Source organism: Xenorhabdus budapestensis (assembly GCF_017743015.1).
Lineage (GTDB): Bacteria > Pseudomonadota > Gammaproteobacteria > Enterobacterales > Enterobacteriaceae > Xenorhabdus > Xenorhabdus budapestensis.
Genome location: NZ_CP072455.1, coordinates 288,187 through 345,857 on the forward strand (window position 1 = coordinate 288,187; position 57,671 = coordinate 345,857).

50 protein-coding genes and 4 pseudogenes (2 of these 54 only partly in view) are annotated in these 57,671 nt (G+C 43.3%); 34 read left to right on the forward strand and 20 right to left on the reverse strand.

Annotated elements, in window-relative coordinates:
* From HGO23_RS01150 to HGO23_RS01190, 9 genes are all read left to right on the forward strand, one after another.
* Positions 1-1,636, forward strand: the 3' end of a protein-coding gene (locus HGO23_RS01150; RefSeq protein ID WP_209027657.1) for a hemagglutinin repeat-containing protein. It extends 2,792 nt beyond the left edge of the window; 1,636 of the gene's 4,428 nt are visible here — the last part of the coding sequence; its start codon lies beyond the left edge, outside the window; its stop codon occupies positions 1,634-1,636.
* 221 nt (positions 1,637-1,857) lie between these two features.
* Positions 1,858-2,829: an inner membrane protein YhjD gene (yhjD, locus tag HGO23_RS01155; RefSeq protein ID WP_209027659.1), complete on the forward strand. Its 972-nt coding sequence runs from the start codon at positions 1,858-1,860 to the stop codon at positions 2,827-2,829.
* 57 nt (positions 2,830-2,886) lie between these two features.
* Positions 2,887-3,093 carry a 2-hydroxymuconate tautomerase family protein gene (locus HGO23_RS01160; RefSeq protein WP_099135339.1) on the forward strand — a complete coding sequence of 69 codons (207 nt, stop codon included), beginning with the start codon at positions 2,887-2,889 and terminating at the stop codon, positions 3,091-3,093.
* A 276-nt stretch (positions 3,094-3,369) separates the two neighbouring features.
* A complete protein-coding gene (locus tag HGO23_RS01165) occupies positions 3,370-5,106 on the forward strand; it encodes a type VI secretion system baseplate subunit TssF (RefSeq protein WP_209027661.1) in 1,737 nt (578 codons plus the stop codon).
* 12 nt (positions 5,107-5,118) lie between these two features.
* A complete protein-coding gene (locus tag HGO23_RS01170; RefSeq protein ID WP_099135337.1) occupies positions 5,119-6,984 on the forward strand; it encodes a type VI secretion system Vgr family protein in 1,866 nt (621 codons plus the stop codon).
* A gap of 15 nt (positions 6,985-6,999) precedes the next feature.
* On the forward strand, positions 7,000-8,217 hold the full coding sequence (locus HGO23_RS01175; RefSeq protein WP_209027663.1) for a DUF2169 family type VI secretion system accessory protein: 1,218 nt from the start codon (positions 7,000-7,002) through the stop codon (positions 8,215-8,217).
* Positions 8,210-8,566, forward strand: a complete 357-nt coding sequence (locus tag HGO23_RS01180; protein WP_099135335.1) for a DUF4150 domain-containing protein — start codon at positions 8,210-8,212, stop codon at positions 8,564-8,566. Before HGO23_RS01175 ends, HGO23_RS01180 begins: the two co-directional genes overlap by 8 nt.
* 10 nt (positions 8,567-8,576) lie before the next feature.
* Positions 8,577-13,184, forward strand: coding sequence for an RHS repeat-associated core domain-containing protein (locus tag HGO23_RS01185; RefSeq protein ID WP_244967859.1), 4,608 nt, complete (start codon positions 8,577-8,579; stop codon positions 13,182-13,184).
* Positions 13,181-13,543: a hypothetical protein gene (locus HGO23_RS01190; RefSeq protein WP_244967860.1), complete on the forward strand. Its 363-nt coding sequence runs from the start codon at positions 13,181-13,183 to the stop codon at positions 13,541-13,543. Before HGO23_RS01185 ends, HGO23_RS01190 begins: the two co-directional genes overlap by 4 nt.
* Before the next feature lie 71 nt (positions 13,544-13,614).
* Here the strand turns inward: HGO23_RS01190 and HGO23_RS01195 are convergent, their stop codons facing one another.
* On the reverse strand, positions 13,615-13,866 hold the full coding sequence (locus HGO23_RS01195) for a SymE family type I addiction module toxin (RefSeq protein WP_209027665.1): 252 nt from the start codon (positions 13,864-13,866) through the stop codon (positions 13,615-13,617).
* A 246-nt stretch (positions 13,867-14,112) separates the two neighbouring features.
* On the opposite strand from HGO23_RS01195, the gene HGO23_RS01200 reads away from it, so the two are divergent.
* Positions 14,113-14,499, forward strand: coding sequence for a cupin domain-containing protein (locus HGO23_RS01200; protein WP_099134918.1), 387 nt, complete (start codon positions 14,113-14,115; stop codon positions 14,497-14,499).
* Here the strand turns inward: HGO23_RS01200 and HGO23_RS01205 are convergent, their stop codons facing one another.
* The gene (locus HGO23_RS01205; RefSeq protein ID WP_209027667.1) at positions 14,500-15,189 is read right to left on the reverse strand and encodes a helix-turn-helix transcriptional regulator; all 690 of its coding nucleotides are present in this window, start codon (positions 15,187-15,189) and stop codon (positions 14,500-14,502) included.
* 485 nt (positions 15,190-15,674) lie between these two features.
* On the opposite strand from HGO23_RS01205, the pseudogene HGO23_RS01210 reads away from it, so the two are divergent.
* Positions 15,675-15,881 (forward strand): annotated as a pseudogene (locus tag HGO23_RS01210) (recombinase family protein); the annotation flags it as partial.
* Positions 15,882-16,824: 943 nt separating this feature from the next.
* A complete protein-coding gene (locus tag HGO23_RS01215; RefSeq protein WP_244967861.1) occupies positions 16,825-17,427 on the forward strand; it encodes a hypothetical protein in 603 nt (200 codons plus the stop codon).
* A 38-nt stretch (positions 17,428-17,465) separates the two neighbouring features.
* Here HGO23_RS01215 and HGO23_RS01220 read toward each other — a convergent pair whose 3' ends face one another.
* On the reverse strand, positions 17,466-17,831 hold the full coding sequence (locus tag HGO23_RS01220; protein WP_209027669.1) for a DUF1090 family protein: 366 nt from the start codon (positions 17,829-17,831) through the stop codon (positions 17,466-17,468).
* A 404-nt stretch (positions 17,832-18,235) separates the two neighbouring features.
* On the opposite strand from HGO23_RS01220, the gene HGO23_RS01225 reads away from it, so the two are divergent.
* Positions 18,236-18,850: an Arm DNA-binding domain-containing protein gene (locus tag HGO23_RS01225; RefSeq protein WP_244589850.1), complete on the forward strand. Its 615-nt coding sequence runs from the start codon at positions 18,236-18,238 to the stop codon at positions 18,848-18,850.
* A gap of 84 nt (positions 18,851-18,934) precedes the next feature.
* Here HGO23_RS01225 and HGO23_RS01230 read toward each other — a convergent pair.
* Positions 18,935-19,632, reverse strand: a protein-coding gene (locus tag HGO23_RS01230; RefSeq protein ID WP_244967862.1) for an IS1 family transposase whose coding sequence is annotated in 2 segments (ribosomal slippage) — positions 18,935-19,383 and positions 19,383-19,632 — 699 coding nt in all. Because the reading frame shifts where the segments join, the coding sequence is not laid out codon by codon here.
* A 373-nt stretch (positions 19,633-20,005) separates the two neighbouring features.
* Between HGO23_RS01230 and HGO23_RS01235 the strand changes: the two genes are divergently transcribed.
* The 4 genes and pseudogenes from HGO23_RS01235 to HGO23_RS01250 all read left to right on the forward strand — a co-directional run.
* Positions 20,006-20,887, forward strand: coding sequence for a hypothetical protein (locus HGO23_RS01235; protein ID WP_244967863.1), 882 nt, complete (start codon positions 20,006-20,008; stop codon positions 20,885-20,887).
* Positions 20,884-21,279, forward strand: coding sequence for a DUF1240 domain-containing protein (locus HGO23_RS01240; RefSeq protein WP_209027671.1), 396 nt, complete (start codon positions 20,884-20,886; stop codon positions 21,277-21,279). Before HGO23_RS01235 ends, HGO23_RS01240 begins: the two co-directional genes overlap by 4 nt.
* A 124-nt stretch (positions 21,280-21,403) precedes the next feature.
* Positions 21,404-21,790, forward strand: a pseudogene (locus HGO23_RS01245) (phage major capsid protein); the annotation flags it as partial.
* Positions 21,789-22,324 (forward strand): annotated as a pseudogene (locus tag HGO23_RS01250) (terminase TerL endonuclease subunit); the annotation flags it as partial. The pseudogenes HGO23_RS01245 and HGO23_RS01250, both read left to right, overlap by 2 nt.
* A gap of 113 nt (positions 22,325-22,437) precedes the next feature.
* Here the strand turns inward: HGO23_RS01250 and HGO23_RS01255 are convergent.
* Positions 22,438-23,067, reverse strand: a complete 630-nt coding sequence (locus HGO23_RS01255) for an endonuclease/exonuclease/phosphatase family protein (protein WP_209027672.1) — start codon at positions 23,065-23,067, stop codon at positions 22,438-22,440.
* Between the two features lie 599 nt (positions 23,068-23,666).
* Here HGO23_RS01255 and HGO23_RS01260 point away from each other — a divergent pair.
* Positions 23,667-24,509 (forward strand): 23S rRNA (adenine(2030)-N(6))-methyltransferase RlmJ, encoded by an 843-nt coding sequence (locus HGO23_RS01260; RefSeq protein WP_099134926.1) that lies wholly within the window; start codon positions 23,667-23,669, stop codon positions 24,507-24,509.
* Positions 24,510-24,646: 137 nt separating this feature from the next.
* Positions 24,647-25,999, forward strand: a complete 1,353-nt coding sequence (gorA, locus tag HGO23_RS01265; RefSeq protein ID WP_099134927.1) for a glutathione-disulfide reductase — start codon at positions 24,647-24,649, stop codon at positions 25,997-25,999.
* Between the two features lie 230 nt (positions 26,000-26,229).
* Here the strand turns inward: gorA and HGO23_RS01270 are convergent, their stop codons facing one another.
* The 5 genes from HGO23_RS01270 to lsrR form a co-directional block, all read right to left on the reverse strand.
* Entirely contained in the window at positions 26,230-26,571 is a 342-nt protein-coding gene (locus tag HGO23_RS01270) for a hypothetical protein (RefSeq protein WP_209027674.1), read from the reverse strand.
* A 7-nt stretch (positions 26,572-26,578) separates the two neighbouring features.
* Complete coding sequence (locus HGO23_RS01275) at positions 26,579-26,767, reverse strand: hypothetical protein (RefSeq protein WP_209027676.1); 189 nt, start codon at positions 26,765-26,767, stop codon at positions 26,579-26,581.
* Positions 26,764-27,774, reverse strand: a complete 1,011-nt coding sequence (locus HGO23_RS01280) for an AAA family ATPase (RefSeq protein WP_209027678.1) — start codon at positions 27,772-27,774, stop codon at positions 26,764-26,766. Before HGO23_RS01280 ends, HGO23_RS01275 begins: the two co-directional genes overlap by 4 nt.
* A 108-nt stretch (positions 27,775-27,882) precedes the next feature.
* Positions 27,883-29,475, reverse strand: coding sequence for an autoinducer-2 kinase (lsrK, locus tag HGO23_RS01285; protein WP_209027680.1), 1,593 nt, complete (start codon positions 29,473-29,475; stop codon positions 27,883-27,885).
* A gap of 110 nt (positions 29,476-29,585) precedes the next feature.
* Positions 29,586-30,500 carry a transcriptional regulator LsrR gene (gene lsrR, locus HGO23_RS01290; protein WP_244589859.1) on the reverse strand — a complete coding sequence of 305 codons (915 nt, stop codon included), beginning with the start codon at positions 30,498-30,500 and terminating at the stop codon, positions 29,586-29,588.
* Positions 30,501-30,935: 435 nt separating this feature from the next.
* Between lsrR and lsrA the strand changes: the two genes are divergently transcribed.
* The 6 genes from lsrA to lsrG all read left to right on the forward strand — a co-directional run bounded on the left by lsrA (position 30,936) and on the right by lsrG (position 36,945).
* The gene (gene lsrA, locus HGO23_RS01295; protein WP_209028670.1) at positions 30,936-32,525 is read left to right on the forward strand and encodes an autoinducer 2 ABC transporter ATP-binding protein LsrA; all 1,590 of its coding nucleotides are present in this window, start codon (positions 30,936-30,938) and stop codon (positions 32,523-32,525) included.
* A 5-nt stretch (positions 32,526-32,530) separates the two neighbouring features.
* Positions 32,531-33,559: an autoinducer 2 ABC transporter permease LsrC gene (gene lsrC / locus HGO23_RS01300; protein ID WP_425330511.1), complete on the forward strand. Its 1,029-nt coding sequence runs from the start codon at positions 32,531-32,533 to the stop codon at positions 33,557-33,559.
* Entirely contained in the window at positions 33,559-34,572 is a 1,014-nt protein-coding gene (lsrD, locus tag HGO23_RS01305) for an autoinducer 2 ABC transporter permease LsrD (RefSeq protein WP_209027682.1), read from the forward strand. The genes lsrC and lsrD overlap by 1 nt, the downstream gene beginning before the upstream one ends.
* 90 nt (positions 34,573-34,662) lie before the next feature.
* A complete protein-coding gene (gene lsrB / locus HGO23_RS01310) occupies positions 34,663-35,715 on the forward strand; it encodes an autoinducer 2 ABC transporter substrate-binding protein LsrB (RefSeq protein WP_209027684.1) in 1,053 nt (350 codons plus the stop codon).
* Between the two features lie 44 nt (positions 35,716-35,759).
* Positions 35,760-36,644, forward strand: a complete 885-nt coding sequence (gene lsrF / locus HGO23_RS01315) for a 3-hydroxy-5-phosphonooxypentane-2,4-dione thiolase (RefSeq protein ID WP_209027686.1) — start codon at positions 35,760-35,762, stop codon at positions 36,642-36,644.
* A gap of 1 nt (position 36,645) precedes the next feature.
* On the forward strand, positions 36,646-36,945 hold the full coding sequence (gene lsrG, locus HGO23_RS01320) for a (4S)-4-hydroxy-5-phosphonooxypentane-2,3-dione isomerase (protein WP_099134936.1): 300 nt from the start codon (positions 36,646-36,648) through the stop codon (positions 36,943-36,945).
* A 486-nt stretch (positions 36,946-37,431) separates the two neighbouring features.
* Here lsrG and mobB read toward each other — a convergent pair whose 3' ends face one another.
* Complete coding sequence (gene mobB / locus HGO23_RS01325) at positions 37,432-37,950, reverse strand: molybdopterin-guanine dinucleotide biosynthesis protein MobB (RefSeq protein ID WP_209027688.1); 519 nt, start codon at positions 37,948-37,950, stop codon at positions 37,432-37,434.
* A complete protein-coding gene (gene mobA / locus HGO23_RS01330; protein WP_209028671.1) occupies positions 37,947-38,546 on the reverse strand; it encodes a molybdenum cofactor guanylyltransferase MobA in 600 nt (199 codons plus the stop codon). The genes mobB and mobA overlap by 4 nt, the downstream gene beginning before the upstream one ends.
* A gap of 248 nt (positions 38,547-38,794) precedes the next feature.
* Between mobA and HGO23_RS01335 the strand changes: the two genes are divergently transcribed.
* The 4 genes from HGO23_RS01335 to spfP all read left to right on the forward strand — a co-directional run bounded on the left by HGO23_RS01335 (position 38,795) and on the right by spfP (position 43,955).
* Positions 38,795-39,772 (forward strand): serine/threonine protein kinase, encoded by a 978-nt coding sequence (locus tag HGO23_RS01335; protein ID WP_099134940.1) that lies wholly within the window; start codon positions 38,795-38,797, stop codon positions 39,770-39,772.
* Between the two features lie 17 nt (positions 39,773-39,789).
* The gene (gene dsbA, locus HGO23_RS01340; RefSeq protein WP_099134941.1) at positions 39,790-40,413 is read left to right on the forward strand and encodes a thiol:disulfide interchange protein DsbA; all 624 of its coding nucleotides are present in this window, start codon (positions 39,790-39,792) and stop codon (positions 40,411-40,413) included.
* Positions 40,414-40,803: 390 nt separating this feature from the next.
* Entirely contained in the window at positions 40,804-43,626 is a 2,823-nt protein-coding gene (gene polA, locus HGO23_RS01345) for a DNA polymerase I (protein ID WP_209028672.1), read from the forward strand.
* A 281-nt stretch (positions 43,627-43,907) separates the two neighbouring features.
* Positions 43,908-43,955 (forward strand): small protein SpfP, encoded by a 48-nt coding sequence (spfP, locus tag HGO23_RS20120; RefSeq protein ID WP_438361642.1) that lies wholly within the window; start codon positions 43,908-43,910, stop codon positions 43,953-43,955.
* Between the two features lie 93 nt (positions 43,956-44,048).
* Here the strand turns inward: spfP and yihA are convergent, their stop codons facing one another.
* Positions 44,049-44,672: a ribosome biogenesis GTP-binding protein YihA/YsxC gene (yihA, locus tag HGO23_RS01350; protein WP_099134943.1), complete on the reverse strand. Its 624-nt coding sequence runs from the start codon at positions 44,670-44,672 to the stop codon at positions 44,049-44,051.
* A 392-nt stretch (positions 44,673-45,064) separates the two neighbouring features.
* Between yihA and ppiA the strand changes: the two genes are divergently transcribed.
* A complete protein-coding gene (gene ppiA, locus HGO23_RS01355; protein ID WP_209027690.1) occupies positions 45,065-45,634 on the forward strand; it encodes a peptidylprolyl isomerase A in 570 nt (189 codons plus the stop codon).
* A gap of 333 nt (positions 45,635-45,967) precedes the next feature.
* The gene (locus tag HGO23_RS01360) at positions 45,968-46,543 is read left to right on the forward strand and encodes an aminodeoxychorismate synthase component II (protein ID WP_099134945.1); all 576 of its coding nucleotides are present in this window, start codon (positions 45,968-45,970) and stop codon (positions 46,541-46,543) included.
* Positions 46,544-46,739: 196 nt separating this feature from the next.
* Here HGO23_RS01360 and crp read toward each other — a convergent pair whose 3' ends face one another.
* The 3 genes from crp to HGO23_RS01375 all read right to left on the reverse strand — a co-directional run bounded on the left by crp (position 46,740) and on the right by HGO23_RS01375 (position 48,983).
* Complete coding sequence (gene crp / locus HGO23_RS01365) at positions 46,740-47,372, reverse strand: cAMP-activated global transcriptional regulator CRP (RefSeq protein WP_004240730.1); 633 nt, start codon at positions 47,370-47,372, stop codon at positions 46,740-46,742.
* A gap of 404 nt (positions 47,373-47,776) precedes the next feature.
* Positions 47,777-48,646 (reverse strand): phosphoribulokinase, encoded by an 870-nt coding sequence (locus HGO23_RS01370; protein WP_099134946.1) that lies wholly within the window; start codon positions 48,644-48,646, stop codon positions 47,777-47,779.
* Between the two features lie 118 nt (positions 48,647-48,764).
* The gene (locus HGO23_RS01375; protein WP_209027692.1) at positions 48,765-48,983 is read right to left on the reverse strand and encodes a YheU family protein; all 219 of its coding nucleotides are present in this window, start codon (positions 48,981-48,983) and stop codon (positions 48,765-48,767) included.
* A gap of 159 nt (positions 48,984-49,142) precedes the next feature.
* Here HGO23_RS01375 and HGO23_RS01380 point away from each other — a divergent pair, with 159 nt between their 5' ends.
* On the forward strand, positions 49,143-49,748 hold the full coding sequence (locus HGO23_RS01380) for a LysE family translocator (RefSeq protein WP_099134948.1): 606 nt from the start codon (positions 49,143-49,145) through the stop codon (positions 49,746-49,748).
* A 1-nt stretch (position 49,749) separates the two neighbouring features.
* On the opposite strand, the gene murP is transcribed toward HGO23_RS01380, so the two are convergent.
* Together murP and murQ are read right to left on the reverse strand one after the other, a co-directional pair.
* A complete protein-coding gene (gene murP, locus HGO23_RS01385; protein ID WP_209027694.1) occupies positions 49,750-51,198 on the reverse strand; it encodes a PTS N-acetylmuramic acid transporter subunit IIBC in 1,449 nt (482 codons plus the stop codon).
* 43 nt (positions 51,199-51,241) lie between these two features.
* Positions 51,242-52,147: an N-acetylmuramic acid 6-phosphate etherase gene (murQ, locus tag HGO23_RS01390; RefSeq protein WP_209028673.1), complete on the reverse strand. Its 906-nt coding sequence runs from the start codon at positions 52,145-52,147 to the stop codon at positions 51,242-51,244.
* 329 nt (positions 52,148-52,476) lie between these two features.
* Here murQ and HGO23_RS01395 point away from each other — a divergent pair, with 329 nt between their 5' ends.
* Positions 52,477-54,579 carry an inverse autotransporter beta domain-containing protein gene (locus tag HGO23_RS01395; RefSeq protein ID WP_099134951.1) on the forward strand — a complete coding sequence of 701 codons (2,103 nt, stop codon included), beginning with the start codon at positions 52,477-52,479 and terminating at the stop codon, positions 54,577-54,579.
* Between the two features lie 141 nt (positions 54,580-54,720).
* On the opposite strand, the pseudogene HGO23_RS01400 reads toward HGO23_RS01395, so the two are convergent.
* Positions 54,721-55,349: pseudogene (locus HGO23_RS01400) on the reverse strand (IS1 family transposase); the annotation flags it as partial.
* 681 nt (positions 55,350-56,030) lie between these two features.
* Here HGO23_RS01400 and HGO23_RS01405 point away from each other — a divergent pair.
* Positions 56,031-56,921, forward strand: a complete 891-nt coding sequence (locus HGO23_RS01405) for a LysR family transcriptional regulator (protein ID WP_099134952.1) — start codon at positions 56,031-56,033, stop codon at positions 56,919-56,921.
* 333 nt (positions 56,922-57,254) lie between these two features.
* Here HGO23_RS01405 and HGO23_RS01410 read toward each other — a convergent pair whose 3' ends face one another.
* A protein-coding gene (locus HGO23_RS01410; protein WP_209027696.1) for an ABC transporter ATP-binding protein crosses the window boundary here: on the reverse strand, positions 57,255-57,671 show its 3' end. The gene runs 1,536 nt beyond the window's last position; only the last 417 of its 1,953 coding nucleotides appear in the window; its start codon lies beyond the right edge, outside the window; its stop codon occupies positions 57,255-57,257.

The following is a 57,671-nucleotide window of genomic DNA, read 5'->3' on the forward strand; positions in this document are numbered from 1 at the left end:
GCTTGCCATGAACGGCAAAAGTAATAACACCAATACTTATCAATCAAATGCTGTAGTGACTACTGTTAAAGCCGATGATATCAAAGTAACTACCAATGGAGATGTTTACGATCAAGGCACCCAGTATCAGGCGAACAAAGGCGGCATGTCACTGACTGCTGGCAGCCATACCAGTGAAGCAGCCTACAATCGTCAGAACAGCAATTCTTCTAATACTGTTGGCGATGCCCGTCTGCGCATTTACACCAGCACAGGCAGTGACCTTTCTGTCAATGGCAAAGGTAACGGCAGCTATCAGGCAGAATCCACCAGCAATAACAATGCCGTTACCAGCAATATCAATGCCCAAAATGGTATTCATGTTCAGGTGACCAGAGATGCACGTTATCAGGGAACATCCATGAATGCGGGCAATGGCGGGACAAACGTTAGTTCTGGCGGAAATATTCAGTTCAATCAGGCTACCAATCGCAGAGAACAGAACAATTACGGCTATAGTGGAGAACTTTCCCTAACTGGGGGCACTAATCCAGATGGTAAAAACTTCAGTGGCAGTGCAGGGGTAGGCTATAACACCAGCCAACAGAACAGTACCACAGCCCAGACTAGTACTATCACCGGTGGGCAAGGTATCAATCTGAATGCGGGCAATAATCTGACACTACAAGGTGCGAATGTCTCTGGTAAACAAGTAGATTTGACTGCACAACGTGGTGGAATTGAACTGGCTGCTGCTCAGGATACAACTAACAATAATGGCTGGCACTTTGACGTTAAAGGTAAAGGTGGTGTATCCAGTAAAGCTCGTAATAATGAAGGCAGTGATAATACCGGAGATAATGGAGAAACAAATAACAGCATCATCGACAACAAATACAATATTAGTGGTGAAGTTAAATTCGGTGTCGATCACCTGAACAAAGTCACTCACCAAAACAGTCAGGTTTCTGGGGATAATGTTGTATTGACCAGTGCCCGGGATACATCCCTCAAGGGAACTAATATCGCCGCAGATCAAGTGACGGGAAATATCGGTGGCAACCTTAATGTTGAAAGCCTAAAAAATAGAACTGATAGCCTGAATATCGGTCTGGATGCAGGATTAGGGTATAGCAAAACCGTCAAAGGAGATAATTCCCATAAAACGACCCTACCGGTTGTTGACAGCAACTCACCCGAAAGCTCACCTGAAACAGCGGTAACCAACGATGAAAAAGCCAATAAGGAACCCCCAAGTCTGACTGATCGCCTGACCGAGGCCTTCAAAGGGTATAGTGGGAAGCTCAAGAGTAATTACGATACTCTCGATCAGGAAACCATTGGTGAGCAATCAACCATCAACGGTACTAACGGAGTTAATCTGGATGTCGCTGGTAAAACCCACTTAATCGGCAGCCGGATTGACAGCACACAGGGGCCGGTATCCGTCAATACCCAACAAATCGGGCATCAATCTGTAACAGGCTACGATAGAGGTAAAAATATGGGAGTTAACCTGCCGGATTCCATCACAGGTCTTGCTAACGAAGCTCAGAAAAATATCTTCTCCGGCAAAATTCCTTTCGTGAAAAATGAGAGTCACAATACAGAAATACCCGCTACACATAGTTGGATCAAGGGTCACCCGTTGGATTAATTGACCTCTCTTTAATTCACTCACATCGCACATAATACATAATACGGTAGCCGGTAACATAGCTACCGTACTTTTCCCATATTCGGCCAACCACTTATCCTCACCCCCACCCTCTCTGGCAGTAGGATTGGGATAAGTAAACTGATCAAAGCTGCAACTTGGAAGACGACGGCTATAATGGGCTACATTATAGTCATATCAGGCAAAGCCAAGGGGACGTAATGTCAAATGATTTTGAAAAAAGGAAACATTCCAGCAAAGGAACAACCAACACACCATTACAGAAAGGATTAGATGGCAGCAAGAAAGCGTTTTCGGTGCCGATCCGCATCGGCAATTATATCCGCCATATACCATTTATTGCCCATCTGATCCGGGCAGCTCAACGTTTCAATGATCGAATGGGCAGTCAGTTTGGTGCAGCTATTACCTATTTCTCCTTTCTGTCACTGATCCCAATACTGATGCTCTCTTTTGCTATCGCAGGTTTTGTGCTGGCTTCCAATCCTGATTTGCTGGCAAAACTCATCAACGGTATCGCCAATAGCATCAGTGATCCAACTCTGGCAAATACATTGAAAAACAGTGTTGATACTGCCATAAAGCAGAGAACAACAGTTGGATTGACAGGTTTGGCGATCGCGCTCTACTCAGGCGTGAACTGGGTCGGCAACCTGCGGGAAGCGATCCTCGCCCAATCCCGTAATGTCTGGGAGCGTACTCACGAAGACAAAGAAAAAATCTACTCTCAATATATCCGGGATGTTTTCTCTCTATTTGGCCTGCTATTCGCATTAGTGATAACACTTTCCCTGAACTCCATCGCTGGCTCTGCTCAGGCAACTATCGTCCATGCCCTTGGCTTAGAAGGTATCGAATGGCTGCGCCCCGTATGGACATCCATTGGCATGACGATTTCCATTTCCGCCAATTATTTGTTATTTCTATGGATATTGTGGATCTTACCTCGTCATCGGCCTGAGCGAAAAGCCCTGTTTCAGGGAACATTAATGGCCGCCATTGGATTTGAGATCATTAAATCGATTATGACCATGATGCTGCCACGCCTTGCCAGTTCACCTTCTGGCGCAGCCTTTGGCTCAGTAATTGGCCTGATGGCATTTTTCTATTTCTTTGCCCGACTGACCCTATTTTGCGCTGCCTGGATCGCCACAACAGAGAAAAAAGAGTAACAAAACGAGACCGCTTCATCAGAAGCATTTCATAACAAATCAAAAAAGGAACCATTTATGCCATTTGTGAACATCAAAATCACCCGCGAAGGGGCAACCGCTGAACAGAAGAAGCAACTGATTGAAGGTGCAACCCAGTTGCTGGTGGATGTACTTGGCAAGAATCCGGCAACAACATTTGTCATTATTGATGAAGTGGAAACGGATAACTGGGGAATTGGTGGCAAGAGCGTGACGGAAGTACGGGCTGCTGCGAAGAAGTGACATATATTTAAAAAATGAAATAAACGATTAGGGCGAATATAGCGCCCTTTTATTTTTTTAAAAATTAACAAAAAACTAATAAGAATGGTTATTATTTTATAAAATATAATAAGAACATTAATGATAAATAAACAAAATAAATTATTTAAAATAAAATACTATCGCGAAATAACATGGATATTAATCTAGCAAATAGCCTTTTTTCGAATGATAGAAAATAAAACATACAAGATATCATTCTATTAATTAACAAATTAATCTTTATAAGAGGTGGTTTTGAATTTATTTGAATCTTATTTTCAGCAGGAACGGGATTACCTGCACCAGCTTGAACAACTCACTGCAAGAGATAAACCGCATCTGGCTGACAGCCTCAGTAACCATGATCCCGATATTGAACGGCTGAATGAAGGCTTTTCTGTCCTGAATGCCCGGACGCGCCAAAAAATTGATGATGCGTTCCCTGAAATTACCTTGCCCCTGTTGCAGCGGTTACAGGCGCAAAGTGTAAAAGGCATTCCGGCCACCAGCGTAGTACAGTTCGACGGCGGTACAGAGTTTGATTTTGCCTGTACCCTGCCACGTGGCACCGAAGTGACCACCGACAGTGGAGTGCCATTTCTCACCAGCCGGAACTGTGCTATTGAGCCGTTGGTACTGATATCCCGACAGCTTACCCATCAGGTGGAAACCACCCACCTGATCCTTAAATTCCAGTACACAGGCAAAGAAGACTATTGGCCTATCCGCCCCTTAAGCCTGTTTCTCAGCCCCGATACTGAAGTGGCTGATACTCTGATGCTCGCCCTGTGCCACAATTTCCGCATCGCCGAACTACATCATAACGGGCAGATCTGGCCAGCAGAGCCGATGAGATTTGCACCTCAATCCGGTACTGAACGACTGGTACTGTCTCCGCCGATTGCCGTCGCAGGTAACTGGGCACCCCAGATGCTGATGGAATCTCTTTACCTGCCACACGTGCACCATTTTCTGACCTTAGCTTTGCCGACGGTGATGTGCAGCCGTTTGTCCATGACCGAGAGTAAAGAATTCAGTATTACGCTGATCTTTGATGATGTATTACCACTGTCTGAAAATCAGCTAGCGACAGCCTTTCAGCTTCATTGTGTGCCAATAGTGAATCTGGAACGCAAAGCTCAGGTGACATTACCGTTTATTCCGGATACCGCCCGTTATCCACTACCATTGCCTGTCGGACAAGCGATATTGCACGTCACCGATTTGGCTCTGAAAGATGAACCGGAAACAGAACGGGGCCAGCATTGCTCTTTTTTACCCATCAGCCAGCTCAACCACTTTGCCCGTGATACAGGGAAAGAGAACTGGTTCTATGCACTGGATGTGACCCGTGATGCGTTGGGCAGGCTGGAATATGCTCTGGTATTCTATGACAGCCACGCCCGGTTGATGACCTCACCACCGGAACGGGAATTTACCTGTCATTTTGTCGCCTTTGATGTCGCCCTGTCTACGCAGCCTACAGGAGCAATCTGCCATGCTGATGAGCGTATTCCTGATGGCTTGCAGGTCAAAAACCTCACTTCCATTGCCTCCGGTTATCCGCCAGTGACGGACAGCCGTCGCCACTGGGCATTGCTGTCCCATTATTCCGCCAGCCCGTTCTGGCTGCATTCAGTGGAAGCACTGCAACAGCTGTTACAGGATTACGATTTTTACCCTGACCTGAATCGTCCCGCCCACCGTGATATTCAGCGGATGACTGCGGCTATGCTGGCGATCCAATCTACTCCCGGTGACCGGATATTCCGTGGTCAGCCCTACCGCTGCCTGCATATCGAACTGACACTGGATGAAACCGCCTTTGAAAGTGCCGGTGAGCAGTTCCGGTTTGCCAACGCGCTATACCAGTTTTTACCGTTTTGTCTTTCACAGGACATGCGCCTACGGATGACTGTCACCGGTATACCATCCGGCACCATCTGGTGTTTGTCCCCCAGCCCACTACAGGGCTATCGTCCCATCATGTAAGGAAATGCAATAATGGATGGATTAGTATTTACCTGCCAGATAGGCTCACTCCCGCAAACCACGTTTCAGGTAGTGAATTTCAGTTTACAGGAAGGCCTGTCGCAGCTTTATCACCTGACTCTGAACGTAGTCAGTCCAGCGAACAACGTAATACTCGGCAACTTACTTGGCGCCTATGCCGCCCTGACCATACTGCGCAACGGTAAAATTGAGCGTACTGTGAAGGGCATTATCGCCGGCGCGTCACAGGGTAATACCGACGGACATCGGACTTACTACAACTTTGTCATCCGTCCAGAAATGTGGCGCATGACGCTTAATCAGGACAGCCGACTGTTTCAGCGGATGTCTGTGCCGGACATTCTCAAGAAATTACTGAAAGAGCATCGCGTAAAATCCGGCCATAAATTATATGACGATGCTGACCACCATCCGGTACGCGAATACACTACCCAAAAGCGTGAATCAGCCTATGATTTCTGGTGCCGGCTGGCTGCGGAGGAAGGAATTACTTTCTGGTTTGAGGAAGATCAGCTGTTTTACAGTGACTCCCATCTCGGGATGACCGCTGGCCTGAACCTGATCTACAATGCGCAGCCCAATACCGATGACAACGATACCTCCGTCTGGCAATGGCAGTACGGCGAATTTCTCTGCCCGGATGAATATATCCACAAAGATTACAACTACCTGCGCCCTTCCCAACCCTTGCAGCCCAAATCCACGTTGCCCAACGGTGCCGGGCATTCCGTCTTTGAAAGCTATGGCCGTTTTCCGTGGAGTAAAGAAGGCCAACCACTGGGAGACACCCGCTTGAACCAGCTCAACAGCGAAAGCAAACTTGGCTCTGCCAGCAGTAACTGTATCCAGTTACGCCCCGGCAAAATCTTCACCCTAAAGGCTCACCCCATCGCTGTGATGAATGACCGCTGGCAGGTAGTGAACATCTCTCACCATGGCAGTCAGCCGCAGGCAGACAATACCGGCGGTGAAGGTACGACACTCATCAGCAATATGACCTTTATTCCTGGCCGGGATAACTGGCGGCCACCATACCGCTACAAACCAATGGCAGACGGTGATGAACTGGCGACCGTTGTCGGCCCTGAAGGCGAAGAGATTTTTGTCAATGAACACGGCGCAATTAAGGTGCACTTCCACTGGAACCGCTATGACGAGCCGGGGGATGGCTCTTCCTGCTGGGTGCGGGTAGCACAGGGCTGGAATGGCAACAACTTCGGTTTTATGGCGATCCCCCGCATCGGACAGGAAGTAATTGTTTCCTACCTGAACGGCGATATTGACCGCCCCATCGTGACAGGCTGTAACTACAACGGCCGCAATCGTCCGCCGTTGGATTTACCGGCGGAAAAAACCCGCACCACCTTCAAAACTCATACCCATAAGGGAGAAGGATTCAACGAATTGCGTTTTGAGGATGCCAAAGGCAGTGAAGAGGTGTTTATCCATGCCCAGAAGGACATGAACACCAAGGTACTCAATAATCGTGATACCTATGTGTTGGCAAATCACACGGAAACCGTGGAGAAAGATCAGACAATCAAAGTCAATGCCCACAAAAACGAGATGGTGAAACTCACCAGTACCGAAACGATCGGGATGATCTACACACTGACTGTCGGCTCCAGCATGAATACCACAGTCACCGCCAGCCAGACTGAACAGGTGGGGCTTCACAAATCCGTTATTGTCGGCAATACACTGTCCGTCCAGGCCGGCGATGTGATTGAGCTGAAATGCGGTAAAAGCGTTCTGCGTATGGACAGTGCCGGACGTATCACCCTTCAGGGCAGTGAGCTCAAGTTTGAAGCCAGTGGCCCAGTGCAAATCACAGGTAAAGACATCGACCTGAACTAAGAAGGACAGACTGAGATGGAATTTCGTAACCTGACCCCCTTTGCGGTGATGAACTATTCAATGCTGGATGTTGAGGATGTGGAGCACCACGTGGCGGTCATGAAAATCGGCTACCAGCTATTGCCTGTCGGACAGGGGGAATACAGTGCTGAATTACTGCCCGCGCCGCTCCTGTGTTTACAGGATGAATACCGTGGACAGATGAATGCCTCACAGGTGTTGCAGGAGAGTGATCTTGCCCCGTTTAAACCACGCTGTGACGTGATTGTCAACGGCACGGCTTATGCGCCGGATAACCGACCCTGTACCGAATTTCCTGTACGGCTGCAGGTAAAGAGCAAACAGGGCCAGACCCTGCTCGACAAAACGCTGACCGTGATCGGTGAACGGGAGTTTATCCGTGACAGCAGCGGCAACTGGCAACTGACTGCACCGAAACCCTTTACGACACTGCCGTTGGATTATCGCTACGCCTTTGGTGGCGAGTGCAAAATTCAGGCAGATGATAAAGCGAGCGAACACCTCAAGGAAAATGATCGGCTGACACCGGAACTGCGTCAGCAGCATCCAGACGGGGAAAATGCGCCTGTTGCTCATGCCGTTTGTGAAACCAATCCGCTGGGAACAGGGTTTATCACATCGTGGTACGCCAACGCCAAACAACTTACCCACTACCCGGCACCGCGCATTACCCAGCCGGATGCCCCGTTCACCGCTCAGCATTTTACGGCTCAACTGGATGGAACGTTCCTGCCTGATACTCCAGCCTGCCAGCCGCAGGGCATGGGTTTTATCGGTCGTCCGTGGTTGCCCCGCCGTCAGCTTGCCGGCACTTACGATGCTGAATGGCTGGAGCATCGCCATCCCTATCTGCCGAAAGATTTTGACTTCGGTTATTGGAACGGAGCACCGGCTGACCAACAAATTGACTGGCCTAAAACTGATATTTCCATCACCCTAAGCGGCCTGACACCCAACGGCAATCTGCACATCAGCCTGCCGGGGCACCGCCCGTTTATCCTGCTGCGGATGCACAACGGCATGCTGCTACCCGTTCCGATGCGTCCTGACACTTTTATTATCGACAGTGAAGCAAGGACGCTGCATATGACCTGCCGTCTGAGCTTCAAAGCATCACTGCCCATACGGGTAGCCGAAGCTCGGTTTGAAATCAACCCGGATGCCCCTTTGCTCAAACTGGCTCCACTGGAAGAGGAGAAAACGGATGGCTGATAACTACATCGCCCGAACTGCTGGTACTTGGATGATTATCGGCATGCTGCCGGACGTGTGCAAAACCCCGATGGGTCCTTCTACACCGCCCATCCCCTATCCGGTGGTAGCAAAACTGGCGGACAGCTCCTCGCCAGTGAAATCCGTGCGCGCCAATGGCAAACCCGTAGTGGTGTTTGCCCGCAGTTTTGTCCCCACTACCCTCGGTGACCAGCCGGGAGTGGCGAATGGCGTCAAAAGTGGCACGGTAGGCGGCAAATGCCACCCGAAAGATCACACCCGCACCGTGCGGGCCGGCAATAAGCTGGTGCTGCGCCACGGGGATAAGTTTTGGATGAATGGGTCATAAGGAGGGAACCATGTCAGATAAGATGCTCGTCACACCGAAGAGTGACGATGTTAGAGCCGAAGAATATTGTAAAGAATTTAACATTCGCACACAGGCTGAGGCGGAGAAAGCACTAAGCAATGCTGATACGTTATATCGGCAAAGCTCTCGCTTTTACGGCGATTACGGAGACGACCCGGAATTAGACGTTAGCTATAATCAGTTAGACGCTGACTTCGAAGCTAAGGCTTTTAAGAAAACGGCTCAAGATACCGTTGAAAAATTCAAAAGTGGTGAATTTCCAAAGAAAGAATGGGAAGAGGAGAAAGAAGAAGACGGTCATCCCAAGCCTAATACAGCGTTGCCTCAAAAACCACGAGATGACAGTCCAACCGGTGAGGGCAATACGATAGGTCAAATCGTCGGGCAGGCACCACAGGGGGCAAATCCGCCACATGAAGCGAATGCGGCCGTTACACCGGAAACTGAACAAGAAAAAGGATTTTTGGACAAGGCGGGAGAATGGTGGGATGAGACCAAGGAAGACGTGCAAAAGTGGGGAGAGGAAGCCAAAGAAAAGTTGAATGCCGCCTGGGATAATCCGGGAAAGGCCGCCATAGGTGCAGCAAAAGGGGCTTGGAATACCGTACCTGATATAGCTGAATTAGCCATCAGAGCGGGGACAATTATGCCTTCTTCACTAATGTCTAGTACCGGCACCGTATTGAAATTCGTAGGTGCTGATACCATAGGTGATACCGCCCTTGCCGCTGCCAATACATTAAACAAAGCTGCTGATAAGGCTGTCGAATTGAGCCATGTGGATGCCATCCGGTTCGACATCACGGATAAGGCAGAACAAGGTGGGGCATTGTTCGTTGAAGGTGCCAGTTGGGCAACAGGGTTGGGAGGGATAGCCAAACAAGGTGCGAAAGCAGTGGTTAAAAATGCCAAACCTCCCGCTGGCGGTAAAATAAAAGCCCAATCCCAAAATGCCCCGGAAGTGAAACCCAAAAATACCGAACAAGATCCCGTTGACAACAAGTCCACTAACAAAGAAGGCAGTTGTAACGGCACCTGTAGCGTAAACGGTGAACCTGTCGATATGGCCACCGGTGACTTCCTGCAAGTCTGGCCAGTTATTGCTATTCCCGGATTATTGCCGATTACCCTGACCCGTACCTATCGCTCCACTGCTAACTTAAACGGCCTATTTGGCCCTAAATGGGCAGATGACTGGTCACGCCAGTTGGTACTGACTGACGGAACAGTCAATTTTACCGACGCAGACGGAGTCATCTACGATTTCACCACGCCTGATAATCAAGTACTCGCCCGTAATCAGCATATTCCTCATTACATATTAACCGGGGAATTAACGGGTGAACTACAACTGACCGATCGCCAGTCCCAGCTTACCTACCACTTCAATCATGCCATCGGATCTATCCGTAAATTATCCGCGATCACCGATCGCCGTCAAAACACGATCCAGTTTGTCTACGATAAACAGTCGCAACTGATTGAAGTCACGCGCACAGATGGCTTCCGGTTGATCTTAAGTTATCAGGGGCAACAGCTCCAGACACTGGATTATCTGGAAAAGAAAAAGCAACAGCGGCTGGTCACCTGTCACTATGATCCACAGGGCTACCTGCATGAATGCGCAGCGTTCCAGCACAATCACCTGTGGCATGAATATGATGCTCAGGGGCGGATGATCCGCTGGCACGATACCGACCAAACCGATTTAACCCTGACTTATGATGAACAAGGACGAGTACTCAGCACAACCTCTTCCAGTGGTTACTGGTGTGATCGCTTCCACTATGACGATAACGCCCGTATCACCACCTATCAAGACGGTGAAGGCGGTGAAACCCAATACCATTACGATAACAACGGGCTGGTTCTGCGTGAAGTCGATCCATTAGGACGTATTACCCGCCGCCAATGGCACCATAGCCAAATTGTCTGGGAAGCTGATGCAGAGGGGGGAATAACCTCATTCGATTACAATCCTGACGGTGCATTGACCGAAGTAAAACTACCGACCGGCGATACCTTTTATTACGGTTATGACGAACACGGGCAGCTAACAGAAAGTGTGCTCCCTACCGGAGAACGATGGCAATTTCACTATGATGATCAAGGCAACCTGACTGCCCTGACTAACCCGCTGGGACACAAAGAAGAGTACCAATACGGCTCCCATGGCGAATTACGCCAGCGCCTGTTACCGGATGGTCGTCAGTGGCACTATGCCTATGACGAACAACAACGGCTGGCTGCCATTATGACTCCAGACGGTCAGACCACCGGCCTGCAACTGGATGAGCTGGGCCGTTTGCGCCAAATCACCGATGCCCTCAAACAACAAACCCGTTACCGCTACAGTGACGCTCATGCCAGCCTCAATGGCAGCCTGACCGAAGTCGAACTGCCAGATGGTGCCACCCAACAGTTAACCTATGACAGCGAGCGGCGTGTGGTCGCGGTCACCGATGGCGAAGGCCGCACTACCCGTTATCAGTACGGGGCTTTTGACCTGCTTAATCAAGTCACCCGGCCCGATGGCACCATCCTGCAATTTGGTTATGACCGTTTGACCCGGTTGAATACTGTTACTGCTTCTACCGGTGAAACCTACCGCTATGAGCGGGATGCGGCTGGTCAGATTATCCGGGAAACTGACTTTACCGGTCGTACCATCAATTATCAGTACGATAAACTGGGGCGACGTATTCAGGCGCAATATCCGGATGATCAGCAGTTACGCTGGCACTACTCCGCCGCGGGATTACTGGTCAAACAAGAAAGCTGGCAGCCAGAAGATAACTTGCTGGTTCTTAAGACAACCACCACTTACGAATACAACACCCGTCACCAGCTAATTAAGGCTATCAATGACGATGCGGTAGTAGAATATGAGTATGACAAAACCACTGGTCTGCCCACCTGCGAACGCATCAACGGACGAGAAATTACCCGTGAATGGGATAGCCTGACAGGACGCCCACTCAGCGAAAATGTCGATGGCAATACCCTTCACTTTGGCTATAACCTGCCGGGTGCTCTGAATCACTTTCAGTTTAACCAGCATACGCCGCTGGCCTTCCAGCATGATGCATTGGGACGAGAAACAGTACGCGAAAGTGCTAACGGCTTTATCCTTGCCAGTCGCTATACCGCAACTGGCTTGCTGGCGCATCAGTCTGCGGGACAGGCAACTAAATGGTTTCGGGAAACGTTGGCACAAAATGATCCGCACTTCCCACCACAAGCGACTGCCGTCAATCGCAGCTGGCAGTATGACCGAGCCCATAATGTCCGAGTCATTGATGACAGCCGCTGGGGACAGACCCGTTATCGTTATAATACGAACGACCAAATCTTGCATACCTTGTTTGAGGGTGCGCGTCCGCATGAAGAGCAATTCAGTTATGATGCTAATGGCAACTTGAACCAACATCTGCCGACCGATTCACGGGGGGCAATGGCACAAATCAGCCAACGCCAGCAAGCTGGGCGCGTCGTACAGCAAGGGAATATCCGTTATCGCTATGATGACAATGGTCGTTTGGTAGAAAAAACCGAACAACGTGATGGCTTCCGTCCGCAAATCTGGCGCTATCGCTGGGATACGCAAAACCAGCTCACCCACTGCGAAACGCCGGACGGTTCGCGCTGGCACTATCGCTACGATGCGTTCGGGCGGCGTATCCGCAAGCTCAAAGTGCACGATGGTAAACTGGCCGCCGCCAACCTCCGGCGCTGGCTGGATGGCAAACCGGATTTGACACCAAGAGCGGATGCCATCGCCGGGCAGGATTACCTGTGGAGCGGTGACCAGCTTATCGAAGAAACGCCACTGTATGCAGATGGCCGGCCTGCGGCAGAGCAGCGTATCCGCTGGCTCTACGAACCCGGTTCACTCACGCCGTCGGCCCGCTTTGAGCAAGGCAAGCTGCACTATGTTGTCAGTGACCATCAGGGCACCCCGCGCGAGATGTTAGACGAGCAAGGGGTACTGGTCTGGGCACAGCGGCTGACCACGTGGGGCAAAGCGGAACGTTTTCAGGTGTTTGCCTCCAATAACCCGGATTATCATGTCAACTGTAATATCCGGTTTTTAGGTCAATTTGAGGACGAGGAGTCGGGGTTATACTATAATCGGTTCCGGTATTACTCTCCGGAGACCGGGCAGTATATTTCGCCAGACCCCATCGGGCTGCTGGGCGGCTTGAATCCGTATGGGTATGTGCATAATCCGGCAAATTGGGTGGACCCTCTAGGATTGCAATCGAAGCATAGAGGAAGAATTCAAGCTCAGGGGAGTAAATTAGAAGAGTCTTTTGCTTGGGCACAGGATACTCCTATAACTGCAAAAGATGCACTGGCTGGCCTTAATGATCTTGAAGCAAGCTTAAGCAAAAAAGACAGGGCACTGAGAAAAGCCGAATTTGATAAGGCAAGAAAATTTATTCAAAGTGCGGAAAAAGGCGGTGGTGTTGATGCTCAAGTTAGTAAAACTTTTTTAGTTAAGGGAACTGCCCATGAACGTGTTGATATTGAGGTAACTACGGGGAAAGCTTTTGTCTCTGATTCCGATACATCACTAGGTAGGAACTGTAAATGATGTTTGAAAATTATTTAAATGATGAGCAAATTTATTGTGAGCTTGAACAATATTGGAATAGCCTTTTCTTCAATATGATCAATGGTAGCGGAGATGAATGGATAGTCCCCTATTATAATACGTCTTATAATAATGGATTGAAATTTATGGATGCTAACCCTATTTTTTCTGCAAAATCTAAGATAACTGATAAATCTATAAAGATAATTCAAGAGCCGTTAGAGGAGCTAGATAGTATCCAGTACTGGGTGGACTCTAATGGAAAGAATGAGTTGGTTATCATTTGCTCTTTTTCTGAAAAAAACTTATCAGACGTTAAAAAGCTAATTAAGAAATGGCTTAAAAATCTACTCAATTAGATAATAAGAAGCCGGAAAGATCCCCGTGATCTTCCGGTCTTGTTTTTTTAAGAGCGGCTCAGTCCCTGCCCTTAGTTGCTATTGTAGTCGCCAATCAGTTCCCGCATTCGCAGCTTAATTTCGCTGAGCTGGTCTTGCTGGCGCTGGTACTGTTGCCGGATGTTGCGGGTGTCGTTGCTGTCAGGAATGAGCACCAAACAGCCATCCATAATTTTTACGGTGAGTGTACCGCCAATATCAAATCCGACTTCTTTAAGCCACTGTCCTTTAAAATGGATAACAAAATTGTGGCACTTTCCCATCAGCAAACCGGTTATGACCATCTGCTGACTATTCCCGGTATCGGAGCGGACAGAGAACGTTGAGTATCGTGGATCATCTCTAGGATTTTAATTTTAAATGAACACGTTTTCCCTGGTGTAGGTAAAAATGGTAATATTTTAAAATTAATGAGATATCGTTATTATAATTGTAAAAATTTGTTTTTTTACATATGGATAGATGTTAAATTTGAACGCTTAGCTTAATAAAGAGTAAAAAATACTCATTCGAAATATAAGGATGTAATTGTGATAGAGTTTGCTAGTTTTTCTACAGAAGATGCTATCAAAGATGATGCTGTTGGTATTTCTGTCAGGCAGATTATAAAAAAAGAAGGGCTAAACGCTTATGCTACGTTTATCAATGCAGGAAAGAGAGTTGGGTGCCACAATCATAGTAGTGGAGATGAATGGTATATAATACTTTCTGGTGAAGGAGAAATATGGACAGGTGAAGTAGTAGATAATGAGGTTCATGATGTCCAAAAAAAGCGATTTTCCCAGGGGTGTATTTTTTGTATTTATCCAAATACAGCACATCAACTTGTCGCTTATGAAAATGTAAAATTAATATTTTTATGCCCAGAGTCCCATTTATCCCATGATAGGGTATGTTTTGCAGATATATGTGAATAATTATTTTGCAAAAGTGATAGACTGTGATTCCCTGAAAAAGCTTTCAGGGATATAGTTAGCTATGTTATTTTCATAACAATATCCAACTAAATCTTTCTTACATTTTACCCCTGTTTTTTGATAAACATTTTGGATGTGATTGGCGATTGTTCTGTGGGACAGAAATAGTCTTTCAGCGATATCTTTAGTGGAGAAACCTTGCAGAATATAAAACACTATTTCCCATTCTCTTTTGCTAAAAAACGCTGATGGGGGGGTAAAAACTAATGATGTTTGCATATTTATTTTGCTTAGCTTTTCTAGTGTTATAGTATCTACCGGTCTTCCATGGAAAATAGTTCCTCTGCATGTCCCATTTTCATCAATTAATGGATATTTATCGAAATACCATGGTTGAAGGTAGGGGAGATTTTGAAAAGGATGAATTTCAATAGAGGTGACCCGATCTAATAAAGTTTCAACTTTTCTGTCGTGTTTCTGAAATTCATCCTGAAAATTTGCAGTAGATGCCGGAAGTTCACCATCAAAATGGCCCCCTACATCATACCCTTTAGGAAGGGAAAGTAATTCATGATATTTTTTATTAGCATATATAAATTTTGAGGTATGATCTTTCGCACCCCATGGCTCATTACTAATTTCCCAAAATTTTATTAGCGGATTAATCAACTTTTCTACTGAACAATTCATATGCTACCTTCTGAAAATCATCCTGATTAATTATTATTCTTTCTCATATTTATACCCGTTGTCTTTCAAGTTGTATTTTGAAATCCATAGAGTATGTAATTTTAAATATGAATGATATTACTATAGCTTTCATGGTTTAGCGTTGTCAGATTAACTGTTTAAGTGAAAAAATTCAATAGTATAATCAAATAGATGCGACTAGCTAATTGTGAGGGTTTTTTTACCTGAATTGGGTATAAACTTTAATGTAGGGACATCGCTCTGACCCAACGTTTTGTAAAGTCGTCCGCATGTGGCGGTGCTACATGGACGATGGGCTAATGTTTACATATAAAGCAACACTTCGCTTTGTAATAAGTAACCATCCGCATTTAACATAACAGTCTCATATAACGCGATTTTAAGCGCGTGCATAACTATGCACACTACTGCGTGCTCATTGGTTTTGCGTCAAAATTATCTATATTCATTTTGACCATTGATCCATGAAAATTGCCCGAATTTATGAACGAATAAGTTCCTCTGAACAGGATTTATCTCGCCAAGCGGCCATTGAAAAAATGGTGACCGCTAATAGATTCTACTTTGCTGGTATTTATTGGGAAAAAGCATCCGGAGCTAGGGCTGACAGACCTGAACTACTCACGATGATCGCAGACTTTCAGCCCGGTGAAGTCGTTATCGTTGAAAAAAGAATTATTACAGAGGAGCTAAACCGAAATCTGGAGGTAATTAACTTGCTCTTTATACTAATAAGGCAGCGGAATTATTTGACAGATATGAAATTTCTGTGACTAAAGTAATATTAGATTAGTGTCCATAAAAAGATTGATAAAAGAGATATTGTTGATGGGATTATAATATTAAAGGATAAAAATCCTAATGAATATGTTATTGCTAATCTTTATACTTGGGTTGAAATGCTTAAAGCTATTTTTGTCAGATATATGTGTATAATTAAAGATTATATGGATGTTATTTTTTATTTCTGTAACTTCAGCTATACGATAAAATATGAAAAAATCCATCACATAGATATTAATTATCTTTGTCCTGAAAGGGATGTCAATTATGATAATATAATTTATTCAGAGATGAGAAAGAAATAAAATTCACCATGAAAAAACACTATTCTGTATGAATAGACAGTGTTTTCCTTTCAGCTTATCTGCTCAAACCTATTTTTTATAGAAAATTTAATGTGCTTAATTAGCTAAAGATCATTACTAAACTACATTAGCAACAATTCGTCTCATTTATTATTTGTTTACCATATTTTTCTATTTGAAACAGAAAAAATTGTTAGTAAACTTAATATACTTTTTCTTTGCATAAAGCCCCCCTGCATAGTGCTTTTTATGCTGAAAATAATAAAAATAGAGGTTGATTCGTTACCTTATATATCCTCAGTTAAGACATGAAGTAGCAGTGTAGCGCAGTCACTTATCGCGAGTGATATGGAGCTATCTCCATAAGTGAAGTGATATTCTCGTAACATTTTGTAAATTTGTAATGGCAAAGCTGCTGATTGAAAGCAGTTGAGGGGATTTTTCGTACTGATTTTTATTGATATTCAATATGGAGTATGAGATTACGACGTTGTAATAAAACGGATATAGCAAGGTTTTTAGTGATGTGTTGATTAACAAGGGTAAAATTCCAAAACCGTGTTCTCATATCAAGTTTGATTATGAAGGAGGAATGATGTTTTTCCATGCTGTCAACAAAAATAACATTGTCGCACTTGCATTAATATTGGGCATTGTTATTTTCTTTTTATCTGTTAATAACAGTAAGTTGAGTATTATCGATTATGCAGATAAACATTGTCAAAAAAATACTGCTTGTCTGATTGATATGAATAAAATCGCATCCTTTGACTGGGATAAAATGTATGTCCTGGATAAGGGAATGGATCATAAAGATATTGAGAGTATCATCGGGGCTGCATTTACAGGAAAGGCCAGCCTTTTTTATAAGATTATCTTTGTCAGAAATCAGCGAGTGGTTTATGAAGATGAGTATGATCCCTATGTAAAATCTTATGAGAAAAAATTTCTGAAACCGGATTTTCAGTATCCTTATGATGGGAAAGGAAATTATTTGAATTATTACGTTATCTCTAAGGATAACGCGATTCTTTCAATGAAAATTGAAAAGAGGCCTCCTGCAAGCGATAAAGTTTATTACAAGTTATCTCCTTCCAATCCACAGCAGATTAAGGAAAAAAACTTGTAAATATATACAATTATATTGGTTGGTACTTCAGTGCAGGTCTATTGTTTCTTTTTGGCCTGTACTTTTTTAGTTTGATTCTTTGTTTTGTATTCAAAGCGGGAACGTGAACTTTTTGAGGAGCTAGCTTTATTTGAGGGAGTATCAGAAGCTGAATTATTTTGATGTGCTGGAGGTTGTTCTTGCGAGTTTTTTAAATGTCTTTCCCATTCACAAGTTGCATTGAGGCTTTCCAGCGTTCGGGTTAAATCGGCAATCAATCTTTTATTCTTATCATTTTTTGCATACTTAAGTTGTTTTTCTAATGTTTTCTTTTTCTCCTCACATCCAGCTTTACTGGGGTTTGCATAGGCAATACTCATACTGAAAACGATCAGTACAGATAAGATCATAGTTTTCGACTTCATGAATTATTCCTAATATGGTTTTAAGTTTTTATCCAAAATTTTATATGCTGATCTGGATTTGATCCTGAAAATTCGACCATAGTTACAACTGACAGGGGGGAGAATGGAGGCTTTTATCTTTTTTTGTGAGAATGAGGCATAATGCTTTTTTGTTGCCTGATCGGCATTAGGCAATTTACCAATATTTCTCTCCCGGGGTTTGAAAATCGGATGCTAAGTTATCGTCACCAATGAGTTTTAGTGTTCGGGTGTTACCGTATTTGCACTTAATTTCAATATATATCAATCAATTAGGTTAATTTTGATACTGTATATTGTTCCAGTGCTTATTGTCGTTTTTCCGCTTTTGCAACATACTGTGGGGTAATCGGTGGGGTAACAAATATCTTGGGATAGAGATCCAAATGACTGCTGGAATAAATCGCTTATCAGATAAAAAGCTCAAAGCGTTACTGGGAACTCACTCTGACAAAGTGAGAAAAATATCTGATGGGGCTGGGTTGATGATTCGTGTCACAAAGGCGGGTTCCATAAGCTGGGTTTATAAATATCGATTGGGTGGAAGGGAAACCGAAGCAAAGTTACTGACACTTGGGCGATACCCTGATCTGTCTTTAGCCAAAGCCAGAGAGATGCGCACTCAATGCCGAACATGGTTAGCCGATGGCAAAGATCCCCAACGAATGATAAAGCTGGATAGGGAAGAAACATTAAAACCAGTCATTGTTCAGGATGCTATAGAATATTGGTTAACTGTATATGTTGATAATAATTTAGTGAATGCCAATAGATACAGAGAACGTTTTAATAAACACCTGTTCCCTTATATTAGCGATATGGCTCTTTCTGATTGTGATACCCCTTATTGGCTTAGGCGTTTTGACCAAGTGAAAAAGGTCGCTCCCAGTATGGCAGGAATGCTTTTGCAAATGTCACAGCAGGCGCTTAAATTTTGTCGAATCAGACGATTTGCTGTTTCTCATGTTTTGGAAGGGATTACAAAGCAGGATATCGGTTAAATAAGCGAAAGAGAATATTAACAGAAAATGAATTATCTGATGTGCTTAAATCTATACATTCTGATTTCTGGTCATGATTCCAATTTATTGATAGTGATGAATATTTAAATAATCCCCCATGACTCTGTCATGCATTTCCACGGATTTTAAAAAAGATAAGGTTTTGCGAGTCAGTCTTGCCAAATGCTGACGAAGATTCAGGTTATGTCTCTCTATGTGTTGTGTATAACGCTTGCTGACCACATGCAATTTCCCCATCAGTGTTTTTTCATCGCTTTTCCAGCCATCGGTCATACAGACCACTATGTTGAAAGGAGCCAGTAACGCCATCAAACGCATCAAGGTCTTTTTTGTTCTTGGGCCGAAAACGTGAGCGATCACTTTTCGTCTGAGTTTGTCGTAAGCATAAAAGAGCCAACGGGGCTGCTTCTTTGACTTCACATATGACCATTGTTCATCCATTTCACCGCAGACAATGACTTCGGTGCCGGGGACAATGGCTTCTGTTACCGATTGAGGTCTGAGTTTTTTAAGTGGCGGAGAACCGTATTCAGGCCCATTCCCATGACACGCGCTGTCGCGCGACATCCCCTTCCATTCATGGACATATCGACGATTTGCTTATGTGTACCGGGACGACAAGCGGTATAGGTGAATTCCAATTGCCAAGGGTGACGGCAGGATTGGCAAAGATAACGTTGATGACCAGAACGCGAACGCCCATTACGGTGGATCCCTTTAACGGCATGACAAGAGGGGCAGGTCACATCAATCTTTGCCATCTGAATGTTCTATACACGATTCAATAAATTGATGTCATGACCGATTTTAAATATAAAAATAGGATGTATAGTTATTCTTCTTCTGTACACTAAGCATGCATCCTATACATAATCTGAAAAAGTTTGAGTTAACAGGTTAATAGTTAATGAATACCATATTAATGGTCACAAACCCAGATATGACAGGCCTCTTAAAAATTATGCATAATGTGTACAGTGGATGGCTTCAAAAAGATTTTTAGGGGAGTCAGGGGATATAAGACAGTTATTTTTTATTAGTATTATGATGATATTTGTAATTATTAGATATGCAATAATATGGAGAGCTTAAATGATAAGGCGTAAAAGTTATAATCCCACATGAGATGGTTATTTGGGGGATTACTTAAATGGAAAAGTGGGAATTAACCAGTTAACCCCTCAGCATGAGTTTTTTGATTCTATAGGGTTAGAAAAGGTATTAAGTGATAATACCCAGTATCACTATATGCTTACATTGGCTCAGGCTCAAAGTATTATTGAAGATATTAATCCTAGCCCTCCACAAAAGCCAAGTTATGGCGAAGAGTTTGCAAGAGGTAGCGAGGTAAAAGATAAGAAGAAAAATCTTATAGCAGCAGTGTTTTCTGTCACAGACCCTATTTCTACCTATGCTGGAAATATCTATGATTCACATGGATTCTCTGATGTTTGCCGGGAATTTAAGAGGTTAAATATTACTGCAAAAACCTATGTGGGAGAAAATGGGAAAAAATATATTCACCTGTCAGGTCATGCGGGTCTTAGGCGTCTTGTCAGAGGAACCCGATACGGCGCTAGCCACCCTCAAATGTTAGCCATGGGGATAGGACAGCAGGGTCTTAATGCTAGTATTATCAAAGGTGTTAGATTCTGTATTGTCTTTTCGATTGGCTATAGATTGATAGAAAGTATTTTTAAGGATGAATATACTTTAGCTGATTTTATCGGCAACATAACAATGGATATGGCTAAAACCGCTATTATTGCTGCATCCTCATGGATTGCGGGGTCACTTTTAACTGCCACTGCTTTTTTAGGTGGAAGTATTATTGCTGTTGCGGGAATAGTTTTAGCTGTTGGAATTATAGTGGCTATCGGTTTAGATCTTGTTGATAAGCAATATGGAATAAGCGAAAAATTAATAGCACTCTTAAAAGAAGCAATGGAAAGAAAGCCAAGAACACCGGAAGTAGACTTACAATATTTTTTTAATACGATGGGAAGAATTAGGTGAATAGTAAATACTTAAAAGCATTATCTGGAGTAATATTGTTATTATTTCTTACATTTATGATGTGCTTCATTATTGAATGTGCTGTTTCATTGGTGTTAATGAAAGATGAGATAACATTCTCTGGTGCAGTTATTATAAGTATTATGTCTTTCCCTATAATATTTTACTCTTTATCAGGATCTATTTTTTTTGTTCTATTTAATAGAACACCAAAATATAATAAATTAATCATTAAGTACTTGAGTGTACTTATGATTACATCATTTGTAGTTAGTTTTCCTATATCTTTTTATGTTGGCTATAAGTTAAAAAATGATGGTTATCTGACATGTGATAAAATATCGTGGATGTCCCCAACAACCTATGTGAAAAATTTGTCACTGTGTAAATGAATTTTTTTGTAAATATTTTTTTTCGTGTTTTATCTTTTTTAGCCTCTAAATTCCAGAGGCTTTTTAATTATTTTTCACGGTGTTAAATAGTGTTTTAAAGAAGATAACTACTCCGAAAAATATCATGAAAAAACTTCTCGAATTACGCCAACAAAAATCCGATTTAACCTATCAAATGCGTTCTCTGCTTACCAAAGCCGAAGATGAAAAGTGTTCTCTAACAGAGAATGAAGCCAAACAGTTTGATGAATTGCGCAGCCAGTCGGATACCTTGAATACGGAAATTGCCCGTTATGAGGCACTGTCTGACGAAGAACGCAATCAGGCAAAGACCCAGCCGACCAGTAAAAAATGCAGCAATGACGAACTGCGCCACTATATTCTGACTGGCGAAGCCCGCTCCCTATCTACCAGCGTTCCAGCAGACGGCGGGTATACCGTTATCCCTGAACTCAACAAACAGATCATGCAGCAATTAACTGATGAATCTGTCATGCGACGAATTTGTACTGGACAGTGCTGCTTTGCATGACACCATCCAGAAAGCGCGGGGTATTCCGTCACAATGGACGGAGATGTTAACCAAACGCTTTAATATCTGGTGTCAGGGTGAAACACCGTGGATGGGTGAAGGGGCATGGAAAGCCTGCCAACTCGACTATGACGAAAACGACCTGAAAGGGCTGGAGTGTTATGCTGGACTGGATTTATCCTTAACAGGCGATATCACCAGTATCTGTTACACTTTCCCCGTGGATAACAAAAACAAACTGTTATTACTGACCCGCCATTACTTGCCCGAAGCCCAGTTACAAAATCCTGCCAATAAGAATCGGGCGGTGTATCGTCAATGGGCACAAATAGGCTGGATACGTACCACACAGGGCGATTGCATTGATTATGACGTATCCGTGATGACATTCTCAAAGACAGCCAGCACTTTGATATCAAGCTGGTGGGCTTCGAGACATGGAATGCTACCCACTTAAGAACCCAGCTACAGGGTGCGGGGCTGGATGTTGAACCGTTTCCGCAAACTATACTATCACTTTTCCAATAATAAGTTCCATTTAGCATATGGCAAGATATATTTTGGGTGTAAAAACTATGATTGCTCATATGACGCCAAAATGGATTATAAAGTAAATCATTGCTATTTTAAGCTAATCTCAGATCTCTTGTAGCCATAAGTTGGTTTGAGATGGATTCATCGAAAGGTTCATCATTGAAATCACCAGCAATAATAACGTTACCAATCGAATTTTTGTTTTTTGTCTCATCTATAGCATCTCTGAGCCTAGAACCAAGAAGATGCCTATCTGCGCTGTTTTCTTTACACCACATTCTACTAGGCCAGTGGCTAATAAAAAGATTAAAAATAGTCTCATCAATTTTGCATAAAAGTTCTATTTTTTGAGCTACTTTTAACGTGCGTTTTCCTCTTTTAGTAATGATATTTTCTGGATCAGATGTGGAAAATTTTAATGTATTATAGATTATGCAGGTGTCAAATTTTGCTTTCTCAGTAGAGCTTACTCCTGAAAGGATATCGTAACCTTTAGGTGCAATTGATACTTTTAATTTTTCTATATCTTCTGGTGAAACTTCTGCCAAACAAATACAATCAGCATTAAATTCTGTTATAAAAATATTAATCATAGTTAATGCAAGATCTGTCTCTTCATCAGTCGCCCTGTTTTTTTTCTTAGTAGGAGAAAGACTTGTGTTCCACCAGACAAAAGAGATCTCAGTTTTATTTAAGTTAACTTCATTATTATTTATTATCATAGTTATAATATGAATCAAAATTTAGGTTATTTTCTAATAGTATATAATTTATATTTTTAAGTAAATTATATTGTTGCGTTTTAATTAATGGCAAAAGAAATATTAACGATATGTTATTTTTTATTCGGTTTAAAGCTGCATAAATACAAACCTAACCTACTAATAGGTTAATAGTGGAAGCTGCGTCCTTTCCTTTTGGAAAGCTATTTAGGATATAAATTATAAAATAGCCAATTTCCATTTGGGGATCACCGAGAAGATAGCCGTAACTGGGTATCTTCTCACTGGCAAGAACATTCCCGTCACTGTCATTTCAGTAGCTCTCGATGAAATACAGCACAACCTCTCAACAAAGTTGGAGCAGCTAGCGAACTAATCTGATTTTCCCCCTGTGGGGTAATTAGTTTCCCCACACTTCACGTCCCTTTAGCCTACATTTACTCTTTTTAAGATGCGATGACGGTAGTTACTTTGTTACTATGCTTTGTTGTGTTTTAGTGCTCGTGCAATGAATTGTGGGGTAACGCGTGAGGTAATTAAATGACTTTTTCACCTTGTGTAGAACTAAAACTTATTAAAAATCAATAGGAAATAAATTAATGCTAAGTTATCGTCACAGTTTCCATGCGGGCAATCACGCTGATGTGCTTAAACACACTGTACAAAGCCTGATCATTGAATCACTTAAGACAAAAGAGAAGCCTTTTCTTTATTTGGATACCCATTCAGGCGCGGGTCGTTATCAATTGAGCGGAGAGCATGCCGAGCGTACGGGTGAGTATCTGGAAGGTATTGCTCGTATTTGGCAACGTGATGATATTCCTGAAGAGTTAAGCGCTTATATGGGGGTTGTTAGGGCGCTGAATCAGAATGGTGTTTTGCGTTACTACCCTGGCTCTCCGTTGATTGCCCGTCATTTATTACGGGAAAACGATGAGCTAAATCTGAGTGAACTGCATTCAAGCGATTTTCCTCTATTACGCAGTGAGTTTTCCCGTGACAGGCGTGCTCGTGTTCTGCGTGAAGATGGTTATCAGCAGCTAAAATCAAAATTACCGCCTAAAACTCGTCGTGGATTGGTGCTGATCGATCCATCTTATGAATTGAAATCAGATTATCAGAGTGTCGTTAAAGGTATTTTAGAAGGGTACAAACGCTTTGCGACGGGAACTTATGCGTTGTGGTATCCGGTTGTGCTTCGTCAGCAGATTAAGCGTCTGGTTAAAGAACTAGAGGCGACGGGGATCCGCAAAATCTTGCAGATTGAATTCGGTGTGCGCCCAGACAGTGATCAGCGTGGTATGACAGCATCTGGCATGATTGTTATTAACCCACCGTGGAAGTTAGAACAGCAGATGCGGTCTGTGCTGCCATGGCTGCATCAGATACTGGTTCCTGAAGGGACGGGACATACTTTAGTAGAGTGGATTGTGCCGGAATAAGGCGTCATTGGTTTGATAGCTCTGGCCTATGATAATGAGAGCCAGAATCGTCATGCACAGTGATAACTTTTTATAATAATATGATTTACGCTTAAATTGTAGTCAGTAAGTTAATTGATTAGACGGAAGTGCCTAAGATGAGTGAACATTACGATTATATTGCAATTGGTGGTGGCAGTGGTGGTATTGCCTCCGTTAACCGTGCAGCCATGTATGGGCAGAAATGCGCCTTGATTGAAGCAAAAGCATTGGGTGGAACATGTGTTAATGTGGGGTGTGTACCGAAGAAAGTGATGTGGCACGCCGCACAGATTGCGGAATCTATTCATCAATATGGCTCTGATTACGGTTTTGATACAACAGTAAATCATTTTGACTGGAAGAAATTGATTGCCAGCCGTTCCTCCTACATTGACCGTATTCATATGTCGTATGAACGTGTGTTGGGTAACAATAAAGTGGATGTTATTCAGGGATTCGCGCGTTTTGTTGATGCAAAGACAATTGAAGTAAATGGCGAAAAAATTACGGCTGACCATATCTTGATTGCGACGGGTGGTCGTCCAATGTTCCCTGCTATTCCCGGTGCGGAGTATGGTATTGATTCAAATGGTTTCTTTGAACTGGATGAGATGCCAAAACGTGTTGCAGTCGTAGGTGCAGGCTATATTGCTGTGGAAATTGCGGGTGTTTTGAACGCGTTGGGAAGTGAAACTCATCTTTTTGTTCGTAAACATGCACCATTACGTTCTTTCGATCCGTTGATTGTCGATACGTTGTTGGAAGTTATCAAAAATGAAGGACCGACATTGCATACGAAAGCGATACCGAAAGCGGTGATTAAAAATGCTGATGGCAGTTTGACGCTGCAATTGCAGGATGGCCGGGAACAGACGGTTGATACATTGATATGGGCGATTGGACGTGAGCCAGTGACAGATAATCTGAATCTGGTGGCAGCAGGTGTTGAGCTGAATGAGCAAGGATACATTCAGGTCGATAAATACCAGAATACAAATGTGAAAGGTATTTATGCCGTGGGCGATAACACGGGAGCGGTAGAGCTGACGCCGGTTGCGGTTGCGGCAGGTCGTCGTTTATCGGAACGTTTGTTTAACAACAAACCGGAAGAACATCTGGATTATGCCAATATTCCAACAGTCGTATTCAGCCATCCCCCAATTGGTACTGTAGGTTTAACAGAACCACAGGCAAGGGAGCAATATGGCGATGATCAGGTGAAAGTTTACACATCATCATTTACCGCGATGTATACCGCTGTGACAAGGCATCGTCAGCCATGTCGTATGAAACTGGTTTGTGTGGGTAAAGATGAAAAAATTGTAGGTATCCACGGTATTGGTTTCGGTATGGATGAAATCCTGCAAGGCTTCGCAGTTGCGCTGAAAATGGGGGCAACGAAAAAGGATTTTGATAATACGGTTGCAATCCATCCAACGGCGGCAGAAGAGTTTGTTACTATGAGATAGGAAGATGATGCAGGGAAAGCACTTCTTATTTTTATGATTAATTGAAAACCACGTTTTGTGGACGTGGTTCGTAACAGGCTTTGGCTTTTTTGAGTTTGAAGGTGACAGAGATGGCAGAAGCTTGTGTTTAGGGCAAAATTAATGCCACCTTCCTATGAAGGCGGATTTTTGCTTTTATTTCGAATAAAGATCAGAACAATTCTGGCTTTTATTATTGGGGGGGCAGATAGTTAGCTCTTTCTTATTACTAGGCATTGAGTTAATACTCGGTTCCATTGTTGTACAGTCATACAATGTATTTCAAAAGGTTTTTTCCATCCTCTTTTCGGACCTCTTATCCAACCTGTATGCCAAAGTTTGTGTTGTAAACCAGCAAGTTCGGCAGGTTGTAATGATGATAGGCCAATGAGAGTGATATATTGCATGGGCTTGTCTACTATGCCTTGTTCTAAGCTGAGATAGAGCAAACTATCGCATAGCTTAGGAAATAACTCTTTATTAACAAAGTTGTCGCTTTGCAGCTTGCGTCGGAACTTTGTTTGTTCTCTTTCTTTAAGATGATTAGGGATCATTCCATTTTCAGGATCCTTGATTTCTAATTAACCAAAGTTGGTTTGACCATTCGACTACAAAATCGACGGATTTCAGTAAGTGACTGAGACCTTGTCCCTCAGGATCTTCTTTATCTAATTTTCTTACTGATTGCGCTTTAGAAAAATCGAAATACAGATCACCTTCAATCCACTCAGGATGCATTTGTGTTGTCATCTTGCATTCCCTAATGAATGTTGAATTTCAAGGTTATACAGACGTAAATATTCATCGGCAATCTTGTTGGGTGTCACATCTTTATATTGTTCAAACATATGCTTTATTACACCATCTTGTTTGGTTCTTTCTAGCGCAAAATAACGTATAGGGCTGTTTTGCTGCTTAGCAAATTCCAGTTCTTTCAAAAAAGCATAGTTATGTGTTGCAACGAAGATTTGTACACCACGTTCGGCGAGCATTACGAGTATTTTCGCGACATTCAGCATTAAAGAAGGATTAAGGTTAGCTTCTGGTTCATCCCAAAACAGGGTGTTGTCTCTGAATAGAGAGCCATTATGAATGAGTTGCCAAATTAGCGCTAATTTGCGATGACCTTCAGCGATCAAGGAAATTTCTAATTTAGAATTCCCTGAAGTTAACTGGAATTCTTCTCCATGAAGACTGACACGGCCTCCGATTGTTTTACGAATTAGTTCCAGCAAGGGTTGCTCATCTTTAAGTGGCATTCCTTTGCGAGCAGGTAGGTAAGCCTGTTTTACGATGTCGTAATAGATTTCTTCAAATGCCAGTTCATATTTGTCGTATAACGAAATAAATCCAGGAGCGAAGGACAATACTTCTTTTACGGGAATAAAAACAGGTTCTTTAGATAAATTAAGTTGACCTTCTACTTCGAAGAGATGATGACGTGTATTGTCGAACTTAAGGGTAAACGTTTTTTCAGACAGACCACGACGTGAAGTGATATTGACCAATGCGCTGGTTAACCCTTTTTTGTGTGCCACTAGTCTGGAAACGTTACCGCCACTTGGACGAAAGACATTTGCGAGTTTCTGTTTTAACTCATCGGCATTGTGCGCTTTTTGCTGCACACAATATAACAGTTTCATTAAATGGGTTTTACCGGTTCCGTTTTCACCGATAAAAACGTTTATTCCAGAAACAAATTCAAATTTAGTCTGCTTAAAGGCACTAAAATTTGTTAATTCTAAAGTGGTAAACATGGCGCACTCCTATCTGGCTGTTTTTGTAAGAGTAATGGCTTTAGTATGACTGAGCAAGCCGCTACACTTGCTCAATTTTCGCTTACAAATTTCATTTACAACTGGAAATCACAACCCCGGCGCCTTCCACAACGAAGTTGTCAAACCATCATCCACCAAATGCAGTTGATCCGCATATACTGTCTGCCAGTCTTTCTTCGCTTTTTGGTAAACCTCTCGGTGGCTTAAGTTTGGTTGATATTCCCGTTCCCAACGCACTAATCTTTCCCCTGTTTCTGGCATGGAATTATACAGCGAAACTCCGACGCCGGCTGCTATCGCACAGCCCAATGCTGTCGCTTCCTTAACTACCGGAACCCGCACGGGTAATCCGGTTACGTCGGAGAGAATCTGGCTCCAGAGTTTTCCTTTTGAACCACCGCCGGCGAAGACCAGCGAATCTGGTTGTACGCCTGAGAATGCTGCAACCATATCGAGGTTACAGGCTGAAACGATAGCTGCGTTTTCCTCTAATGCCCTGAATAGTGTTGCCTTGTTGCATTTTTCCGGATCAATCGACAGATTGAGGAAGGAAGGGGCGGCGTGATACCACGATTTAAAGCGCATGACATCGGAGAAAATGGGCATCACACCATATGCACCGACAGGAACTCGCGCTGCCATTTCTTCCAGCAGGTTGTAGGCATCAACACCCAGACGTTCCGCCATTAGTTTTTCTTCCGCGCAGAAAGCATCACGGAACCAGCGCATGGTGAGGCCAGTGAAGAAGCTGATGGATTCTGCCTGCGCCATACCGGGGATCACGTGGGGATTGATACGGATGTTCATGTTGGGATCAGTCATCGGCTCTGGCAGGTTAACTACCTGCTGCCAGAATGTGCCGCCAAGTACCGCAGTTTGAGCAGGTCTGACGACACCAATACCGAGGCAACCGAGCTGGACATCACCGCCGCCCATAATAATCGGTGTACCGCTATTCAAACCGCACTCGGTTGCCGCTTTGTTTGTTACGTATCCAAGTAAAGTACCGGTTTCTTTAACTGGGGAGAGGATATCGGAACGCAATCCCGCCATTTCTAGCAAGCTTGGACGCCAGTCGCGGCTTACCAAATCCAGCATGCCTGTTGTACCTGCGTTGGAAGGATCAACTGCCAGTTCGCCACTCAACATATAAGCCAGCCAATCGCTGATCATTGTCAGGGTACTGGCCTGCCGATAGATATCGGAGCGGTGATGGGCAAGCCACAACAGACGAGGCATTGCGCCCAATGCTAAGGTCTGGCCGGAATAACGATAAACATCATATTCAAACGTATTGTTGTATAACTCTTTCAGTTCACTGACTTCATGGCTGGAACGGGCATCTACGTTGGCACATGCCCAGATGGGATCACCGTTGCGGTTGTAAAGGACGATACCTTCCCGCATTGAACAGGCTGCAACACTCTGAATCGCACTGGCGGGTAGTTCCGCTTTTTGCAGTGCCTGCCGGATACATTGGCAGGCTAGTCGCCAGTTGTTTTTCAGGTCAAATTCCATTGAGCCTGCGACATTCGGTACTGGTTGGTGAACCCATTCCGCTTGTCCAACAGAGATTTGATTTCCTTCCAGATCAAATATTACTGCACGGATACTGCCTGTTCCTGCATCAAGCGCCATCAGATACTTCCCTGATGGGTGAGCATGAGTGCGTTGGTTCATGATGCTATCCTCGTTTGTCGTTATCTTATTAGCTTACCGGTTGTTGATTACTGACTACGATGTGGCACAGGGGATATCCCCTATCCTGTTGGGGATAAATGATTAGACGATCACATCAGCATAGCCCTTGCGGTTTTTTCTTCCGTGACCAGCGAACTGATATAGCCCCCTTTCAGTGCGGCAACAATAGCTTCGGCTTTTTCAATACCACCAGCGACACCAATCACGTTCGGAATGGTTTTCAGCTCTGACAAGGTAAGGCCAATCAGTTCCTGATGAATGTCGATATCACCGACCAGTTCCCCTTCGGTATTGAAAAAGTGACCGAGAATATCTCCCACAGCCCCTTTGCGCCCAAACATCAGTTGTTCACCATCACTGATATAACCGGAACGCATAATAGTCGCCTGTTGTCTCTGGTTGATTGCCCCAATGCCCACGACTGCGATATCGGCGGCACAGGCGGTAAGTATCACATCCCGCACGCTGCGTTCTTCGCGGAATGTTGTGGCGACTTGTTGGGTTGATGCCCTCAGTGGAGCAGGAATGATACTGACAGGGCAATCTGCATCGAGCTGACCAATACCTGTCATATAAGGGCCAACGCCACCCGATAGCGTCACCAGCCGGATCTGTTGGGAAGAAATAAAGCCGCTCAGATGTTGCAAAGTACACATAGGGGCTTCACCAAAACCAATGGACAAAAGTTGGCGAGGTTCAATCAGTGACATCAACAGATGAGCTGCTCCGGTACCCAACCGGGTATTCAGATTAATCCCTTCAAGGTCTGGTATAACGCGCACTTTATTGAGGTTAAAGCGTTTTTTAAGGGTATCTTCCAGCTCCAGACACCCTTCATAGCGTGAGTTGATCTGAACATGGATCACACCGGATTTCCGCCCTTTCTCCAGCAAACGGGAAACCTTAAGGCGGCTCAGGCCAAGCAGTTCACCGATGTCCCCTTGTGTCAGACCATCGTGATAGTAAAACCAGGCAACTCGTGCCAGTAGTTCTTCTTCACTCATGCTGTTTCCTGGATAGCTGTTTTCAGTATAGCTATTACCTATATAGTTATTACCTATATAGGTATTACCCGAACTATGACCCGGATAATAAAACTCACCGGATGACACGTCTTTCTCTGATACTGATTTTTTCTTGTTTGATTTGATCGTCATAACAACTTCTTTAATCCCCTGGAAAAGAATTAAGCATGAAAGCCTCTGATGTACCAGAGGTATGCCGCAAAAAATTGAACATATTTTAATGAAGATCTAACTTTTTCACAAAATGTGATCGAAATATTGCAAAAAACTCAGATTATGGATTAGAGTCTTGAACAAAAGTTATTTTAAAAGATAAATGTTCACATTGATATTGGGGTTAAGTATCCGGGATTAGAAATGGAAAACAGCAATAAGGTACAGCCGCGAAAATCATAAACCCCCTGAGGTAGCATGATGTCACAAAGCAATTCCGCCAATGATTCATTGCAAATACATTCATCGCAAAAACATGCTGCCAATACACCACCGCTTCTGGTTGTCCGGGGGATCGGTAAACAGTTTTCCGGTTTGGTGGTGTTGAAACAGGTTGATTTTACTCTGATGTCAGGACAGGTTCATGCTTTGTTAGGAGGAAATGGGGCTGGTAAATCGACGCTGGTGAAAATCATTGCGGGTCTTGAACAGCCGGATGCCGGAACACTGATGTTGGAAGGAAATACCATTAACCATCTGACACCAGCCAAAGCCCATCAGTTAGGTATTTATCTAGTACCGCAGGAACCTTTGTTATTTCCCAATCTTTCTGTTCAGGAAAACATTCTGTTCTATCTGCCTAAGCATCAAGCCAGTAAAAGCCGTATGCAACAATTGTTGGTGCAACTGAATTGTCGGTTGGATCTGAATGCGTCAGCCGGAAGTCTGGATGTAGCAGATCAACAGATGGTGGAAATCATGCGTGGTCTGATGCGCAATTCCCGTATTTTGATCCTTGATGAACCGACAGCTTCTCTGACTCCTGCGGAAACAGAGCGATTGTTTGAACGGGTACGGGAGTTGCAACAGCAACAAGTGGGGATCATTTTTATTTCCCACAAATTACCTGAAATTCGCCAGTTTGCTGACTGTGTCAGTGTTATGCGGGATGGAGGGATTGCACTCAGTGGGCCGACTGTGGATTTTTCGACTGAAACAATCATTCGGGCAATTACGCCGGAGGCAAAAGCTTCTGCATTATCTGCATTAACAGAAACGCAGAAACTATGGTTGGACGCCGATAATCATTTATCCGATAGCAATCTTCAGGCTCCAGTGCTCGAAGTGGTTTCTCTGTGTGGTGAAGGTTTTCGTAATATCAGTCTGACCTTGAAGGCGGGAGAAATTGTTGGTTTGGCAGGAGTTGTTGGAGCAGGGCGTACAGAACTGGCGGAAACGCTATACGGATTGCGGCCTATTGTGAGTGGCGAGATCCGTTTGCACCAACAGGTACTCAACCCACTGGATACAGCAGCACGATTGCGATGTGGCCTGATTTATCTGCCGGAAGATCGACAGGCATCGGGATTGTTCCTCGATGCTCCCCTGAGTTGGAATGTTTGTTCACTGATCCACAACCAAAGCACGTTTTGGACTCGTCCTGCTTATGATGCCGCAGTGCTTGAGCGTTATCGCCGGGCGCTCAATATTCGTTACAGTCATGCCAACCAACCTGCGCGTACCCTGTCCGGCGGGAATCAGCAAAAGATTTTGATTGCCAAATGCTTGGAAGCAAAGCCAGCCGTTTTGATTATTGATGAGCCGACACGTGGTGTTGATGTCGGCGCACGCCATGAAATTTATCAACTGATCCGTAACATTGCCAGCCAGCAAGTGGCAGTTTTGCTTATTTCGTCTGATCTTGATGAGGTCGTACAGTTGGCGGATAGGGTATTGGTTATGCACCACGGCGAAATTTGTGGTCACCTTGATAAATCCAGCATGAGTGTGGATGCGATTATGCATCTTTCTTTTGGTGAACAGGAAAATGGCGAGAGGGCATCATGCTGAAGTTTATCCAAAACTTTATCCAGAACAATCGTGAAGTCACCGCGCTGACTGCCATTTTAGGTTTGTTTCTTCTGTTAAGAAGCCTGGAACACCATACTTTCAATTTCCAGACCATCACGATGATTTTCTCTAATGCGCAAATCCTGATGTTATTGGCAATGGGGGCAACGCTGGTGATGCTCACCCGCAATATTGATGTCTCTGTTGGTTCAACAATGGGGTTGTGTGCTGTCGTATTGGGAATGTCACTCAATGCGGATTTTCCATTGCCGGTAGCTTGCCTGATAACACTATTGACCGGTGTGACGGCAGGTTTGGTAAATGGCGTGCTGGTAGTATGGCTGAAAATTCCGGCCATTGTCGCGACGTTAGGTACGCTGGGTTTGTATCGTGGTTTGATGTTGTTGCTGACAGGCGGTAAATGGATTGAGGGATTACCTGCGGATGTGAAAGCGCTCGCTAACCCAATCTTATTCGGGATTTCTCCCATTGGATGGTTGTTGATATTGCTGGTTCTGGTAATGACGTGGATGTTGAGGATGATTAATTTTGGTCGCGGATTCTATGCCACGGGCGACAATCTGCAAGGTGCTCGTCAGCTTGGTGTGCCTATTAGTCGTATTCGTATTACAGCCTTTGCCGTGAACGGCGTAATGGCGGCGTTGGCGGGCATTGTATTTGTCGCCCAGATTGGTTTTATCCCGAATCAGACCGGGAGCGGGCTGGAAATGAAAGCGATAGCCGCCTGTGTTTTGGGGGGAATTAGTTTGCTCGGTGGCATGGGAACGGTAACAGGAGCTATTTTCGGTGCTTATTTTCTGACGCAGATAGATAGTGTGCTGGTATTACTCAGACTGCCGGCATGGTGGAACGATTTTATTGCTGGTCTGGTTCTGCTGGCAGTGTTGGTATTTGATGGCAGATTGCGTAGTGCCGTTGCAAAGAACTTACGTCAGCAACGTTATGCCCGTTTCCTCAAGCCAGACAATGATTCTGTCAAAGATTCAGCAGAAGAAAACAGGAGGCGGTCATAATGAATGCGATTAAAAACCATGGTCGGCAACGTCATGGATGGGAAGCTGCTCTTGCTGTTCTGTTGGTTCTGGAAATTCTGTTGTTTGGCATGGCAAATCCACGGATGCTGGATATTAATGTATTGCTGTTTAGCACCAGCGATTTTATCTGTATTGGTATTGTCGCCTTGCCGTTAACGATGGTAATTGTCAGTGGTGGGATTGATATCTCGTTTGGGGCGATTATCGGCTTATGTGCCATTGCATTAGGGATTATGAACCAGGCCGGGATACCGATGGTTGCTGCTCTCCCTTTGACGCTGATTGCAGGCGTGCTCTGTGGTTTGATTAATGCAGGGCTGATTTTCTACACTGGCGTTAATCCTCTGGTTATTACCCTTGGGACAATGTACCTGTTTGGTGGTAGCGCATTATTACTGTCGGGGTTATCGGGTGCGACAGGTTATGAAGGCATTGGCGGTTTTCCGGCTGCATTTACTGATTTCGCTAACCTGACATTGCTGGAACTGCCTGTACCGTTAGTTATCTTTATTGTTTGTGTCATCGGGTTCTGGCTGTTTATGCACTGTACTCACCGTGGACGCAATGTCTTTCTGATTGGGCAAAATAGCCGTGTTGCCCGTTATGCTGCAATTCCTGTCAATAAAACACTGTGCCTGTTGTATGTCTTAACGGGTTTAGCTTCTGCGCTGGCTGCGATTATTTTGGTGTCTTATTTCGGTTCAGCTCGCTCTGATTTGGGCAGCTCGTTCCTGATGCCAGCTATCACTGCGGCGGTGTTGGGGGGAGCTAATATTTACGGCGGCTCCGGCTCTATCATTGGCACGGCATTGGCTGTCCTGCTGGTGGGCTATTTGCAGCAGGGGCTACAGATGATGGGGATCCCAAACCAGATATCCAGCGCATTATCTGGTGCTTTGCTGATTATGGCTGTGGTCGGGCGCTCTGTCTCACTGCATCGCCATCAAATTCGTGATTGGTGGCAACGTTGGCGGGCTATGGTTTTTCAATGAGCTATTCTTGAATGATTCCTGAACTATTCCTGAGATAGAAATTCCTGAGACAGAAAATTATTCCTGAAATAGAAAAGAGCGGAGACAGGCATGAAAGCACCAATAGTTAAAACACTAATAGTGAAAAAACTGGTTTTGGCAAGTGCGTTAAGTCTGGCATGTGCTTCCTGGGCACAAGCTGCTGACAAGATTGCATTTATTCCGAAGCTGGTTGGTGTCGGGTTCTTTACCAGTGGTGGACAAGGAGCACAGGCTGCGGGTAAAGACTTGGGGATTGATGTTACTTACGATGGCCCGACTGAGCCAAGTGTGGCAGGGCAGGTACAGCTCATCAATAACTTTGTTAATCAGGGTTACAACGCGATTGTGGTGTCGGCAGTATCACCGGATGGTTTGTGTCCGGCTCTGAAACGTGCCATGCAGCGTGGTGTGAAAGTGTTGACCTGGGATTCAGACACTGTGCCGGAGTGCCGCTCCATCTATATCGATCAGGGAACGCCAAAACAACTGGGTGGGATATTGGTGGAAATGGCTGCTAATCAAGTGAAAAAAGATCATGCAGTGAAAAAGGATAAAACAAAAGTAGCATTTTTCTACTCCAGCCCCACTGTGACAGATCAAAACCAATGGGTAAAGGAAGCGAAAGCCAAGATTGCGGCGGAATATCCTGATTGGGAAGTTGTGACTACCCAATTTGGTTATAACGATGCCGCCAAGTCTTTACAGACTGCGGAAGGCATTCTGAAAGCATGGGGAGATTTGGATGTGATTATTGCTCCTGATGCCAATGCGTTGCCTGCGGCGGCACAAGCGGCGGAAAACCTGAAACTTAAGGATGTGGCGATTGTCGGATTCAGTACGCCGAATGTGATGCGTCCTTACGTAGAAAACGGCACAGTCAAACAGTTCGCCCTGTGGGATGTGGTGAAACAGGGCAAGATAGCGATTCATGTTGCCAATGAAATGTTGAAAAAAGGCAATTTGAATGTGGGGGATAAATTGGTTATTCCTGATATCGGTACACTTGAGGTTTCACCGAACAGCGTTCAGGGATACAGCTATGAAGCGAAAGGCAATGGCATTGTTGTCATGCCGGAGCGTGTGATTTTTACCAAAGAAAACATTAACCAATACGATTTCTGATTCATATCCGATAGATTTCGCGTTGTAACCTTCCGGAGGGAGAAATGGCAGACTTAGATGATATCAAAGATGGTAAAGATTTTGGCATTGATACACCGCAAAAGAACACATTGTTTGAACTGAAAGGCTGTGGTGCGTTGGATTGGGGAATGCAATCCCGTTTATCGCGGATTTTCAATCCTGCTACCAATAAAACGGTGATGTTGGCATTTGACCACGGTTATTTTCAAGGGCCGACGACAGGGCTGGAACGTATCGACATTAATATCGCTCCACTGTTTGAATACACCGATGTGCTGATGTGTACACGCGGTATTTTGCGTAGTCAGGTTCCGCCAGCGACAAATAAATCTGTAGTACTGCGCGCATCTGGTGCGAATTCCATTTTGACTGAACTTTCTAATGAAGCTGTTGCGGTAGCGATGGAAGATGCGCTGCGGCTGAATGTCTGTGCAGTAGCAGCGCAGGTCTATATCGGTTCAGAATATGAGCACCAGTCTATCAAAAACATTATCAAGCTGGTGGATCAGGGAACGCGCTATGGGATGCCAACAATGGCGGTGACAGGTGTTGGCAAAGATATGGTTCGTGACCAACGTTACTTCTCTCTGGCAACTCGTATTGCGGCGGAGATGGGTGCGAATATCATCAAAACCTATTATGTCGATGCCGGTTTTGAGCGGATTGCAGCGGGTTGTCCCGTACCGATTGTTATTGCGGGAGGCAAAAAACTACCTGAAATGGATGCGTTAATGATGTGCTATCAGGCGATTGATCAAGGCGCATCAGGTGTTGATATGGGTCGTAATATCTTTCAGTCAGAAGCGCCGATAGCGATGTTGAAAGCCGTTCAGGCGGTTGTACATCACAATGAGAAGCCTGCTCAGGCTTATGAATTGTTCCTGAGTGAAAAAGCGAAGAGAGAATAATATGCATGTCACATTAGTGGAGATTAATGTCAAAGCTGACAAGATCGACGAATTTATCGAAGTATTTCGCGATAATCATCTTGGTTCTGTTAAAGAGCCGGGTAATCTGCGGTTTGATGTATTACAGGATGAAAAAATCCCGACCCGTTTTTATATCTACGAAGCTTATACCGATGAAGCCGCAGTCGCAGCGCATAAGAAAACTCCGCATTACCTGCGCTGTGTTGAAAAACTGGAAGTACTGATGAGTGAGTCACGGAAAAAGATCAAATTTATTGGTTTGATGCCGGAAGGGACGTAAGGAAAAGATAAATTATCAGGCAGGAATAACGCCCTTGGACTAGGACTAGTTGCCGGGGCGTTGCGCTATCGATAACTAAACCGAAATATTTACCACCTAATTTCTATGTTAAAGTTCTTCATAATATTTCCCAGTTATACCCGTCGTCTTTCAAGTTGCATCTTTGTTGGCTTCACTCGCTCACTCCAGTCACATAGTTATCTATGCTCCTGGGGATTAATGAGAGGCTGCTGCCTCTCACCGGAGGCCAGCCTTTGGCTGGGCAAATTCGTTCCCGACGTATCAATGGAATCGTGAAAATTATGAACAGGCTATTGAGAAAGCCGGATTCAGTAAATTCGAGTGGAAAAAAGCAAACCTCCTGGAGAGTGAAATTGAATCCCAGCCAGAAGGTTTTTGGGATATCTTTCAAAAGAATAACCTTAACACCGGCATCATTTGCTACTACTGATGATTTTATAGCTCTGTTTCTGTTGACGGGGTTAATCAAAGCCACTGCGCAATAAACTCTGCCACTTGCTCTGGTCGATTAATATCAAATTGTGGCAGTGAGGTAGCCAGCGGGATATCGCTGGCAATGGTAATCACATGGGGATCAAGCAGTTCCTCAAAGGAGTGATTCAATCCATGCCGATACAGCGCAATTTTGGGAATGGCTTCGCTCTTGAAACCTTCAACCAGAATTAAATCTAGTGAATCTGCATTAAATCGGCTGGCAAGATAGTACAGATCCAATGCAGGTAATTCAGGCGTTTCTGTCATCAACGCCCAGCGCTGCTGGCTGGCAACTAATGTCTGTGCTGCACCAGCCTTACGCAGTTCATAACTATCCTTACCCGGTTTATCGACATCCATATTATGGTGAGTGTGTTTAATCAATCCCACACGTATTTGTTGCTGACATAACAGAGGAATGACCTGTTTAAGCAGGGTTGTTTTACCGGTTCCACTGTAGGCGGTAATTCCCAGTAATGGCAGGTTAGGTGGGAAGGTACTTTGATTCATGCTGACTCCCGAAGACATTCCCAATGCTGGCATTGCCAGTTTTGGCACTCTTCTGGTGTGTTCAAATTGGTGAAGGCTGTGGGATTAGGGAGATAGACCGCTTTTGCTTTAATCATCTGCATAAAGAACATCAGCTTTCTGTCTCCCAACGCAAGATAGCTTTCTAATCTGGGTATCAGGCTACGGTGCATCAAAGCCAATGCCGGATGTGCACGTTCGCAATCATGTACATAAGCCGCCCATGAATGTTGTTTATAGCGCCAAAGTTTTTCCACTACGTCATCAGGGAAATCCGGCACATCACAAGGGACAAACATAACCCATTCATTAATAGCTTTCTTCAATACCGCCAGCATTCCTGCCAGTGGCCCAGAAAAATCAGTGATAATGTCCGGTATAATCGGGTAACCACTCTGCTGGTAAACCGACTGATTACGGTTGGCATTAATCAACAGTTCATGAACTTGTGGCTGCAATTTTGTTGCTATGTGTTGGTATAATGGTGTGCCACCAAATTGTAATAGTCCTTTATCATTTCCTCCCATGCGGGTGGATAGCCCTCCAGCCAGAATTGCACCACTGATTTTTGGATACATCATTGAAATCACCTGATACTTGGTCATGAAATATTTTATATTTGGTTATATAACCCTTGTAAATCAATACGTAACAATATATTACAGGAATAAGAGAGTATAACTCTTACTCTTGTTGACAGACCAATTTTTTCTTTCAATCATTATGCTTGTTGTAAGAACGGTTATAGAAGCTGGCTGAGGACTGTACACACAGGGTATGATTATTAAAGATTGATGAAAGAGAGAACTGAGTTGTGACGGAAACAATGGCTTTTAATTTCCAAAATATTACGCCGGACTTAATAATGGATGCTTTGGTGCAGTCTGGTTTGTATGTTGATTCTGGCTTGACTGAATTGAATAGCTATGAGAACCGGGTTTATCAGTTTATGGATGAAAACCGTAAACGTTATGTCGTGAAATTTTATCGTCCTCAACGTTGGAGCCAGCAGCAAATTCGGGAAGAACATGAGTTTGCACTGGCATTGCAGCAAGCAGATTTATCGGTTGCTGCGCCGATGGTTATTGATGGGCAGACGGTATTGGAGCATGGTGGGTTCTTTTTTGCTATTTTTCCCAGCGTAGGCGGACGGCAGTATGAAGCTGATAACTTTGATCAGTTGGAAGATGTAGGGCGATTGTTGGGTAAAATACATCAAGTCGGTTGCCAGAAAACATTTTCTGCCCGTCCAACTATCAATCTCAATGAATATTTATACCAGCCATATCAATATTTGGCAGAATGCGAGCTCATCCCCGACAGACGCAGAGCCGCTTTCCTTACTTCACTGGATGAACTGAACAAAGCTGTGGAAGCACAATGGAATGTTGATTGGCAGGTATTGCGGCTGCATGGCGATTGTCATGCTGGTAATATCCTGTGGCGTGATGAGGCATGGTTTGTCGATCTTGATGATGCCCGCAATGGCCCGGCTATTCAGGACTTATGGATGTTACTTAATGGTTCACGGCAGGAAAGATTGATCCAGTTGGATATCCTGCTTGAGTCATATGGTCAATTTGCAGAGTTTGACCTGAAAACACTGGCGCTGATAGAGCCACTGCGTGCAATGCGGATGGTCTATTATCTGGCGTGGGTTGCTCGTCGCTGGCAAGATCCGGCTTTTCCAAAAGCATTTCCGTGGATGGCTGATGGTGACTTCTGGCATAAGCAGATAAATCTTTTTTCTGAACAAATCCAGTTGTTACAGGAACCACCCTTACAGTTAACCCCGATGTATTAATTTTTCTGGAGAACACTATGAAAAAATTTTGGCTCGCATTGGTGGGAGTGTTTATGGCATTTAATGCCAGCGCTTCTGGCTTCTCTGAAGGCAAGCAATATGTTGCATTAAAAGATCCTGTTGCAGATCAACCTCAGGTTTTAGAGTTTTTCTCTTTTTATTGTCCACACTGTTATCAGTTTGAAAATATTTATCATGTGCCTGGTACGATTCAGAAAAACCTGCCTGCTAGTGTTACCCATGAACGTTACCATGTCGATTTTCTGGGGCCTTTGGGTAAAGATCTGACAGATGCTTGGGCTGTTGCTATCGTTATGAAAGTACAGGATAAAGTAACGCCGATTCTATTTGATGGTATCCAGAAAACTCAGACTATCAGCACTAAGGCTGATATCCGTAACGCTTTTATCAAAGCGGGCGTTCCTGGTGAAGAATATGATGCAGCATTAAATAGTTTCATTGTGAAATCTGTGGCAGCTAAAGAACGTCAGGCGGCTCAAGCCTTACAACTGCAAGGTGTTCCGGCAACTTTCGTTAATGGAAAATATATGATTAATAATGGCGGAATAGATGTTAAATCTGCTCAAGATTATGCCAAAAAATATTCTGATGTTGTGAATTATTTGGTAACAAAAAAATAATCAGTCACTATTAATATAAAATGATACAAGTATTGTGCCTGTTACTATAAGATTGGCACAATACTTGCTTGAAACAGCCTTTCATAACATAAACTCCGGTTATATCCACAAGTCAGTGATTTGTAAGTAGTTGCAATACTTTCATAATATTTGACGTAATTCATTGATTTTTACTCTCAGTTATTCCTTTTTAACATGGATAAACATAAATCTGTTTTATGTGCCAATTTTTTGTGCACAAAGTTATCCACAGTTTATTTATCAGAATATTTGTCAGGACATATAGAGGACATTGGTAACAGAACGAGAAAATTATCGCAAAATTCGTCTATGACAGTACAGTATGGCATTCTATTCTTTATTCATATACAGAACGACGAAGACAATTTTATGGTACAGATAGCAGACAATCCCCTGATTTTGGTTGATGGTTCTTCATACCTTTATCGTGCATACCATGCTTTCCCTCCTCTGACAAACAGCACAGGCGAACCGACAGGCGCCATGTATGGTGTGCTGAATATGCTGCGCAGTTTAATCCTGCAATATAAACCCAGCCATGTGGCGGTTGTATTTGACGCTAAAGGCAAGACGTTCCGTGATGAATTATTTGCTGAATATAAATCTCATCGTCCACCGATGCCGGATGATTTACGTGAGCAGATTGAGCCGCTGCATAAGATGGTCAAGGCAATGGGACTGCCAATTTTGGTTGTGCCGGGGGTTGAAGCAGATGACGTCATTGGTACTTTGGCGTTGCAGGCAGAAAAAGAGGGACGTTCAGTTCTGATTAGCACAGGCGATAAAGACATGGCTCAGTTGGTGACACCTAATATCACTCTGATCAACACCATGACTAACACCATTTTGGGGCCGGATGAAGTCATTGAAAAATATGGTATTCCTCCGGAATTAATTATCGATTTTCTTGCATTGATGGGGGATTCTTCCGATAACATTCCTGGTGTGCCGGGAGTTGGCGAGAAAACGGCGCTAGGACTATTACAGGGCATTGGTGGGTTGAGTGAGATCTACGCCAGACTTGATGAGATTGTGACACTCAGTTTCCGTGGTGCAAAAACGCTGGGTGGAAAAATGGAGCAGCATAAAGAGGTTGCTTACCTTTCTCATCAGTTGGCGACCATTAAAACCGATGTTGAGCTGGATAAAACCTGTCTGGATCTTACGGTTTCCGCACCTGATAACGATGAATTATTGGCGCTGTTCGGTCACTATGAATTTAAACGCTGGTTGAGCGATGTACAAAATGGCAGTTGGTTAGAAAGCCGTCCGTCGGAGAAAAGCGGGCAAAAGCCAACGAGCAGCACGACGAATAAATCCACAGCAGCCAGCACACCTGCCGTAGCTAATATTTCTCCCGAAAGCTACCAGACTATCCTTGATCAGAAGTCTCTTGATGAATGGATTGGGAAATTAAAGCAGGCACCAGCATTTTCGTTCGATACTGAAACAGATGGGCTTGATACTTTAACTGCCAATCTGATTGGAATGTCTTTTGCTGTTGCAGTGATCAAATCTTCAGAGGGTGAACCTAATGTTGCAGCCGCTTATCTGCCGTTGGGACACGATTACCTGGACGCGCCACAACAGTTGGATCTGCACGAAGTGCTTACAGCACTGAAACCGCTGTTGGAAGATGCCAACCTGCCTAAGGTTGGTCAGAACCTAAAATTTGATCGCGGTGTACTGGAACGCCACGGTGTGGCATTGAATGGTATCGTTTTTGATACGATGCTGGAATCGTATGTCCTGAACAGTGTTGTAGGGCGGCATGATATGGACAGTCTTGCCGAGCGTCATTTGGGATATAAAACCACGACTTTTGAAGAAATTGCGGGCAAAGGTAAAAAACAGCTTACTTTCAACCAGATCCCATTGGAAGAAGCGGCAAAATATGCTGCGGAAGATGCAGATATCACTCTGCGGTTGCATCAGGCTATGTATCCACAGATAGAGAATGTGCCGACACTGAAAAAAGTTTTTCAGGACATCGAAATGCCGTTGGTTCCTGTACTTTCTCGCATGGAACGGACAGGTGTTTTGATCGATGCTAACACGTTGGCAGAACATTCGAAGGAGATTACGGCTCGTTTGCTCGAACTGGAAAAAGCCGCTTATGAGTTGGCTGGAGAAGAGTTCAATCTTGCTTCACCTAAACAATTGCAGGTCATCTTGTTTGAAAAGATGAATCTGCCTGTTTTGAAAAAAACGCCGAATGGTGCACCATCCACGAATGAAGAAGTGTTGGAAGAGCTGGCGGAAGATCACGAGTTACCGAGAATTATTTTGGAACACCGTGGCCTGGCAAAACTGAAATCCACTTATACCGATAAATTGCCGCTGATGGTCAGCCCGCTGACTCAGCGTGTTCACACTTCTTATCATCAGGCGGTGACCGCAACCGGACGTCTCTCTTCCCGTGATCCTAACCTGCAAAATATTCCTGTTCGTAATGAAGAAGGGCGACGTATTCGCCAGGCATTTATTGCACCAGAGGGCTATCGCATCATGGCTGCGGACTATTCGCAGATTGAGTTGCGGATTATGGCGCATTTATCTCAGGATAAAGGATTATTGGATGCTTTTGCACAAGGCAAAGACATTCACCGTGCTACGGCCGCGGAAGTCTTTGGTGTGCCACTGGATCAAGTTACCAGCGAACAGCGCCGCAGCGCGAAAGCGATTAACTTTGGTCTGATTTATGGCATGAGTTCGTTTGGTTTGTCCCGCCAATTGGGTATTCCGCGTGGGGAAGCCCAGCGCTATATGGATCTCTATTTTGAGCGTTATCCGGGTGTACTGGAATATATGGAGTGCACTCGTCAACAGGCTGCTGAACACGGATTTGTTGAGACGCTGGAAGGTCGTCGTCTGTATCTGCCAGATATTAAATCGCGCAATGCCATACGTCGTAAGGCTTCTGAGCGTGAGGCCATTAATGCCCCGATGCAGGGAACAGCGGCAGATATTATTAAATTGGCTATGATAGCGGTGGATGATTGGATCGTCACTGCACAACCGAATGTGCGTATGATTATGCAGGTTCATGATGAATTGGTGTTTGAAGTACATGAATCAGAGCTGGCTATCGCGGAACAGAAAATCAGGGAGTTGATGGAGAAAAGTATGCAGCTTGGTGTCCCTCTGAAAGTTGATGTGGGGGTAGGAGAAAATTGGGATCAGGCTCACTAATCTTTATTGAATAATTTTTATGAAATCCACAGCTCATTAAATGCGCTGTGGCTATCTTTATTATGCCGTGGATGGGCGTGAAACAAGAATTTCGGTTAGATTTTAGATTAGATCCAGATCCCACAAATATGTAATTAAACTACAATAAAAATGGTGTAATGACGGATATTGATCACATAATTGCGGCTGAATCGAGGCATTACGTGAAAATTAATTACAAAAAAATCTTTTGTTGATAAAAAAAATAGGGTAGAGTTGTCGGCGTAGGGTACAGAGGTAAGATGTTCTATCTTTCAGACCTTTTACTTCACGTAATCGGATTTAGCTGAATATTAGCTGCCCCAGTCATCCCTTTTGACTGGGGCGTTTTTTTATGCGCGATTTACGATTGTTGCAGAAGATGAGAGGGGAAAAGGTGGAAATTACTCCACCTCAATAGTGGGCTGGCTGAACCAGTTATTAAGTTTCTGTTCAAGTTTGTCTATGCCGATTTTTTTCAGAACAGAGAAATTCTCGATCTGAATATCACCTTCCAGACCCGCCAATTCCTGACGTACTTTGTTTAATTGGTTTTTGCGTGCCCCTGATGCCAGTTTATCGGCTTTGGTCAGTAGTATCATGACTGGCACCTGCATCACGACCGCCCATTCGATCATCTGCATATCCAGATCTTTTAGTGGATGACGGATATCCATCAATACCACCAGCCCCTGTAAGCATTCACGTTTCTGGAGATATTCGCCCAATGCTCTCTGCCACTTGAGTTTCATTTCTTCCGGTACTTGCGCATAGCCATAACCCGGCAAGTCAACGAGGCGTATGCCTTCTTCCACCTCGAACAAGTTAATCAACTGAGTTCGTCCGGGAGTTTTACTGGTACGGGCAAGGCTCTTTTGCTGGGTCAGTGCATTCAGCGCACTGGATTTACCGGCATTTGACCGACCGGCAAACGCGACCTCAATGCCTACATCTTGAGGCAGGTGGCGAATGTCAGGTGCACTCGTGACAAAGTGGGTCGTATGATAGTTGTAGCTTTTGATGGTCAAAATGGTTATCTCCCTGCGGAATATACGAAAAAACAGCGCAGTGATTATACCGAGAGCAACGGCTTGTGGACAGGTGTAACTTTATTGTGGTGTTTCTATTTCGACATATTTTGGTTTTTTGATTGAAATTATTTTTGCCTAACGTGACAAAGAATATTCTGCAATTTTTTCCTGCCTAAATATGTACGAAAGCATACCAAGATAGACGCTATTCCAAAAATAAACTCTGCCCAGAATATGAGAATATAATATTTACTTAGATAGATATTCTTCAGCAAAACTCATAATTACTCGTAAAAGTTGGTAAATCTTTGCAACTTAGCGCTATAGGGAATTACACTTAATGAGTTTTATGGGTTTTGTTATTGACCTCAAGAATAAAGGAACCATCAATGTTTAAACATATTTTTGTGTCGCTTATGACGGCATGTGCTATCAGTGTAATGTCTGCTCCAGCATTGGCTGCCGAAACTCACGTGAAGCTGGTGACATCAGCAGGTGAAATAGAGCTTGAACTGGATAGCAATAAGGCACCGATTACCACAAAGAATTTCGTTGAGTATGTGAATGAGGGTTTTTATAACAATACGATTTTCCATCGCGTCATTCCCGGTTTCATGATTCAGGGAGGGGGCTTTACAAAAGATATGAAACAGAAAGTAACCAAAGCTCCAATCAAAAATGAAGCCGATAATGGATTACGTAACTTGCGTGGAACAATTGCGATGGCGCGCACCGCAGATAAGGATAGTGCAACCAGTCAGTTTTTCATTAATGTGACTGATAATGCTTTTCTTGACCACGGTCAGCGTGATTTTGGCTATGCCGTCTTTGGTAAGGTAGTGAAAGGGATGGATGTGGTTGACAAAATTTCTCAGGTCAAAACAGAAAATGTTGGGCCTTACCAAAATGTTCCTGTGAAACCGATTGTGATCCTTTCTGCAAAGGTTGTTTCCCAATAACCTTGATGAGAAAACCACGTTTTTTGGCCTGAAAGATAGAGAATGAGACGGTATTTGCCTATTATTACACCTTTTTTGAAGTTTCAGAGTTTTTAAAGTGCCGTCTCCCTCTCTCATTCCTCTATCGTTTTCGCACGAAAAAAACCGCACTATGAATATATGCCGCTATCTGGCGGTAACTCCTGCCCCTATTTTAAAAATGCCTATGTGGTATGATGAGTGTCCCGCTACCGTTGGTGCTGCTTTACCTAATTTTACCGTGATACAGAACGCATAATGTCCAATAGGACAACGCAATATATAAAACTATAAAAATCAGTAGGATGAACTCCTATGTTATTAATAATAGATAACTACGACTCTTTTACATTCAATTTATATCAATATTTTTGTGAGTTGGGGACGAATGTTTTAGTTAAGCGTAATGATGAATTACAGCTTGAAGATATCGAGAAATTGGCACCGACTCATTTAGTGATCTCTCCGGGACCTTGTACACCAGATGAATCAGGGATCTCGCTGGAAGCCATTTCACACTTTGCCGGGAAATTGCCAATTCTGGGGGTGTGTCTCGGACATCAGGCGATTGGTCAGGCTTTTGGCGCGAGTGTTGTTAAAGCCCGTGAGGTAATGCACGGAAAAACCTGTTTAATTCACCATAACCAACAAGGTGTATTTAGGGGATTGAATCGTCCGCTGACTGTTACCCGTTACCACTCTTTGGTCATCGCCGCAGAAACGTTACCTGCATCCTTTGAAGTTACGGCATGGAGCCAGCATGATGGTAATGTGGATGAGATAATGGGAATACGCCACCGAACCCTCCCCTTGGAAGGCGTGCAGTTCCATCCGGAAAGCATCCTGAGTGAACAAGGGCATGAACTGCTGAATAATTTTCTTAAGTATTAACGAAGAACGATTTAATCCCTCTTTTTGGCGGTTGTTTACGGCCATTTTTTACGAAGCAGCTGTGGGCAGTTTATATCACTAATTTATGCGCCAGCGGGTTTCATTTTTTTAAGGGATGAGAAAAGCTGAAGGATGGAAAGCAAAAAGCCAGTGCTCTATGGGCTGCACTGGCCTAATTCAAGCGCAATTTCAGGAACTAGCGGGTTCCATAAACGACAATCGTTTTGCCGTGCGCAGAGATCAGGTTTTGATCTTCCAGCATTTTCAGAATGCGGCCGACTGTTTCACGGGAACATCCGACAATCTGCCCAATTTCCTGACGTGTAATTTTGATTTGCATACCATCAGGATGGGTCATTGCATCAGGCTGTTTGGCAAGATTGAGCAATGTCTGTGCAATGCGACCTGTCACATCCAGGAATGCCAGGTTTCCAACTTTTTCCGATGTTGTTTGTAAGCGGCTTGCCATTTGAGCGGATAAACGCATCAGAATATCGGGATTAACCTGAATTAACTGGCGAAATTTCTTATAGGAAATTTCAGCTACTTCACAGGCGCTCTTAGCTCGCACCCATGCAGTACGCTCTTGCCCTTCTTCAAACAATCCAAGCTCACCAATAAAATCCCCCTGATTTAAATAAGAAAGGATCATTTCTTTACCTTCTTCATCTTTTATTAGAACAGCAACTGAACCTTTAACAATGTAGTAAAGCGTTTCTGCTTTCTCGCCTTGATGAATAAGCGTGCTCTTGGATGGATATTTGTGAATATGGCAGTGTGACAAAAACCATTCAAGAGTAGGGTCTGTTTGTGGCTTGCCGAGAACCATTCGCTTTATCCTCTGTTGTTATTTCTGCCTTTATGTTCTGAGAAACTGACAGTTTCTCATCAGGCTGGCTTTATAAAGTCAATAGATTAACATATTAACTTGCTGAAAAACTGACAAGTAAGAATTTTATATAGGCTTATAAGGAGGCTAACATATCGGTGTAGTCAGCCAGATCCATAAAACCTGCCAGTTTCGCTTGTAACTCTGTTTGTAACACAGGAAAGCGTTTCTGTCTTCTCCTGTATCGCTTCAGCATATAAAACCAGTTAACAAATTACCAGAAAACTGTTTGCAGAACCTCATTTACTACATTTTTATTTATAAATGGGTGAATAGTTGATGTTTTGTCACAGGTAACATTATTTTTTGTTACCTGTGTTATTGATAATTAACTTGTGCTTAATTCAGGAAATTTTTTTGCCTTCCAATAATTGTTGAACTAACGGAGCCATAATTAACTCCATTGCCAGTCCCATTTTTCCACCCGGAACGACGATAGTATTTATGCTGGAGATAAACGAACCCTGAAGCATGGCCAGTAAATACGGGAAATCGATTTGGCTCAGACCACGGAAGCGGATGACGATAAAACTTTCGTCTAAAGAAGGAATGGCTTTGGCGGAGAAGGGGTTGGAAGTATCAACAGTAGGAACGCGTTGAAAGTTGATGTGAGTGCGGGAAAACTGTGGCGTAATATAGCGAATATAATCATCCATTGAACGAACCATGGAATCCATAACCGCTTCCCTTGAATGCCCGCGTTCACTGGTATCGCGAATGAGCTTTTGTATCCATTCAAGGTTGACGATGGGAACAACACCAATCAGTAGATCAACTAATTCGGCGACATTGTATTGCGGAGTAACAACACCACCATGTAACCCTTCATAAAACAGCATATCGGTGTTTGATGGCAGCGATTCCCAGGGTGTGAATGTCCCCGGTACTTGGTTATAGGGAACCGCTTCATCATAAGTATGCAGATATTTCCGCCAGCGGCCAGTACCTGTTTCCCCATATTCAAAGAATGTCTTCTCCAGCATATGGAAATCATTGGCTTCTGGCCCGAAATAACTGATGTGCCTGCCTTGTTCTTTCGCTTTACGTATTTCTGCGTCCATTTCAGGGCGGGTATAACGGTGGAAACTATCCCCTTCAATAAGTGCGGCAGTGATGCCGAGTTGTTGGAAAATCTTGCGAAATGCCACACTGGTGGTGGTTGTTCCGGCTCCGCTAGAGCCGGTTATGGCGATGACAGGGTGTTTGGAAGACATAAGAACAGACTCCTTATCATTAAAAAGTTGGGATGATCTTTCTCGTAATCAGCAGTATTAGGCCAATAAAACAAACAGATGTTGAATGAAATGTTATTGAACCGGAAATGATATGAAACTATGGACGAAACATCTCCTTAGGTATGATATTGACAGTCTCATGCAATTCAGACCAAACCAGCAGGGCTTCACCTCGCTCAAGCTGGCGTTTTACATCCTGTACTTTTTGTTCCAGTGTTTTTTCAAGTTCACCGTAGTCGGTGCCTTCCCGTAAGACAAAATTCTCGATCAAGTTAAGTAGAGTATCGGGTTCTACTTGTTGCCACGGGATAATCATTGTGGTCGCTCCATATCACATTATATTAGCTGCTGGTATTGCTTAGTTTTGGGGATGTTTTTGAGTTTAACTTTCATTGTTAACTGGCCTTGTGTGCTGAATAACATACTGCTATTTTCTTAGAAAGGAAATGTCAATAATTGAGGGATAAAGCACGCCATGACCGCCAGCCTGATATTCTCACTGAGTACATTTATGTTTATCTCCGCGATTACGCCTGGCCCGAATAATATGTTACTGACATCATCTGGTGCTAACTTTGGGCTCTGCCGCTCATTGATACTGTTGTTGGGAATTGTTCTTGGGATGCAAACTGTCCTGTTGTTGTCTGCTTTTGGTATTGCTGCGTTACTGCTGGTATATCCGGCCATACACACAGGCCTGAAAGTGCTCGGTAGCCTGTATTTACTGTGGTTGGCCTGGAAGACGGTGACTGCACAATACAAACGGCTGGAGGCTACACAATCCCTTGGGATACCCATTAAAGGTCATCAAGGCTGGTTATTGCAGTTTTTGAACCCGAAAGCATGGATGATGGGGTTAGGGGCTATCAGTAGCTACAGTTTAGCAGGGGATTTATATATCCATTCCATTCTGGTCATCAGCGTGGTGATGTTATTGTGTAATACAGTCACCGGGATGATATGGCTTATTTTGGGGGCTATGATTGGCCGTCTGTTAAAAAGCCGCACGGCATGGTTTACTTTCAATATCGTGATGGGGCTTTTGACAGCGGCTTGTGTACCATTAATCTGGATTAGCTGAATCAGCTCAAATCAATATTCTTGCTGCCAAAGAAAAACGTCAGCACAAAGCCGCTGATATACGAAACAATCAGCCCCGCACCGTATACCGCCATGCCCATGAAAATGCCTGTTTGGGATGTCATTAAGGGCAGAGCAACTACACCGGAGGGGCCGAAAACCGTATTCAGGCCGACAGGTAATCCAAACCAGGCAATCAGGCCGACAAAAAAGCCACCAGCTGCGCCACCAAAACAGGCGGTAACAAAAGGTTTGATGTGAGGCAATGTCACCCCATAAATTAAGGGCTCACCGATCCCTAAAAAGCCCGGAATAATAGCTCCTTTGATTTGAGTGCGTAGCAACGAATCTTTTTTGGCTCTCACATATAGCGCCAGCGCAGAACCCACTTGCCCTGCTCCTGCCATTGCCAGAATCGGAAACAGGGAATTAAACCCTTGCGTTTCTACCAGAGCAAAATAGACTGGCACAAAACCCTGATGCACACCGAACATCACAGCGATCAGGAACAGCCCTGCCAAAATGGCTGTACCGAATGGATTACCATTCAGATTGGTGAAAAGCCATGACATTGCTGTAAACAGATAACTTCCTATCGGCATAATTACAATAAAAGTAACTGCGCCCATGATAAGCAGCGTGATAGCAGAGGTCAGGATCATGTCCAGATCAGCGGGCATGATCTTACGGATCTGCTTCTCAATCCAGGCTCCCAGGATACAGGCAATTAATACCCCGATAATATTTCCCCGTGGGTCGATAGCAAAGCCAAAGAAGTTGCTGATACCAGAATAAAAGCTGCTGGTGGCGTCAGGGTTATAACCCAAAATAAACAGGGAAGCGATGATGGCACCATTAACGCCTGAACCGCCAAAAGCTTTCTGCGCATTGTAACCAATCAAAATACTGAAAAAAGTGAACATTCCTTTACTGAAAATCTTCATATAGCCGATCATTTCAACCAATACCGCGTTGGATTGTGCAGCACCCTGAATGAAAATTTGCTCCAGCAGAGTTGCAAGGCCCAGTAGTAGACCAACAGCGATAAAACCGGGGATCAGGGGAGTAAAAATGGTGGCAAATTTGGTAAGGAATTTATGGATTGAACTGGTTTGTTTCTCTTTGAGGTGTTTTTTATTGGAAGAGGCAATTTCTTTCAAATTTGCCGAGTGATGTTCAGAGGCGGGAAGATCAGCAGAACTTAATAGTTCATTCATCATATCCGCCGCTGCTTGGGCCTTACCGGGGCCGAGGACAATCTGGAGTTGTTCATTACTTTCAATTACACTCAGAACGCCGGGCATTAGCTTCAGTTTAGCCTTATCGACCAGAGAATCATCACGTAACGTCAATCTCAGACGGGTCATACAGTTGCCACTATGTATGACATTACTTGTTCCACCAATGGCGTGAAGAATTTCAACCAACATATCTGAATTAATCTTAGCCACGTACCACCCCTGCGATTTAACTTCTACAAAGAAAAGGTAATGATTATCGAGCGGTTGAAATCGCTGGCCGGATGAACCCTTGATGTTCTGTTAATAACATTCTGGCTTTTTCGGCACTGATCCCCGATAGAATCATCACAATTGCAGTTTTGCAGTGACCGTTACAGGCGTTCAGGGCTTGCTCTGCCGTTTCCCTGCTGCACTCAGTAGCAGCCATGACAATATTTTTTTGTCGTTCAACTAACTTAGCATTAGTGGCTTCCACATCCACCATCAAATTGCCATATACCTTACCAGTACGGATCATGGCTCCTGTCGTGATCATATTCAGCACCAGTTTTTGCGCTGTACCGGCTTTCATACGGGAGGAACCTGTTACAACTTCCGACCCTACAATGGGGGTGATAGTGATATCAGCCAGCTTGGTCATCGGGCTGTCAGGGTTACAACTGATACAAGCGACAGTTGCTCCCACTGATTTGGCATACTCCATCGCTCCTAACACGTAGGGTGTCCGGCCACTGGCGGCAATTCCAACCAGCACATCTCTTTCATTAAAGTGTAGCTCTCCAAGATCATCTGCGCCTAGTTGCCGATTATCTTCCGCATTTTCGACAGCTTTCAAAATTGCCTGATGCCCGCCGGCAATTAAACCGACCACTTGTTCCGGTTTGGTGCCGTAGGTTGGTGGACATTCGCTGGCATCCAAAATCCCTAATCGCCCTGATGTTCCTGCTCCGCTATAGATTAAGCGTCCCCCCTGACGGAAAGCTTCTGCAACTTTATCAACTACGAGAGCAACCTGAGGTAGTGTTTGCTCAACCGCAACGGCGACTTTTTTGTCTTCATCATTGATAACGCTGAGCATATCGAGTGTTGATAACTCATCAATATGAGCACTGGCGGGGTTACGGCTTTCAGTCACCAGATTATTCAGATTGATTTTCATCATTTTTTCCTGCTGCATGTGATGGAATGATTTTAGGTAATTCATAAATACTGAATTATCGCACTGATCACATAATATAGCTTTCATATTTCAGACTGTTTTTTTATTTTTTTTGTTCATTCAGAGTAATCGTAAACACCATATTCATAAATATAGAATTAATTACTCACCTGATAAATAAAATTGATTCCTTTTATCTATTGCTTGATGAAGACCTTTTATTACGTAGCAATAAAAGAATTTTCTAATTTATGTTGGTTGTGAAAAAAGTGTTGAATATCTGATGCCAGTCTCTGGTAACTCCCTGTATTTTATTGAGGAACTGATCTATGAAGCTTGTTTTTATTAATGAATTCATACGGTTTTTAATATTAATATGTTCTTTTTGCTTGCTGTTTATCTCCATGAATACATTTTCAGTGAGTGAAAGTAATCATGAAGATAAAAACGTAAAAACATTTTTACAGGATATAAATAATGAAAATAAATTTGACGAAACAGAAAAAGATAAATCAAGTATTATTATTCAAAATATTCATATGATAGGTGGTTTATTGTCATCCTCTTCAGCCCAACTGACTGAACAAGCCACATCCTACGCTTTAGGTAGATTAAATGGAACAATAAATAGTGAAGTACAAAAATGGCTGTCCCAATTTGGGACAGCTAAAGTGAATTTATCCCTCGACAGAAAAGGCAAGCTGGATAACAGCTCATTAGATCTGTTATTGCCTCTCTACGATAATAAAGCGGACTGGTTGTTTTTCTCCCAGCTGGGTTATCGCAATAAAGATAGCCGCCATACCGTTAATTTGGGGCTCGGTGGGCGTTATTTCACATCTGACTGGATGTATGGTTTCAATACCTTCTTCGACCATGACGTCACAGGACGCAATAAACGTTTGGGGTTGGGTGGCGAAGCGTGGACTGATTACCTAAAATTCTCAGCCAATGCTTACCTGCGTCTGAGCAAATGGCGAAAGTCACTGAAAGAGGAAAACTGGGAAGAGCGTCCTGCCAATGGTTTTGATCTCAATAGTGAATTCTTCTTGCCAGCATATCCGAATCTCGGAGGTAAGCTGAGTTATGAACAGTACTTTGGTGATAACGTTACCTTGTTTAATCGTGACACTAAACAGAAAAATCCCGCTCTTGCCAAAGTGGGCCTGAGTTACACACCAATTCCATTGATAACGATGGGTGTGGATTACAGACATAGTAGTGGCGGGCACAGTGAAGCCCGGTTTCAGGCCAATTTAAACTATAGATTCGGTGTCCCGCTTAGCATTCAATTATCACCAGATAACGTTGCATCAATGCGTACACTGGCGGGCAGCCGTTATGATTTGGTGGAAAGAAATAATAACATCGTGCTGGATCACAGGGTTCGATTGCCTGATATGGACGTCTTCCCAAAAGAGGCTCTCTACGGGAATGGGAAGGATATGTATACCTATAGGATTTTAATTATCGATCCGGACAGTGGGAAGCCACTGCTTAACCATCGCTTAAAGCAAGTAATATGGGGCTTTGAAAATGATAGGTTGCCGAGAAAAGACTTACATTTTCAAGATATTCGGACGACTACAGATAATGAGGGATATTTAATTGCTTCATTGGTGAGTAATGTGGGAGTGGATGACATCATAGCCAAAGTGAACGTTACTATTGATGCTAATAAATCATATTCTATAGTTGCGAGAACACCAGTGAGTTTTAAAGCTGTTTCACAAGCTGCGGGGCTAAAGTTAATTTCCCCTGATAGTCATGCCATCTATATTTATACAAATGAGACTACTGATGAAAAGGGGCGGAAAAAGCCTTACAATGTTTTTAATAATTTAATTATTAAGTTAACAAAAGAAGCATCTGAACCAGAAGATCTCCCTGAACATATTGCTGGAGAAAAAGAGCGTGTCACTTATGAATCTTCGACCAACCTTGTAAAAATAGATCATGTAGGGAATATAACTTTCCCTGCTGAACATTTTAATGCTTCTAAAAAAGCAACCGTTATTGCGACAGTGACTGATTCCGATACAGGGGCTAAATATACGTATGAATACACATTTAATCCACAGAGATATATTTTTAGCCCCGAAGTTGGCTATGTAGAATTAAGAAACAACTTTGGAAACGGTAAATGTGAAACTCTTGAATCTGGCTATTCATGGTCACGTAAAGCTATATCAGTAACTGAAAAGGATGTTGTGGGATCGACATCTACAGATAGTTCTTCATTGAAAAATGAATATCTGGGGTTCCCAGGCTTCGGCGTTTTACCTGATGATGAAAAGATAAAAGTGGCTGTTGATGAAAAATCGTCAGAATTCATCTTATATTATTACGATAAAGACAGTGAAAAAGGTAAAGACAAAACAGACACCAATCCTAATCATTTTGGCAGATTGTTGTGTAAATTAGCGGGTTAAAAATAAATATTGATGACAGAAACACAGGTTTGGTTTTTTTAGCCTGTGTTTTTTATTTTCTTAAATATTTAATTCATTGATTAATATGGTATCAGGCCAACCTATAAGAACCAATTGTGTATTAAATGGTTAGATATCTTATTAAAAATAGTTCTCACGCTCAATGAAAGTGCCAATCACTTTATCGTGCATTTCCTTAGATTTAGAATATTCTATCGTTTTTCGATTCAGTCTTTTTATCCGGGTTCGATGCGTTAAATTGTTTCTTTCTAAACATTGGGTGAATGTCTTCCCAGTCAGGTGTTCTTCCTCTGGGAGGCTGTCATATACAGCATAATTATCCGTACAATAAAACCGAATATTAAAGGGCGATAAAAGGGCAAGCAGTTTGTCTAATGTTTTCCGGCTGCGATCCCCAAAAATAGGCGCCACTATTCGTTTCAGACTAGGTTCCCAGGCATACCAGAGCCAGCGTTGATTTTTCTTGTTCCCCACAAACGACCCTTGCTCATCCATTTCACAGATAAGCTGAATGTTATCCCCGTCAAGAGGACGCGTCGTCACGTTTCGGTGTGTAAATTTTTAGCGCTGTCATGACGGTGCTTGTGGCCACTTTCAGGACACGGGCGGTGTCGCGGATCCCTCCGTTATTCATTGCCATATCGATAACCTGCTCTTTAACACCGGGCTGTGCAGGCTTGATAGGTGTATTCCAACTGAAAGACCTTACAGCAGGCATAACAGCAATAACGGGGATGGCCGCCATGCCTTACTTATGCAATAATATATAAATACAGAATGTTCCTATATCTAAGAAGTTAAAAACTTGGAATAAGGATAGGCATATTATATAGGTAATATCACTCTATAAAATAAGTTGTCATAAATGTTGTATTTTACTCAGATTCTGATTAATAAATACTTTGTTATTTATTTTCTTCAATAGGTTCCAAATTGTATTATGGAGATGGATGTGTTTTAAAATTAACACGTGATATGTGTTAATTATGAATTGGTGATAAAGATATGGATAGATTTTATTATAAGAACACATGAATAAACTATGGGGTATGTCATTATACGAGTAAACTAGTTTGATATGCTTTTCTTGGTTTTTATTATTAATCTATTCACATGTGGTTTAATAGTGTGGTATTTTGTTTTTATTAAACTTAATTTTAATGTTCGGAAGTTATTTGATGTTGGATTTATTATCTTTTTCTGTACTGGTAGATCATATTTCATCTTTATCACAAATGTAATTATTAATTTATGTGATTAAAACACAATAGTAAATCTTTTGCTGATTGTATCCTTATTAACTAACATTTCACTAGTTAACATTTTGACCAGTAGTCCCGATAAGACCTTTGGCGAAACACGAAGTTAAAATGCTATCACCATGAATCTGTAATGTTTTGTCGTTATTCACAACCATTGGGCGAAAGAACATGGATATACGCAATCTTGAAGCTTTCATCGTTTTGGCTGAGACTCTTAATTATCATAAGGCTTCAGAGAAACTTTACCTTTCTCAGCCTGCCTTGACGAAAAAAATACATGGTCTGGAAGGTATTCTGGGTGCTTCATTATTCAGAAGGGGGCCAAGTGGAACAAGATTAACAGATTTTGGGCAGAAGACGTTGGAAAATGCCAGGAAGTTTTTAACGCATTATGAGCAGTTTAAAAGTCAGGTACAGTCTGATTCAAAAAAGGAAATTGTCAGGCATCTATATATCGGCTCCTGTTTTCCCACTCATAACTATTTGCAAATAGAAAGGCAGCTTGCAGGGAAGAAAGGGAATATTGTTCTGGCTTTGATGACAGGATTGTCAGTTGAACAGCAGATTAGTTTGTTAAATGTGGGAATGCTCCATGTAGCCGTAGTGCCGTTGGTGGCTGTGACACAGTTAGAGCCGAAAAAAACTTTTACTGAAAAATTGGTTTATATCTTTAGAAAAAGGAGTCAATTGGTATCTAAATTTAGAGCGGAAAACAGTAAATCTGAACATAAGAATTTTCTGATCAATTCATCGGGAAAAAAAGAGGTGATTGACCTGAATGATTGTCTGAATGTTTTTCCTGTTTATACTGGTGATAATATGAATTTGTTATTAAAAACAAATGATATTATGTTAATTATGGAGATGATTACAAAGAACGGTACTTATGCATGTGTACCTAAACGAATGATTGCTGCAATTCCTGATTATTATATGAATTTGTTAGAAATTATTGAAACAGATAAGAAAATAGATTTAGGTGTAGTATGGGGTAAGTCAATAGATGATGATTTGGTTGACGATGCCGAAAGTTTTTCTGCATTGGTGGCGAATTTGTAAAATAATTTGATAAGTAATCAGTGAATTATTTTTTGTTATTCTTAATGTACTCAGATTCTGAAATCAAATTTAAATTATAAATGATAAGGCAGTTTTCGTTAAGGAGCATAGAATGTTTATTAGAATTACTGATGTTTTATATTTATAAAAACACCTTTTAATTAAATGACTTATCATTTTTACGGTCAGTAAGATAGTTAGTTTTAGATGAATTCCTATTCTTATCTGTGCACATAATACGTTTAGGCGCTTTGCCATATAAAGCATGATTATCGGGTATTGAATTACAATACCCGATAATCATTGCTCAACAATAATTGAATGGTAATAAACTTACTGATTGGCGTTAAATGTTTCTGTCATTTTTTCAAGTTGCTCTTGAATATCCAGCCATTCCATTTCGATATCTTCCAGTCTGGACTTGGTTTTTATTTGTTGATGCAGGCATTCCGTTAATTCAGTTTTACGTTCACTTTCATATATTGTGTTATCTGAAAGTTTTTCTTCCAAACTTGCCAGTTTCGTACCTAAATTTTCTATCTCTTTTTCGAGAACTGTGAGTTGCTTACGCAATGGTTGCGTCTGGCTACGGAATTCTGCTTCACGCCGTTTTTGATCTTTGCGTTCTTGTGCACTGTAATTCTGAACGTTACTTACAGAATCATCTGTACCGGGAGCTGTTTTTTCTTTTTCCTGACTTTCACGCAACTGTTGACGTTGTAACTCTGTTAGCCATTGCTGGTAGTCTTC

What these genes read in the sequence shown, in the direction of transcription:
- yhjD (WP_209027659.1), top strand. Translation starts at nt 1,858, where the DNA reads ATGTCAAATGATTTTGAAAAAAGGAAACATTCCAGCAAAGGAACAACC.
- HGO23_RS01160 (WP_099135339.1), top strand. Translation starts at nt 2,887, where the DNA reads ATGCCATTTGTGAACATCAAAATCACCCGCGAAGGGGCAACCGCTGAA.
- HGO23_RS01170 (WP_099135337.1), top strand. Translation starts at nt 5,119, where the DNA reads ATGGATGGATTAGTATTTACCTGCCAGATAGGCTCACTCCCGCAAACC.
- HGO23_RS01175 (WP_209027663.1), top strand. Translation starts at nt 7,000, where the DNA reads ATGGAATTTCGTAACCTGACCCCCTTTGCGGTGATGAACTATTCAATG.
- HGO23_RS01180 (WP_099135335.1), top strand. Translation starts at nt 8,210, where the DNA reads ATGGCTGATAACTACATCGCCCGAACTGCTGGTACTTGGATGATTATC.
- HGO23_RS01185 (WP_244967859.1), top strand. Translation starts at nt 8,577, where the DNA reads ATGTCAGATAAGATGCTCGTCACACCGAAGAGTGACGATGTTAGAGCC.
- HGO23_RS01190 (WP_244967860.1), top strand. Translation starts at nt 13,181, where the DNA reads ATGATGTTTGAAAATTATTTAAATGATGAGCAAATTTATTGTGAGCTT.
- HGO23_RS01195 (WP_209027665.1), bottom strand. Translation starts at nt 13,866, where the DNA reads ATGGTCATAACCGGTTTGCTGATGGGAAAGTGCCACAATTTTGTTATC.
- HGO23_RS01205 (WP_209027667.1), bottom strand. Translation starts at nt 15,189, where the DNA reads ATGAATTGTTCAGTAGAAAAGTTGATTAATCCGCTAATAAAATTTTGG.
- HGO23_RS01220 (WP_209027669.1), bottom strand. Translation starts at nt 17,831, where the DNA reads ATGAAGTCGAAAACTATGATCTTATCTGTACTGATCGTTTTCAGTATG.
- HGO23_RS01225 (WP_244589850.1), top strand. Translation starts at nt 18,236, where the DNA reads ATGACTGCTGGAATAAATCGCTTATCAGATAAAAAGCTCAAAGCGTTA.
- HGO23_RS01255 (WP_209027672.1), bottom strand. Translation starts at nt 23,067, where the DNA reads ATGATAATAAATAATAATGAAGTTAACTTAAATAAAACTGAGATCTCT.
- HGO23_RS01260 (WP_099134926.1), top strand. Translation starts at nt 23,667, where the DNA reads ATGCTAAGTTATCGTCACAGTTTCCATGCGGGCAATCACGCTGATGTG.
- gorA (WP_099134927.1), top strand. Translation starts at nt 24,647, where the DNA reads ATGAGTGAACATTACGATTATATTGCAATTGGTGGTGGCAGTGGTGGT.
- HGO23_RS01270 (WP_209027674.1), bottom strand. Translation starts at nt 26,571, where the DNA reads ATGATCCCTAATCATCTTAAAGAAAGAGAACAAACAAAGTTCCGACGC.
- HGO23_RS01275 (WP_209027676.1), bottom strand. Translation starts at nt 26,767, where the DNA reads ATGACAACACAAATGCATCCTGAGTGGATTGAAGGTGATCTGTATTTC.
- HGO23_RS01280 (WP_209027678.1), bottom strand. Translation starts at nt 27,774, where the DNA reads ATGTTTACCACTTTAGAATTAACAAATTTTAGTGCCTTTAAGCAGACT.
- lsrK (WP_209027680.1), bottom strand. Translation starts at nt 29,475, where the DNA reads ATGAACCAACGCACTCATGCTCACCCATCAGGGAAGTATCTGATGGCG.
- lsrR (WP_244589859.1), bottom strand. Translation starts at nt 30,500, where the DNA reads ATGAGTGAAGAAGAACTACTGGCACGAGTTGCCTGGTTTTACTATCAC.
- lsrA (WP_209028670.1), top strand. Translation starts at nt 30,936, where the DNA reads ATGTCACAAAGCAATTCCGCCAATGATTCATTGCAAATACATTCATCG.
- lsrD (WP_209027682.1), top strand. Translation starts at nt 33,559, where the DNA reads ATGAATGCGATTAAAAACCATGGTCGGCAACGTCATGGATGGGAAGCT.
- lsrB (WP_209027684.1), top strand. Translation starts at nt 34,663, where the DNA reads ATGAAAGCACCAATAGTTAAAACACTAATAGTGAAAAAACTGGTTTTG.
- lsrF (WP_209027686.1), top strand. Translation starts at nt 35,760, where the DNA reads ATGGCAGACTTAGATGATATCAAAGATGGTAAAGATTTTGGCATTGAT.
- lsrG (WP_099134936.1), top strand. Translation starts at nt 36,646, where the DNA reads ATGCATGTCACATTAGTGGAGATTAATGTCAAAGCTGACAAGATCGAC.
- mobB (WP_209027688.1), bottom strand. Translation starts at nt 37,950, where the DNA reads ATGAATCAAAGTACCTTCCCACCTAACCTGCCATTACTGGGAATTACC.
- mobA (WP_209028671.1), bottom strand. Translation starts at nt 38,546, where the DNA reads ATGTATCCAAAAATCAGTGGTGCAATTCTGGCTGGAGGGCTATCCACC.
- HGO23_RS01335 (WP_099134940.1), top strand. Translation starts at nt 38,795, where the DNA reads ATGGCTTTTAATTTCCAAAATATTACGCCGGACTTAATAATGGATGCT.
- dsbA (WP_099134941.1), top strand. Translation starts at nt 39,790, where the DNA reads ATGAAAAAATTTTGGCTCGCATTGGTGGGAGTGTTTATGGCATTTAAT.
- polA (WP_209028672.1), top strand. Translation starts at nt 40,804, where the DNA reads ATGGTACAGATAGCAGACAATCCCCTGATTTTGGTTGATGGTTCTTCA.
- ppiA (WP_209027690.1), top strand. Translation starts at nt 45,065, where the DNA reads ATGTTTAAACATATTTTTGTGTCGCTTATGACGGCATGTGCTATCAGT.
- HGO23_RS01360 (WP_099134945.1), top strand. Translation starts at nt 45,968, where the DNA reads ATGTTATTAATAATAGATAACTACGACTCTTTTACATTCAATTTATAT.
- crp (WP_004240730.1), bottom strand. Translation starts at nt 47,372, where the DNA reads ATGGTTCTCGGCAAGCCACAAACAGACCCTACTCTTGAATGGTTTTTG.
- HGO23_RS01370 (WP_099134946.1), bottom strand. Translation starts at nt 48,646, where the DNA reads ATGTCTTCCAAACACCCTGTCATCGCCATAACCGGCTCTAGCGGAGCC.
- HGO23_RS01375 (WP_209027692.1), bottom strand. Translation starts at nt 48,983, where the DNA reads ATGATTATCCCGTGGCAACAAGTAGAACCCGATACTCTACTTAACTTG.
- HGO23_RS01380 (WP_099134948.1), top strand. Translation starts at nt 49,143, where the DNA reads ATGACCGCCAGCCTGATATTCTCACTGAGTACATTTATGTTTATCTCC.
- murQ (WP_209028673.1), bottom strand. Translation starts at nt 52,147, where the DNA reads ATGAAAATCAATCTGAATAATCTGGTGACTGAAAGCCGTAACCCCGCC.
- HGO23_RS01395 (WP_099134951.1), top strand. Translation starts at nt 52,477, where the DNA reads ATGAAGCTTGTTTTTATTAATGAATTCATACGGTTTTTAATATTAATA.
- HGO23_RS01405 (WP_099134952.1), top strand. Translation starts at nt 56,031, where the DNA reads ATGGATATACGCAATCTTGAAGCTTTCATCGTTTTGGCTGAGACTCTT.